Annotated in this window: 51 protein-coding genes and 1 pseudogene (1 of these 52 running past the window's edge); 12 read left to right on the plus strand and 40 right to left on the minus strand. The window is 58.3% G+C overall.

Annotation, left to right across the window (positions count from 1 at the left end; genetic code table 11):
* Positions 1-11: 11 nt before the first annotated feature.
* From ACODTZ_RS32585 to ACODTZ_RS32595, 3 genes are all read right to left on the minus strand, one after another.
* On the minus strand, positions 12-431 hold the full coding sequence (locus ACODTZ_RS32585; RefSeq protein ID WP_489031002.1) for an SOS response-associated peptidase family protein: 420 nt from the start codon (positions 429-431) through the stop codon (positions 12-14).
* Positions 432-438: 7 nt separating this feature from the next.
* The gene (locus ACODTZ_RS32590) at positions 439-606 is read right to left on the minus strand and encodes a hypothetical protein (protein WP_489031004.1); all 168 of its coding nucleotides are present in this window, start codon (positions 604-606) and stop codon (positions 439-441) included.
* Positions 607-836: 230 nt separating this feature from the next.
* The gene (locus tag ACODTZ_RS32595) at positions 837-1,040 is read right to left on the minus strand and encodes a hypothetical protein (protein ID WP_489031006.1); all 204 of its coding nucleotides are present in this window, start codon (positions 1,038-1,040) and stop codon (positions 837-839) included.
* A 151-nt stretch (positions 1,041-1,191) separates the two neighbouring features.
* Between ACODTZ_RS32595 and ligD the strand changes: the two genes are divergently transcribed.
* A complete protein-coding gene (ligD, locus tag ACODTZ_RS32600) occupies positions 1,192-2,256 on the plus strand; it encodes a non-homologous end-joining DNA ligase (RefSeq protein ID WP_489031008.1) in 1,065 nt (354 codons plus the stop codon).
* 37 nt (positions 2,257-2,293) lie between these two features.
* Here ligD and ACODTZ_RS32605 read toward each other — a convergent pair whose 3' ends face one another.
* The 7 genes from ACODTZ_RS32605 to ACODTZ_RS32635 all read right to left on the minus strand — a co-directional run bounded on the left by ACODTZ_RS32605 (position 2,294) and on the right by ACODTZ_RS32635 (position 10,979).
* Positions 2,294-2,491 carry a hypothetical protein gene (locus tag ACODTZ_RS32605; protein WP_489031009.1) on the minus strand — a complete coding sequence of 66 codons (198 nt, stop codon included), beginning with the start codon at positions 2,489-2,491 and terminating at the stop codon, positions 2,294-2,296.
* 1,127 nt (positions 2,492-3,618) lie between these two features.
* A complete protein-coding gene (locus ACODTZ_RS32610) occupies positions 3,619-4,620 on the minus strand; it encodes an IS30 family transposase (protein ID WP_489031011.1) in 1,002 nt (333 codons plus the stop codon).
* A gap of 242 nt (positions 4,621-4,862) precedes the next feature.
* Positions 4,863-6,236 carry an ISNCY family transposase gene (locus tag ACODTZ_RS32615; protein WP_489031013.1) on the minus strand — a complete coding sequence of 458 codons (1,374 nt, stop codon included), beginning with the start codon at positions 6,234-6,236 and terminating at the stop codon, positions 4,863-4,865.
* Positions 6,237-6,501: 265 nt separating this feature from the next.
* Positions 6,502-8,007, minus strand: a complete 1,506-nt coding sequence (locus ACODTZ_RS32620) for a tripartite tricarboxylate transporter permease (protein ID WP_489031015.1) — start codon at positions 8,005-8,007, stop codon at positions 6,502-6,504.
* A 1-nt stretch (position 8,008) separates the two neighbouring features.
* Positions 8,009-8,449 carry a tripartite tricarboxylate transporter TctB family protein gene (locus ACODTZ_RS32625; protein WP_489031017.1) on the minus strand — a complete coding sequence of 147 codons (441 nt, stop codon included), beginning with the start codon at positions 8,447-8,449 and terminating at the stop codon, positions 8,009-8,011.
* Positions 8,450-8,488: 39 nt separating this feature from the next.
* Positions 8,489-9,961 (minus strand): sulfatase-like hydrolase/transferase, encoded by a 1,473-nt coding sequence (locus ACODTZ_RS32630; protein WP_489031019.1) that lies wholly within the window; start codon positions 9,959-9,961, stop codon positions 8,489-8,491.
* A gap of 46 nt (positions 9,962-10,007) precedes the next feature.
* The gene (locus ACODTZ_RS32635; protein ID WP_489031021.1) at positions 10,008-10,979 is read right to left on the minus strand and encodes a Bug family tripartite tricarboxylate transporter substrate binding protein; all 972 of its coding nucleotides are present in this window, start codon (positions 10,977-10,979) and stop codon (positions 10,008-10,010) included.
* Between the two features lie 116 nt (positions 10,980-11,095).
* Between ACODTZ_RS32635 and ACODTZ_RS32640 the strand changes: the two genes are divergently transcribed.
* On the plus strand, positions 11,096-11,989 hold the full coding sequence (locus ACODTZ_RS32640; RefSeq protein WP_489031023.1) for a LysR family transcriptional regulator: 894 nt from the start codon (positions 11,096-11,098) through the stop codon (positions 11,987-11,989).
* 196 nt (positions 11,990-12,185) lie between these two features.
* On the opposite strand, the gene ACODTZ_RS32645 is transcribed toward ACODTZ_RS32640, so the two are convergent.
* The 4 genes from ACODTZ_RS32645 to ACODTZ_RS32660 all read right to left on the minus strand — a co-directional run bounded on the left by ACODTZ_RS32645 (position 12,186) and on the right by ACODTZ_RS32660 (position 16,264).
* Positions 12,186-13,142 carry an aliphatic sulfonate ABC transporter substrate-binding protein gene (locus ACODTZ_RS32645; RefSeq protein ID WP_489031093.1) on the minus strand — a complete coding sequence of 319 codons (957 nt, stop codon included), beginning with the start codon at positions 13,140-13,142 and terminating at the stop codon, positions 12,186-12,188.
* Between the two features lie 62 nt (positions 13,143-13,204).
* Positions 13,205-13,975: an ABC transporter ATP-binding protein gene (locus ACODTZ_RS32650; RefSeq protein ID WP_489031025.1), complete on the minus strand. Its 771-nt coding sequence runs from the start codon at positions 13,973-13,975 to the stop codon at positions 13,205-13,207.
* On the minus strand, positions 13,972-14,706 hold the full coding sequence (locus ACODTZ_RS32655; protein ID WP_489031095.1) for an ABC transporter permease: 735 nt from the start codon (positions 14,704-14,706) through the stop codon (positions 13,972-13,974). The genes ACODTZ_RS32650 and ACODTZ_RS32655 overlap by 4 nt, the downstream gene beginning before the upstream one ends.
* Before the next feature lie 121 nt (positions 14,707-14,827).
* Positions 14,828-16,264, minus strand: a complete 1,437-nt coding sequence (locus tag ACODTZ_RS32660) for a sulfatase family protein (protein WP_489031026.1) — start codon at positions 16,262-16,264, stop codon at positions 14,828-14,830.
* A gap of 147 nt (positions 16,265-16,411) precedes the next feature.
* Here ACODTZ_RS32660 and ACODTZ_RS32665 point away from each other — a divergent pair, with 147 nt between their 5' ends.
* Together ACODTZ_RS32665 and ACODTZ_RS32670 are read left to right on the plus strand one after the other, a co-directional pair.
* A complete protein-coding gene (locus ACODTZ_RS32665; protein ID WP_489031028.1) occupies positions 16,412-17,449 on the plus strand; it encodes a LacI family DNA-binding transcriptional regulator in 1,038 nt (345 codons plus the stop codon).
* A gap of 476 nt (positions 17,450-17,925) precedes the next feature.
* Positions 17,926-19,710 (plus strand): chloride channel protein, encoded by a 1,785-nt coding sequence (locus ACODTZ_RS32670; protein WP_489031097.1) that lies wholly within the window; start codon positions 17,926-17,928, stop codon positions 19,708-19,710.
* A gap of 57 nt (positions 19,711-19,767) precedes the next feature.
* Here the strand turns inward: ACODTZ_RS32670 and ACODTZ_RS32675 are convergent, their stop codons facing one another.
* From ACODTZ_RS32675 to ACODTZ_RS32710, 8 genes are read right to left on the minus strand one after another with little or no spacing between them, the layout of a single operon-like run.
* Positions 19,768-21,264: a sulfatase family protein gene (locus ACODTZ_RS32675; protein ID WP_489031030.1), complete on the minus strand. Its 1,497-nt coding sequence runs from the start codon at positions 21,262-21,264 to the stop codon at positions 19,768-19,770.
* Between the two features lie 54 nt (positions 21,265-21,318).
* Complete coding sequence (locus ACODTZ_RS32680) at positions 21,319-22,272, minus strand: formylglycine-generating enzyme family protein (protein WP_489031032.1); 954 nt, start codon at positions 22,270-22,272, stop codon at positions 21,319-21,321.
* 45 nt (positions 22,273-22,317) lie between these two features.
* Complete coding sequence (locus tag ACODTZ_RS32685) at positions 22,318-23,268, minus strand: DUF4432 family protein (protein WP_489031034.1); 951 nt, start codon at positions 23,266-23,268, stop codon at positions 22,318-22,320.
* A gap of 27 nt (positions 23,269-23,295) precedes the next feature.
* Complete coding sequence (locus ACODTZ_RS32690) at positions 23,296-24,408, minus strand: ABC transporter ATP-binding protein (protein WP_489031036.1); 1,113 nt, start codon at positions 24,406-24,408, stop codon at positions 23,296-23,298.
* Positions 24,409-24,416: 8 nt separating this feature from the next.
* The gene (locus ACODTZ_RS32695; protein ID WP_489031037.1) at positions 24,417-25,250 is read right to left on the minus strand and encodes a carbohydrate ABC transporter permease; all 834 of its coding nucleotides are present in this window, start codon (positions 25,248-25,250) and stop codon (positions 24,417-24,419) included.
* Positions 25,247-26,170 (minus strand): carbohydrate ABC transporter permease, encoded by a 924-nt coding sequence (locus ACODTZ_RS32700; RefSeq protein ID WP_489031039.1) that lies wholly within the window; start codon positions 26,168-26,170, stop codon positions 25,247-25,249. Before ACODTZ_RS32700 ends, ACODTZ_RS32695 begins: the two co-directional genes overlap by 4 nt.
* 56 nt (positions 26,171-26,226) lie before the next feature.
* Positions 26,227-27,570, minus strand: coding sequence for an ABC transporter substrate-binding protein (locus ACODTZ_RS32705; RefSeq protein WP_489031041.1), 1,344 nt, complete (start codon positions 27,568-27,570; stop codon positions 26,227-26,229).
* Positions 27,571-27,605: 35 nt separating this feature from the next.
* Positions 27,606-29,120, minus strand: a complete 1,515-nt coding sequence (locus ACODTZ_RS32710) for a sulfatase (protein WP_489031043.1) — start codon at positions 29,118-29,120, stop codon at positions 27,606-27,608.
* A gap of 90 nt (positions 29,121-29,210) precedes the next feature.
* Between ACODTZ_RS32710 and ACODTZ_RS32715 the strand changes: the two genes are divergently transcribed.
* A complete protein-coding gene (locus ACODTZ_RS32715) occupies positions 29,211-30,140 on the plus strand; it encodes a LysR family transcriptional regulator (RefSeq protein ID WP_489031045.1) in 930 nt (309 codons plus the stop codon).
* 42 nt (positions 30,141-30,182) lie between these two features.
* Here ACODTZ_RS32715 and ACODTZ_RS32720 read toward each other — a convergent pair whose 3' ends face one another.
* From ACODTZ_RS32720 to ACODTZ_RS32745, 6 genes are all read right to left on the minus strand, one after another.
* Complete coding sequence (locus tag ACODTZ_RS32720) at positions 30,183-31,697, minus strand: sulfatase (protein WP_489031047.1); 1,515 nt, start codon at positions 31,695-31,697, stop codon at positions 30,183-30,185.
* 541 nt (positions 31,698-32,238) lie between these two features.
* Positions 32,239-33,237 (minus strand): ABC transporter ATP-binding protein, encoded by a 999-nt coding sequence (locus tag ACODTZ_RS32725; RefSeq protein ID WP_489031048.1) that lies wholly within the window; start codon positions 33,235-33,237, stop codon positions 32,239-32,241.
* A 48-nt stretch (positions 33,238-33,285) separates the two neighbouring features.
* A complete protein-coding gene (locus ACODTZ_RS32730) occupies positions 33,286-34,857 on the minus strand; it encodes a sulfatase (RefSeq protein WP_489031050.1) in 1,572 nt (523 codons plus the stop codon).
* Between the two features lie 90 nt (positions 34,858-34,947).
* Positions 34,948-35,847 carry a carbohydrate ABC transporter permease gene (locus ACODTZ_RS32735; RefSeq protein ID WP_489031052.1) on the minus strand — a complete coding sequence of 300 codons (900 nt, stop codon included), beginning with the start codon at positions 35,845-35,847 and terminating at the stop codon, positions 34,948-34,950.
* Positions 35,847-36,770, minus strand: coding sequence for a carbohydrate ABC transporter permease (locus ACODTZ_RS32740; protein ID WP_489031054.1), 924 nt, complete (start codon positions 36,768-36,770; stop codon positions 35,847-35,849). Before ACODTZ_RS32740 ends, ACODTZ_RS32735 begins: the two co-directional genes overlap by 1 nt.
* A 7-nt stretch (positions 36,771-36,777) precedes the next feature.
* Positions 36,778-37,785: an extracellular solute-binding protein gene (locus ACODTZ_RS32745; RefSeq protein WP_489031056.1), complete on the minus strand. Its 1,008-nt coding sequence runs from the start codon at positions 37,783-37,785 to the stop codon at positions 36,778-36,780.
* A 463-nt stretch (positions 37,786-38,248) separates the two neighbouring features.
* Between ACODTZ_RS32745 and ACODTZ_RS32750 the strand changes: the two genes are divergently transcribed.
* Positions 38,249-39,190, plus strand: a complete 942-nt coding sequence (locus ACODTZ_RS32750) for a LysR family transcriptional regulator (RefSeq protein ID WP_489031058.1) — start codon at positions 38,249-38,251, stop codon at positions 39,188-39,190.
* Here the strand turns inward: ACODTZ_RS32750 and ACODTZ_RS32755 are convergent.
* The 7 genes and pseudogenes from ACODTZ_RS32755 to ACODTZ_RS32785 all read right to left on the minus strand — a co-directional run.
* A pseudogene (locus ACODTZ_RS32755) lies at positions 39,187-39,381 on the minus strand (hypothetical protein); the annotation flags it as partial. The gene ACODTZ_RS32750 and the pseudogene ACODTZ_RS32755 overlap by 4 nt on opposite strands.
* Before the next feature lie 117 nt (positions 39,382-39,498).
* Complete coding sequence (locus tag ACODTZ_RS32760; RefSeq protein WP_489031060.1) at positions 39,499-41,055, minus strand: sulfatase family protein; 1,557 nt, start codon at positions 41,053-41,055, stop codon at positions 39,499-39,501.
* A gap of 52 nt (positions 41,056-41,107) precedes the next feature.
* Complete coding sequence (locus ACODTZ_RS32765) at positions 41,108-42,091, minus strand: aliphatic sulfonate ABC transporter substrate-binding protein (protein WP_489031099.1); 984 nt, start codon at positions 42,089-42,091, stop codon at positions 41,108-41,110.
* Positions 42,092-42,108: 17 nt separating this feature from the next.
* Positions 42,109-42,909: an ABC transporter ATP-binding protein gene (locus tag ACODTZ_RS32770; protein ID WP_489031062.1), complete on the minus strand. Its 801-nt coding sequence runs from the start codon at positions 42,907-42,909 to the stop codon at positions 42,109-42,111.
* Positions 42,906-43,607, minus strand: a complete 702-nt coding sequence (locus ACODTZ_RS32775; RefSeq protein WP_489031101.1) for an ABC transporter permease — start codon at positions 43,605-43,607, stop codon at positions 42,906-42,908. Before ACODTZ_RS32775 ends, ACODTZ_RS32770 begins: the two co-directional genes overlap by 4 nt.
* A 98-nt stretch (positions 43,608-43,705) precedes the next feature.
* Positions 43,706-44,821 carry an ROK family transcriptional regulator gene (locus ACODTZ_RS32780; RefSeq protein WP_489031064.1) on the minus strand — a complete coding sequence of 372 codons (1,116 nt, stop codon included), beginning with the start codon at positions 44,819-44,821 and terminating at the stop codon, positions 43,706-43,708.
* 411 nt (positions 44,822-45,232) lie between these two features.
* Entirely contained in the window at positions 45,233-45,526 is a 294-nt protein-coding gene (locus tag ACODTZ_RS32785; RefSeq protein ID WP_489031066.1) for a hypothetical protein, read from the minus strand.
* A 131-nt stretch (positions 45,527-45,657) separates the two neighbouring features.
* Between ACODTZ_RS32785 and ACODTZ_RS32790 the strand changes: the two genes are divergently transcribed.
* A protein-coding gene (locus ACODTZ_RS32790) for an IS3 family transposase (RefSeq protein ID WP_489031068.1) occupies positions 45,658-46,793 on the plus strand; the annotation gives its coding sequence in 2 pieces (ribosomal slippage) (positions 45,658-45,910 and positions 45,910-46,793; 1,137 coding nt in all).
* A 276-nt stretch (positions 46,794-47,069) separates the two neighbouring features.
* Here the strand turns inward: ACODTZ_RS32790 and ACODTZ_RS32795 are convergent.
* Genes ACODTZ_RS32795 through ACODTZ_RS32810 form a run of 4 tightly spaced genes read right to left on the minus strand, consistent with a single transcriptional unit; the run spans position 47,070 to position 50,675 of the window.
* On the minus strand, positions 47,070-47,522 hold the full coding sequence (locus ACODTZ_RS32795; protein ID WP_489031070.1) for a hypothetical protein: 453 nt from the start codon (positions 47,520-47,522) through the stop codon (positions 47,070-47,072).
* Positions 47,523-47,546: 24 nt separating this feature from the next.
* Entirely contained in the window at positions 47,547-48,539 is a 993-nt protein-coding gene (locus ACODTZ_RS32800) for an ABC transporter substrate-binding protein (protein WP_489031072.1), read from the minus strand.
* Positions 48,540-48,544: 5 nt separating this feature from the next.
* The gene (locus tag ACODTZ_RS32805; protein WP_489031074.1) at positions 48,545-49,735 is read right to left on the minus strand and encodes a Gfo/Idh/MocA family oxidoreductase; all 1,191 of its coding nucleotides are present in this window, start codon (positions 49,733-49,735) and stop codon (positions 48,545-48,547) included.
* Positions 49,725-50,675, minus strand: coding sequence for a PDR/VanB family oxidoreductase (locus ACODTZ_RS32810; protein WP_489031076.1), 951 nt, complete (start codon positions 50,673-50,675; stop codon positions 49,725-49,727). The genes ACODTZ_RS32805 and ACODTZ_RS32810 overlap by 11 nt, the downstream gene beginning before the upstream one ends.
* A 142-nt stretch (positions 50,676-50,817) precedes the next feature.
* Here ACODTZ_RS32810 and ACODTZ_RS32815 point away from each other — a divergent pair, with 142 nt between their 5' ends.
* Positions 50,818-52,098, plus strand: a complete 1,281-nt coding sequence (locus ACODTZ_RS32815) for a Rieske 2Fe-2S domain-containing protein (RefSeq protein ID WP_489031078.1) — start codon at positions 50,818-50,820, stop codon at positions 52,096-52,098.
* Positions 52,099-52,147: 49 nt separating this feature from the next.
* Here the strand turns inward: ACODTZ_RS32815 and ACODTZ_RS32820 are convergent, their stop codons facing one another.
* On the minus strand, positions 52,148-52,666 hold the full coding sequence (locus ACODTZ_RS32820; protein ID WP_489031080.1) for a MarR family winged helix-turn-helix transcriptional regulator: 519 nt from the start codon (positions 52,664-52,666) through the stop codon (positions 52,148-52,150).
* 522 nt (positions 52,667-53,188) lie between these two features.
* Here ACODTZ_RS32820 and ACODTZ_RS32825 point away from each other — a divergent pair.
* The 4 genes in view from ACODTZ_RS32825 to ACODTZ_RS32840 are tightly spaced (at most 26 nt apart) and all read left to right on the plus strand, a layout consistent with a single transcriptional unit that may run on beyond the window.
* Positions 53,189-54,373 (plus strand): ABC transporter substrate-binding protein, encoded by a 1,185-nt coding sequence (locus ACODTZ_RS32825; protein WP_489031082.1) that lies wholly within the window; start codon positions 53,189-53,191, stop codon positions 54,371-54,373.
* A 26-nt stretch (positions 54,374-54,399) separates the two neighbouring features.
* Positions 54,400-56,307, plus strand: a complete 1,908-nt coding sequence (locus ACODTZ_RS32830; RefSeq protein ID WP_489031084.1) for an ABC transporter permease — start codon at positions 54,400-54,402, stop codon at positions 56,305-56,307.
* A complete protein-coding gene (locus tag ACODTZ_RS32835; RefSeq protein ID WP_489031085.1) occupies positions 56,307-57,110 on the plus strand; it encodes an ABC transporter ATP-binding protein in 804 nt (267 codons plus the stop codon). Before ACODTZ_RS32830 ends, ACODTZ_RS32835 begins: the two co-directional genes overlap by 1 nt.
* On the plus strand, positions 57,097-57,671 hold the 5' portion of the coding sequence (locus ACODTZ_RS32840) for an ABC transporter ATP-binding protein (RefSeq protein ID WP_489031087.1). Its footprint extends 208 nt past the window's final position; the window shows 575 of its 783 coding nt (coding positions 1-575); its start codon is at positions 57,097-57,099; its stop codon lies off the right edge, out of view. The genes ACODTZ_RS32835 and ACODTZ_RS32840 overlap by 14 nt, the downstream gene beginning before the upstream one ends.

Below are 57,671 nucleotides of genomic sequence, written 5' to 3' on the forward strand. Positions count from 1 at the left end.
CCGCGGCAGCATTATGCCGCCGCTACCGTGGCCGACTTTTGCACCGCCGCTCTCAAGGCGAGGGGGTGATCTTCGTCCAGTGCAAACCAGCGCTTGGTCTTCTTCGGCCTGGTGTCTTCGTATTCGCAGAAGGTCGTCCAGGGGACGATGCAGCGGTTGGTGGGGCCCAGCCAGCGTCGCCAGTGCGAGGAGCTGATGTTGCGGATATTGGTGACGCCGCAGTCCGGCTTGCCCTGCAGGATCGTCGGTGGTGATGGCATGCCCCAGGTCAGCATCGCCATCTCACGCCCCTCCGGCGTATTGCGCACCACCGGCCCGTACCGGTCCGGATAGACGTCGAGCGATGGCTGCAGATTGCCTAGCCGGTCCATCGCTTGTGTCAGCGCTCGTATCGCCTCCTGATTGGTGGAGACGTTATAGAGATTGCACATCTTCCCCTCACAGCTTTCTGTCGCGCCACACCGGGCGGCGCACGGTTTTCACCTCGACCAGCTCACGGACAACAAGCCCGACCACTTCGCTGGCCAGCAGCATCTTGAACTGCACGATCATGTGGGTCTTGCTTCCGCATCCGTCGCAGCGGAAGCGATGCTGCAGTTTCAGCACATGCAGGTCCTGCTGCAAGAGCTTTTGGATGTCGTTCGGCCGATAGTATCTGGTAATCTTTCAGTCGGTGCATCTGACCCTGACGAACATGCCCTGTCGATCCGCGTCCGAGAGTTTCGGAATCTGGTTCTCCCGGTAGGGGTGGGCACGCCCTTTGTAGATAACCGAGGGCGTGCATCAGGCTCTGCGGGATGCACTACGAATGTCGACATACGGAGTGGGCATCGGGATCATCGGTCGTAGCTCGGTTTCCAGCCGCGCGTCATGCCATGGCTCATGGCCCCTTCCGTCAGCACCAGCTCGCGACGCAGGTGTCGGCAGTCGTCGAGCAGCGTCTGGACGGCCGCCAGGGCATCTCCGCCGTGATAGGCAAGCAGTTCCTCAAGTTCGTTCCGCGCCTGTTCGTGTGCGGCATCTTTGGGCTTTGCAGACACGGCTTCTCCTTCACGCGCGAGCATGTTCTCAACCTGTGGACAATCTGTGGATAGCCACTCCAGCGCGGCTGCCGATGTTCTTATTATGTTCTTCTATGACTGCCAGAGTCAATGAGGATTCTTTTTAAGCTTTGTCTGCTGCAATCGCTGCATGACCAAGCCGCCGCGCAAGCCGACGACAAAGCCGCTGCTGAAGGACGACAAGCCCCCGCTCAAGAGCAGGCCGATCAGGAAGCGCGACCCGAAGCAGCCGCGGCTGCCGTTTGATCCGATGCCGGAGCGGGTGGAGCCATGCCTGGCGCTGCTTAAACCCAAGCCCCCGCATGGCAGCGAGTGGTCCTACGAGATCAAGTGGGACGGGTACCGGATTTCCCTCCACATTGAGCCGGGGAGGGTGCGGATCATCACCCGCGGCGGCCATGACTGGACGCATCGCTTCCCAGCCATCGCTGAAGCGGCCAGGCCCCTCTCGACGCACACAATGATCCTTGATGGCGAGGCGGTGGTTCTCGACGACGAAGGACGATCTGACTTCGGACTGCTGCAGCGGTCATTGGGAGCAACCGGCAAGCAAGGCGGCAAGCTGCCGTCGCAGAATTCCATCCTCTATGCCTTCGACCTTCTCTACTTCGACGGCCACGACCTGCGAGGTGTAGAGTATCGCGCCCGCCGGCATCTGTTGGAGGATGCACTGGCAGGGCAGCAGGGAGCGATCCGCCTGTCGGAAGAGGTGAATGAGGACCCGGATGTTCTGCTGGAACATGCGTGCCGCCTGGGACTCGAAGGCATTATCGCCAAGCACCGCGACCGTCCCTACCGATCCGGCCGCACCGGCGACTGGATCAAGGTCAAGTGCGTCCAGAGCGACAGCTTCGTGATCGTCGGCTATGAGCCATCCACCGCCGTGCCCGGTGCCATAGCCAGCCTGCTGCTCGCTGCCCGTTACCGAGACGGGTTCGTCTATGTCGGCAGTGTCGGGACCGGCTTCAAACATGACGAGGCGAGGGCGCTGAAGAAGACCCTCGACAAACTGAAGACACGCCTTCCTCCGGTCCAGGTGCCGGGCAAGAACCTGGTGCTATGCAGCCCGACGCTGATTGCGGAAATCGAGTATCGCGCCTGGACGGACGACGGCAAGCTTCGGCATCCAAGCTATAAGGGGCTGCGAGAGCGGCAGGACAATGCGGATATTTTCAAGATGAGTGAACAGGGCTGAGGCCGCGTGAAGCTCGCGACAGTTGACGCTACACCATTCAAGAGGTGATGCCGCGATCGAAGCGTATCGGCTCGTTGTTGAACGCTGCCGGCTCCAGCGGCTGATTATTCAGATCCACGACTTGGTCCGCTAGCCCGCGAAGCTCGCCTGCAATGACCATGAGAGAAGCAACCGCCTGAGACAAGGCAACGTCGTCTCGATCTGCAACTGCCTCAAGTTCCTCGCCTTCTGACATCGCTCATCCTCCGCCATTGATCGGGCGGAAAAAGCTAAGGCAGCGACAGGCGCAGGCAAACACCACCAGCTTCATCAAAAAGAGGTATAGGCCTACACCCTCTTCAACGATAGCGGGCACCCATAGCTCCTAAGGGCGGTCACGAGAGCAAGGAGTTCGAGGGTGGGAACTCGTTCGGGGGACGGCCGCATTGCTCTCGCGACACAGCAAGAACGGCACCATATGACCTCGGTTGCTGCTCCAATAAAGCAGGCCGACCTTTAGTTCCTCAGCCTAGAAAGCTCCAGCCTTCATTGCCAAGCAGAGTGGAACTGCCGAGAGACCGATGGCGACCAGCCAGCTGACGCCAAACTTTATCAGATACGTCCGCTTCGCCTTGGCCGCGTCCCACTCATACTTCATGCGCCACTCCACCCACTGCTGCGGCAGAGAACCATCGAAGTGAGACTGAGTCGAGTGCAAGCCTGCAACAGAAGCCGCTAATAGAAGAGAAGCATAGCTGTAGATGCCACGGCAACCAGCGTCACCGACGCCCGGATCTTCCTGATTCTCATCTTGGCAAACCGTTCAGCATTCCATTCGTAGATCATGAACATCTCCATATATGTTCACACCCTAATATGCGTAGCTTGCTGTTGCCTGCCCGGGCTCAAGAAAAACCCCGCCTGGTGACGCGCTGAGGTAGCCGCCTGCCATTGGGGGAGTAGCGGCAGCACTTCAATCGCACGGTCGGCGCCACAACGGTAGCCCGATTGGGCTCTGGTGGTACGGTAAAATAGAAGAGTCCGCTTACTGATGCCGTGGCCCAAGGCGGCACATCAACCGCGGGACCAAGGGGCTTTGGAGTGTACGTGGCTGCTTCTATCATGCGAGCAGTGTGGCGATGTCGGCATGAGCCCAAGATGAACCGGCCAAGTAGCCCCCCTGCAGAAGGCAAGCCTTGGCTGAAAGTCTAGCTTCGAGCGCTTGCACGATGCATGGCAGAAATAGAAACAAAGGAGGGCCAAGACCGCTGGTCCAATTTCTTCACCTAGGCGACAGATCCTTAGGGGGCATGTCCTGCCAGCGCGTAACAACATAGTGGAGAAGCTAACCCAAGTGCATCAGGCCGCTTGCAGGGTAGGTCATCACGCCTCATCCTGCAAATGCGCCATGAACACCTCGGCTGGCGTCTTGTAGCCAAGGCACTTCCGCGGCTGGTCGTTGAGGTGGCGGGCAAGGTGGATCAGGTCGTGCTGCGAGACGGCTGCCAGATCTGTTTTGCTTGGCATGAAGCGGCGAATGCGTTTGTTGGTGTTTTCTATGGCTCCCTTTTGCCACGGCGCACTTGGGTCGCAAAACCAGCTCCTCGCACCAATGCCATCTTCCAAAGCCCTGAACCCGGCAAACTCGGTACCGCGATCAAACGTGAAGCTCTGACGCGCGAATGCCGGCAAAGGAGAAAAAGCTCTGATGATCTTGTCCATGATCGGGCGAGAATGTCGGCTCGGATTCTTGATCAGAACGGTGTAGCGGCTCTTACGCTCCACGAGAGTGGTGACATTGGCATGGCCAAGTGGACGTTCGAAGATGAGGAGGTCTCCCTCCCAATGCCCAAACCTTGATCTATCTCCAATGAAATCAGGTCTTTGGGATATCCTGTGAGTGGCAGGAAACACACCGTCGCGCGGCTTCCTGGAGCGCAGTGGACGGCGTTTGCGACGCGCCTCCGGCAGATACTGATAAAGGCCCAGCTCATCAGCCTCCTTGCTGTAGATGAAGCGATAGATTGTCTCTTTACAGACGCGGACGAGGCTAGGTCCGGCCAACAACAGGCGTCCGGCGATCTGCTCAGGCGACCAGCGTGCCTCCAATTGGTTGATGATCTCCGTGCGCAAGTCCGTGTGCCGCCGCAGCTTTCTCAGCCGGCGTCGCCGTTCTTTGGAGATATCGTGCGCTACCGTACTGTAGTAGCCGTCGTAGCCAGGCAGTTCGCGATCCTCAAATCTATTGCGCTTGATCTCGCGGTAGATGGTCGAGCGATGGCGGCCAAGCTGACGGGCCATTTCGTTGACGGGAGCTCTTGCCGCCACCAACTGATGTAGGCGTCGTCGGTCGGCTAGGGTCAACTGCGTGTAGCATCGGGACATGCCAAAATCTCCAAAGTGAAGCCATTGAAATTACTGGCATGTCGCACTTGGAAATAGAATGTATCTTTTCGTTCGATTTGTGGCGGGAGAGTTGGAATGTCCGGCGGTTTGCAAGGTAGAAATGTCCGCGTGGTCATCACACGGCACAACGGTCAGCCCCGATCTGAGCGGCTGATCCCGGTTGCAAGATCAGATCGGGGCGGGTGGTAAATACACCTCTTCGGCTTTAGCTTTGACACGCCTCACTCCGCAGCCTGCTGTCGCGACATTGCTTTCTGGCGCCGTGCGATCACTGCCGGATCGATCATGAAATCCTTCCGCCGGCCAGGTCCGCGAGCCCGTTTGACGTAGCCATTCTTGTCACTGCTGCTCTTCACCTTCGGCTTGTCCTGCTGCTCCTGGCGCTCCTTGATATAGGCCAGAACATCACCCAACCGCTTGTTCTCGGTGATCGCGGCATGCGTCACCCGCTGGTCCTTGTCGAACACCGTGTAGGGCAGGGAGTAGCCTTTCCACCGCACATCCAGACGACCGTCGGCATAGGCATAGGTCTCGACATAGCGCCCCACCAGCCCACGCGTCACATCGGTCTCCTCCAGCATGATCCGCTGGCGCTCGAACGAAAACGTCAGCTGCGATCCAACATAGCGCTGCTCGCGTTTGCACAGGATCTCCGTCAACCGATCTGGCGCCAGATTCAGCGGCCGATGCAGATCATCAGACCGGGCAGGGGTAACCGCAAAACGCGCATTGTAGTCCTCCATGAAGTCCGGCAAAAACGCGTTGCCGGCCTCCATGCTGTCGATGCCGCAAAGCCTGAGCTCCTTGACCAGGCGGTCCTGCAGCGTCCGGTTCATGCGTTCGACACGACCCTTGGCCTGGCTCGAATTTGCGCATAGAATCTCGATGTTTAACTCGCAAAGTGCACGCCCGAACTGGGTCATGCCCTGGCCACCTTTGGCATCCTTCTTCGCCACCCGGAACACCGAATGCTTGTCCGAATAAAAGGCAATCGGCGCGCCGTGACGGTGGAGATAGAGTTCCAGCGCCTCGAAGTAGGTGAAGGCACTTTCCGAGCGCACGAAACGCAGCTGCATCAGCCTGCCGGTCGCATCGTCGACAAACACCAGCAGCGAGCAAGGCGGCCCGCGATCCTCGAACCAGCGATGCTCCGATCCGTCGATCTGCACCAACTCGCCATAAGCCTCGCGTCGAAGCCGCGGCTGGTGAAACGTCCGGCGCTGCTTGCGCGACAGCCACAGTCCGGCCTCGGACATCCAACCGCGCACCGTCTCGCGTGACACCCGCAAGCCATCGCGCTCAGCCAACTTCTCCGCCGCCAACGTCGGGCCGAAATCCGCATAACGTTCGCGAATCAGCGTCACCGCATAATCGCGAACCCCGTCGCTGATCCGATTGTTCGATGGTCGGCCGATCGCCTTGTGTCGGATCGACGCCGCGCCGCCAGTTCGCATCCGCTCCAAAAGCCGACGCACCTGGCGCTCACTCACGGCAAGAACGTGTGCCGCTGACACCGTAGTCATCCGGCCAGCGGCCACCTTCGATAAAATCTCAATCCGCTGCAGATCGCGCTCGCTCATCGCTATCAATCCCATCTGCAATCTCCCAGGTGCCGTTCAGACCCGGGGAGTGTGACATTCCAACTTTGCAGAAACAGGACATTCTAACTTTGCGGCTACACGATTTTATCGCATAACATGTATTATGGAACCAATGGGTTTGGCAATGGCATCGTCGTAGCTCAGATGCCGGATGTTCCAGCTCCTAACCCCACCGTTTTCGGAAGGTACAGCCATACAAGCCCATCTCGATAACGCTACGGCACGACATTCGGCCTAAGTGGCCCCAAAATGTGAAGTCTCAGTCAGCCTCAGCGAATATTTCCTCGCGTCGCTTTCTAACGATCGACAGAGCCGGAGCGACGATCAGCAAAACTGCGATCGCAAGCATCGTGGCGCTGATCGGACGTTCGACGAAGACGATGGGATTTCCGCGTGACAGAAGCAGAGCGCGGCGGAGATGCTCTTCCATCATGGGGCCGAGAATGAACCCGAGCAGCATCGGCGCCGGTTCGCACCGCAACTTCATAAGGACGTATCCAATCACGCTGAAAAGCACCAGCATCCATGCATCGAACATCGAATTGTTGAAGCTGAAGACGCCGATGCACGTGATGACCAGGATCGTCGGAAACAGGAGGTGATAGGGAAATGTCAGAAGCTTGACCCACAGCCCGACCAGAGGAAGGTTGAGCACCACAAGCATCGCATTGCCGATCCACATGGAGGCGATCAATCCCCAGAACAGCGCCGGTTGCTCCGAGATGACGTTCGGACCCGGCTGGATCCCGTGGATCATCAGCGCGCCAATCATCAGAGCCATGACAGGATTGGATGGAAGGCCGAGCGTCAGCATCGGGATGAATGAGGTTTGCGCCCCGGCATTATTTGCCGATTCCGGACCGGCCAGTCCCTGCAGAACGCCCGTCCCGAACTTCTCGGGCTCTCGGGAGATTTTCTTCTCGATCGCGTAGGACGCGAATGAGGAAAGCGTGGCTCCGCCACCAGGCAGAATTCCAAGAACCGATCCGATCGCTGTTCCTCGAAGGATGGAACCGAGCGCGCTGCGAAAGCGGGAAAGACCTGCCGCAAGCCCGGTGATCTGCACCACTGTCGCCTGTTCCTTTGAAGGGTCCTCGAGGTTTCGCAGGACTTCAGCGATTGAAAATAACCCCATTGCGACGGCAACGATCGACACGCCGTCGGAGAGCTGCAGGGCACCGAACGTGTAGCGCTGAACGCCAGATGTGACGTCCGTGCCCACCAGACCGAGAAGCAGTCCGAGAACCGCCATAGCGATCGCCTTCAAAACCGAGCCGTTGGCAAGGGCAATCGCCGCGATCAGGCCAAGCACCATCAGCGAAAAATACTCTGCCGGCCCAAACAGAAGGGCACCTCGTGCCAGTGGCGGCGCAAGTAGGGCGATGATCACGGTGGAAATCGTACCGGCTATGAACGAACCGATCGCGGCCATCGCGAGCGCCTCCCCGGCCCTGCCCTTGCGGGCCAACTGATAGCCATCGAGCGCCGTGACCACGGAGGATGACTCCCCGGGTGTATTGATGAGGATCGCCGTTGTCGATCCGCCATACTGGGCACCATAGAAGATGCCGGAAAGCATGATGAAACCGGAAACCGGCGGAAGTCCGAATGTCAGCGGCAGCAACATCGCGACAGTCGGAGCCGGTCCAAGCCCAGGCAGAACGCCGATCAGCGTCCCAATCAGCACACCGGCGAAACAATAGAAGAGATTAAGCGGCGAGAGGGCGGTTTCGAAACCGAGCGCAAGGTGTGACAACAGTTCCATATCAGCCTCCGAACCAGGAGCCGATGGCGTAGAGCGGCAGGCCGAGGGCCATACGGAAAATGAGATCGGAACAGATCGTGATGCCCGCGGCCAGAACGAGGGCAGATTTCCAGCGAAAATGCACGCTCGCGGAAGCGGCAAGCACAACCACGATCGGAAGGATCACATAGGTGCCGACGGGCTGTGTCAGGCCAGCGAAGATCGCAATAGCCGCTATTACCCGAACAAAGGGACCAAGCCTCGGCATGACGAAGGTTTCATCGGATATCAGGCTCTTTGCCAAGATCGCACCGCCCAACAGGATGAGCAAACACGACAGAATAATCGGAAAGAAGCCTGGTCCGATCCTGTGCATCGATCCGAAGCCGAAGTCCCGGCCGAGCAGCAGGAAGATCAATCCTGCCGCGATGAAAAACGCTCCCGCCAAGCGGTCTGTACCCATCGACCTATTCACATTGATACCCACTTCGCTTTTGCCTGCTTAAACACCACCGACGATGACGGAGGGATCCTGGAGTGGAGGGGCAGGGAAATGGAGGCCCCGCTGACCCGACAGTCCGCGGTTCGGCGCGACTGCTGCGACCGGCACGGAAACGCCGACGAACTCATTGCCTGCTACCGCCTGCAGATCCTCGCCGTAAAGCTCGCCGCGCAAGCGCTGTTTCAAAGCGGAGAGCACGTCGGCATAGGCGGCATTATCGCTCTGATCGGTCATTTCGTATGGATCCGTTTGCAGGTCGAAGAGCTGGAAACGGGAGCCGGCCGGGTACCAGATGAGCTTGTGACGCCCGTCATGCACCATTCGCATCGCCTTCGGCCCGGCGAGGGCCTCGGCATAGAGGAAAGCGCGGCGCTCGTCAGACACCATCGACAGGCCTTCGCATGTTTCCGGAACCGGCAACCCGGCGAGCGCCAGCAGGGTCGGCATGATATCCTGCAAACCAACGAGACGATCGTCCACGGCTCCCGCCCGCACGCGCCTGTCTGACGCGGCGCCGACAAGGATCATAGGAACGTTTGCGGATCCCTCGTGCATCAGCCGTTTCGCGTAGAGACCATGATTGCCGAGCATGTCGCCATGATCACTCGTGATCAGGATGATTGTGTTGTCGAGAATATGCTCCTCGCGCAACGTGCCGATCAGAATACGAATCTGATGATCGATATGCGTACAGAGGGCATAAAACGCTCGCCGCATGTCGGCGAGCTGTTCGGCCGGCAACTTTGCCCAATAATCACGGGTCAATTGCAGAGGATGGGGAAGTTCCTCATCGACGGCCCATGATCCGACATAGGGCTCGTCGATCGTTCTTGCCCGGTAGCGCTCCAGATAACTTGCCAGCGGAATGAGCGGCGGATGTGGGGGCGTGTAAGAGACATGCCAAAGTCCAGGACGGTTCGGATCGCGGCGCTTGATGCTGCGCGCCGCCGCCCAGGTCGTCCAATTGGTGACATGTAATTCCTCTGCCAGGTGCCAAGTACGCCAGCTGTACTCGTTATTGCTCATCCCATGCATGAACTGCTGGCCGGCATATCCCTTGTCGGCGAGGAACATCTCGTAGTCGTCCGTGCCACCGAGCGCACCGCGCCCCTCCTCGGCCAGGAGCGCGTCGTCGAACCCGATGCGGTCGCGCTGCGGGTAAACATGCAGCTTACCGATCGCCTGGGTCTGATAGCCATGCCGCCCGAAGGTCTGCGCGAGCGTCGGAAGGTCGGACGGCATCCGAAGTGACGGCTGGAACGTGCGGTCACCGTGGCGACGCGGACTGGTGCCCGTCATGATGGTCCGGCGTGCCGGAATGCATATTGGACATTCGGAATAGGCGCGCGAAAACCTCGTTCCGACCGACGCCAGATGATCCAGCGTCGGGGTTTCAATCACCGGATGCCCCGCGCATCCCAGCAGACTGCCCGGCCATTGATCCACGGTTATGAAAATGACATTGGGGCGCACGGCTTCGCCGCTTAGCGGTGAATGCTTCATGAGGATAAGAGACCTGTTATTCCTGGGTGGCACCGGACGAAGCGACGAGAGCTTTCATCTTCTCGTTTTCGGCTGCGATGAAGGTGGCGAATTTCTCCGGCGAGCCGCCGGCAATCCCGATGTTGAGGTCGGCAAATTTGCTCTTGATGTCGTCCTGATGAATGATTTCGTCGATCGCGGCATTGACCTTGCCGACGACCTCGTCGGGGACGCCGGCCGGGAAAAACACACCGTGCCATGAACTGAAGGCGTAGTCCTTGACGCCGGCTTCCGCCATCGTCGGAACATCCGGCAGCGCCTTGGAGCGTTCGGTCCCGGTCACAGCAAGGGCGCGCAAGTTGCCGCTTTTGACCTGCGGTATGGCGGTACCATCAATCATCATTTGCACGTGACCGGCAACCACATCGGTCAAGGCCGGCGCCGAGCCATTGTAGGGAATGTGGACCGGGGCGATATCGGCGAGCGTCTTGAAATACTCGAATGCGAGATGCTGCGGAGAGCCGATCCCGGACGAAGCGTAGGAAAAATCATCCGGCTTTTCCTTCACGAGAGCGATCAGCTCGGCAACCGAATTTGCTTTCAGCTGGGGATTGACGACCAGCAGCAGCGAAACAGAGGTAATCTGTATGACCGGTTTGAAATCCTTGATCGGGTCATAAGTGAGGTTCTTGTAAACATAAGGGCTGATCGCATGCGTGCTGATATCGCCGATCTGCATCGTGTAGCCATCGGGGGCGGCGGCGGCGAGCTGCGTCGTCGCAAGCGTACCGCCCGCGCCGGGACGATTTTCGACGATAACCGTCTGCCCCAATTTTTCGCTGAGCTTTGGCGCGATCGAGCGTGCAAGAAGGTCGGTATTACCGCCTGGAGCGAATGGCACGATCCAGGTAATCGGCTTTGTCGGCCAGGCATCCTGGGCGATAGCGACTACCCCTTGCATGCCCAAAACGATAGCGGCCGCGACTGCGGTTGAAAATAGTCTCTTCATGATCCCTCCCTAAGCCCCACGGCGCTCCCACGCCGCGACAATAGCTGTACCAAAGATAAAATATTAGGTATCTCATCGTTTCCTGATTTAGAAATTAGAGATTCTAATAAGTAACCATGGACCAGAGGCTTCTTTCGTCCTTCGTCGTGCTTGCCGAAGAGCTGCATTTTGTCAGGGCGGCTGCACGGCTACGCGTAACCCAATCCGCCCTTAGCCAGCAAATTGCCAAACTGGAGCAAGAGCTTGACGTCCAGCTCTTCGACAGAACCCGGCGACGCGTCGCGCTGACGGATGCCGGCCGAAGTCTGCTTGAAGAAGGCAGCATTGCGCTCAAGCAGCTGGCGCTGGCAGTCGATATGGCGAAACGGGCAGCACGCGGACATATTGGACGGCTCACGATCGGGTTTGCCGATGCCGCTGCGCTGAATGTGCTGCCGACTTTGACTTCGGAATTTTCACGCCTGTTTCCGGGCGTCAACATCATCCTTCACGAGATGATCTCCGCCGACCAGGTCGAGGCCCTTCGCGCCGGCCGCATCCAGATCGCGTTTCTCCGTCCGGTTTTTGACGACGAGGATTTCGAGACTGCGCTCGTGCTGCGCGAACCTTACGTTGTTGCGGTTTCCGCCACGCACCGGCTCGCATCCGCCAGTGTGGTCCGCCTTGCCGAACTCGGTGATGAGGGTCTGATCACCACGCAGGGAATCAAGGCCCGATACGTCCAAGGCAATTTTCGACCCTATCTCAAGAAGGCTGGGATCCAGTTGAAGACCGTGCAGGAGGTCAACGAACTCCATGCCATGCTCGGGCTCGTTGCCGGTGGGCTCGGGATAGCGCTATTTCCTCAATCGATCATCAAACTGCAGCTCGAAGGCGTCGTCTACAAAGCACTTCATTCCGGTGACACACCGATGGCGGAGATGCTCATCGCCAAACGATTGGATGACCGATCTGCAACGGCGATGCGCTTCATGGAGATGGCAAAAGCCTTCTACAAGCCGGGACGATAGCGCCCACGCCAACCAACCCAAGAAAACTGCTTGGGCGGAGAAAATCACCGGCGCTTGCCAGGCAGAGCAAGACACCGAGCGCAGCCTTACCTTACCGCCAGCCCCACCTATCGCCAGTGCTAGAATTGTCCGGTGTTCACCGCGGCCCTCGCCTTCCGAGTAAAAAGACCGGCCGGATTGCGCCGGCCGGCCGCTATCAGGCATTCACAAAAAGATCGCTGGTGAAAAACTGCTCGGGCGGGAGCGGATCCTTTACCGTGCCGAACTCTGCAAACATCTTGTTGAAGTCCAGCAACCACTTGTTGACTGTGCCATCCTTGGTGAAATCGTCCAGTTCCTTGCTGGTCAGGATCTTGCGGCTGCGGGCGACCTTCTCGGTCGTGTCTGCCGGCGCATTGATGAACGCTGTCGTGATCTCGATGGAGCGGTCGAGATTGGCCGCACGGTAGTCCATCGCCTTTTTCATCACGCGCAGGAATTTCTTCACCAGATCGGGATTCTGTTCGACGACTTCGTTGCGGGCGACGAAGGTGTTGATGAACGAGGTCTGCGGATAGAAATCCTGGTTGGATGCCAGCTCCTTCATGTCGGGAACGCGGGGCTTGATCGTGTCGATCAGGGGGTACCAGATGCCGGCGCCATCAATCTGCTTGGAGGTGAAGGCAGCCACCACGGTCGACGGATCCATCGGCACGACCTGAATGTCGCCGATCGTCATGCCAGCTTTGGTCAGCGCCATGCGCAGGATCATGTCGCCGGATGTCCCCTGCGGAACACCGACTTTCCTGCCCTTCAGATCCTGAATGGATCCGATGCCGGCCTGAGCGATGACGCGATCGGAGAAACCGATATCGTTGACACCGAGTACCTTTGCCTTGCCGCTGGCCGGAAGCCAGAGGGCGCCAGGGCCGATCGTGCCGAAATTCAGGCTGCCGGCACCCATGGCCTGGATCTGGATCGGACCATTGGTGAAGACCTTGATCGACGGCGTTACGCCTTCGGCTTCCCAGAGCTTCTGATCCTCGGCAATTGCCAGCACGCTTGCATTCGGAAAATCGGGGATATAGCCGATCGTCATGTCGGCCGACTGTGCGTTTGCCCTTCCGCCGATGGAAAATGCACTCACCGCAGCCACCGCGGCCGTGGTTTTCATCAGGTTACGTCTCGTCAGCATGTTCATTTCCTCCTTGTGACAGCCGATGATGAACGCAAGGTTCAGGCGGCGGCCGGATGGTAGACCGACCGCCAGACCTCGTTGCGCAATGTCGAAAATTCCGTTGAAAGGCGCATTTCCTCGGTGCGCGGATAGGGCAGATCGACCGGTATGATCCGGTGAAGCCGGCCGGGACGAGCAGCCATGACGACGACGCGGCTCGCCAGATACACCGCCTCGTCGACATCATGGGTGATGAACATGACGGTGCGACGCTCCTTGCTCCAGGTGGCAAGCAACTGGTCCTGAAGCTGTACGCGGGTCAGAGCGTCGAGAGCACCGAAAGGTTCGTCCATCAAAAGGATCTTGGGGTTCACCGCATAGGCTCGTGCAATGGCGCAGCGCTGCTTCATGCCGCCGGAAAGCGTCTTCGGCAGGGAATCGGCAAAATCACTGAGGCCGACGAGACCGATGAAGTGATCGGCAATCCTGCGCCGCTCCGCCTTGGCGTGGCCCGCAACCTTCAAACCAAATTCCACGTTCTGGCGAACCGTCAGCCAGGGAAAGAGGGCATATTGCTGGAAGATCACGCCGCGTTCGGGCCCAGGGCCTTTCACCGGCACACTGTCGACCAGCACCTGCCCTGACGAGGGAGCAATCAGGCCGGCGGCGATGTTCATCGCAGTCGACTTGCCGCAGCCGGACGGACCGACAACAGTGATGAATTCGCCATCCTCGATGTCGAGGTTGAGACTCTGGAGTGCAGCGAAGGAGGTCTGGCCGGCAATATTGAAGGTCTTGTTGACGTTCTGGAACGAGATCTTGGTGCTCATAGCTTTTCCTGCCAGGCTGTCAGCACGCCATCGATCGCGATGACGATCCGGTCCATGATGAGACCGAGCACACCGATGGCGATGAGGCTGACGAAAATCGTTGGAAGATCGTAGTAGAGTTGCGCCTGCTGCATGCGGAAACCGAGACCCGACTGTGCGGCAATCAGCTCTGCGGCCACCACCGTCGCCCAGGATGAACCGAGACCGATACGGATGCCGACCATGATATAGGGCAGCGAGGCCGGCACGATCACGCGGCGGAAGATCGTGAAGTCGTCGGCGCCAAGCACACGGGCGGCGTTGATCAGCGTCTTGTCCACATTGACCACGCCCTGGTTGGTCGCAACGACGCTGGTCAGGAACGAGGCCAGGAAGATGACGAAGATTTTCGGCGCTTCGTCGATGCCCATCGTAACGATCGCCAGCGGAATGATGGCGAGCGGCGGGATCGTGCGAAAGAACTGGACATAGGGTTCGACGATGCCGCGCGCAATGCGATACCAGCCCATCATGAAGCCGACGGGGATGGCGACAATGATGCCAAGGGCGAAACCGGTAAAGACGCGGCCGAGGCTGGCCAGCGCATCCGACCAGAGAAGACCGTTTTCAGCCTGGATCACGGCCTGTTTGGCGACCGCGATCGGTGTCGGCAGACCGACAATGCCCTGGCTCGTCACCAGCGCCCAAATCGCAATACCAACGACGACCGCAATAATGTTGATGGCCAGCATGCCTGCCGAACCGGATAGAAGAGATGGCCGTACCACTGGCTCCGGCTTTTCCTCAGATACTGCAACGGACAATGTCATGCCTCCCTCGCGAAAGCCTGTCTGAATTGCTGAAGGCGACCGGTCATCGGGCACCTGCCATCACGTCGCGCGTCTTGAAGTTCGAACTGATCAGCCAGTCGCGCATGACGTCGAGAAGCTCTTGCTTCTGCCCAGCGTAAACGGGATCGCTCCAGAGGTTGTTCACCTCCTTCGGATCGGTTTCGAGGTCGAACAGCTGACCGTCAGTCGATCCCTTGAAGTGGACGAGCTTCCATCTCTCACTCCTGACCCCCGTCATGAATTCCACGCCGCCTGCCATGGCAACGTCCCCGATCTGCTCGCAGAACACATGGCTGCGCGGGGTCCAGTTACGGCCTTCGAGCGCCGGCTTGAGGCTCTGAGCCTCGAAGCTTTCCGTCGGCGCGATACCGGCATATTCGAGGATTGTCGGGCCGAGGTCGAAGAGCTGGCAGAGCCCATCGATCGACCGGCCGCCTTCGAAGCGATTGGCGGTCGACCAGATGACTGTCGGTACGCGGGTAACGATGTCGTACATCGACCACTTCTGGATCAGCCCGTGCTCGCCAAGGCACTCGCCGTGGTCGGAGGTGAAAATGACGATCGCGTCGTCCAGATAGCCACGTTCCTTGAGCACGGCGAGAAGCTCGCCGACTTTCTCGTCGATCAAGGTGACGTTGCCGAGATAGTGCGCCCAGAGCTTGTGCATCTGGTCCGGCGTCGGATCGAGGCTCCAGACGACGGAGTCGTGATCGACCTCGACATCATGTTGCCGCTTGTCCTTCAACTCCTGGTGAAGCGACTGCAATTCTTCCGGCGTAGGCTTGGGCAATGGCAGGTCGTTGCGCTTAAGATAGGCTTCCGAGTAACGCGCCGGCGGATCGAAGGGCGGATGCGGCCCTGGGAAGCCAACCTGCAGGAATAGCGGCTCGGTCGGCGGATAGGTGTTGACCCACCACTTGGCCATGTTGCCGACAAAGGCGTCGGCGTGCAGTTCGTCGGGCAGTTCCCAGTTGAAGCAGCCAAGTCGCTCTCGGTAGTCGTCGAGCGTACGGTAGGATTCGCGCTGCTGTTTGACGAGGCCATTGGCGGCAAGCGCCTTGTCCCATTCGTCAAAGTACCAGCGACCCTCCATGTAGCGGTCCTTGTTTTCCACGACGTAACGCTCATGGAAACCCGAATCCGAATTGTAGGGTATCGTGTGCATCTTGCCGACGTTGACGCAACGATAGCCGGCATCGCGCAATTGCTCGACCCACGTTCGCTGCCATTTCTGGCCATTTGCCAACACGCCGGTCGTATGCGGGTAGTAGCCGGTGAAAAGGCTTGCACGCGAGGGAACGCAACTCGGCGCCGTAATGTGACAGTTGGTCAGCGTCACGCCCTTTTCGACGAGCGCGTCGATATTCGGGGTCACGGCATAGGGAAAACCGAGCGCCGCAATCGAATCGTAGCGCTGCTGGTCCGTCATGATCAGAATGATGTTCGGCCTTTCAGCCATGCTTTCTCCTCCAGCCCGCCGATCCCGGCAATGGGCCTCCGTCCTGTTGAAATAGGCAGACGCCGTCCCTCTCCGCTTGCCTCTCGATCAAAAAAATTGCATAAAGTTATCGATAACGCAACGATCACTTTCACGGATTTTTTGGAAATGGAATTCGAGACTGTCGAAAAGGAAGCGCGCACTACGCCAACACTTGCCTCGATCGCGGAGAAAGTGGGCGTTTCCGTCAACACCGTTTCACGCGCATTGCGCGCGCCCAATACAGTGAGGCCGGAACTTCGCCGCCGCATCAATGCGGCGATGGAAGAGTTGAACTACGTACCGAACCGGCTTGCCGGCGGCCTGTCGAGCACGCGCTCCGATATTGTCGGCGTCGTCGTGACGTCGCTTTATTATTCGGAATTCGCGAGCATCATCGATTCCCTGCAATCGGCACTTTTGGAGCGGGACATGCAGGTCATGCTCGCCAATACAAGATATGATGCCGACCAGGAGCTGCGGCTCGTTCGCTCGCTGCTCAGCTGGCGCCCGGCCGCGGTCGCCATCATCGGCGTCGATCACGCGCCGAAAGTGGTCGAACTCCTCAACGCATCCGGCATTCCGATCATCGAAATGTGGGATACGGGCGGCGAGGTGATCGATACGGCCGTGGGCTTCGACCACACCGCAGTCGGCGCGGCGCAGGCCAATCAGCTGATTGCCGGCGGCTATCGGCGGCTTGCTTTCCTCGGCAGCGTCCGAGAGAATGACAGGCGTGCGCAGAAGCGCCTGAAGGGACTGCAATCCGCCGCCGCCATGGCCGGCCTGCCCGAGATCGTCACGCACACGGATCAGCAGGGCGGCAGTTCCGAACTCGGAGAGCGCCTTGCCCATGAGCTTCTCGAACGTCACCCGGATATCGATGCGATTGCCTGTAACAGTGATGTGGTCGCTTTCGGCGTACTCCGCGCGCTCAAGAAGCGCGGCAAGCGCATACCCGAAGAGATCGGCGTCATCGGCTTCGGTGATAACGAGGCGGCCGGTTGCGTGAGCCCGGCGCTCACGACGATCCGCCCGGACCGCGAGACGATCGGCAGACTGACGGCCGAAGCCATCTTCGCACGCATCAATGGAGCCCAGTCCAGCACGACACTGGTCGAGTGGAAGATGATGGTGCGCGAAAGTGCCATTCGCAAGGAGACATGATGACAGGCTGAACGCCGCAGGCGATGGGTGGCCCGGCGCGCTTTGCCCACCTTTTATGGCCGCGTACGAAGCAAGCGATAACTTCCGGCGATCGCAAGTAGATCAGAAGATATTATCGGCACCACCCCAGATTTCGCTAGTATGATGCAGTCGCCAATCTGACACGTCTCCAACATTACTTCACGGCCACCGAGATTTTCTCCCCTCATCACTTGCCGTGACGTCCTTGAGACCCTCGAAAGCTATGTATGCAACCGACCAATCTGCCGACCGATCCGTATCGACGACGACGCGAGGCAAACACGATGCACCCCTTGCAATGCACCTGACCATCTCATCCGCTGTTCCTGCCGATAGAAATTGGCTTGTCCCGAAGCAATAAACACATGAACACCTTAGCCCCGCTTGACGCCAATGACAGAGCACCGATCGACAACAAAGTGTCGGGCGACACTGTTTCCAGGGAAGAGCCCGACATGCCGGGCGCACTCATAAGCAGACGGTTCGCGGGCCTCAAAGCACGCCTGCGGCTGATCCGCCGCAAGTCCCTTGATCGCAGCAGTGAAGTCATTCTCATCGTCTGCGGCTGTCTGGTGGGCATTGCTGCCGGCTGCGCGGTCAGTGCCATGAGCTGGGTGTCGAAAACACTCCATAGCCTGATTTTCCAGATTCCGTTCGATGCCTGGCTGAGTTCATCGCAGATCGAAAACAAGCTGCTGCTTTTGATCGCGCCGATCGCGGGCGGTATCGTCCTTGGCCTTTTGCTACTCCTGTTGCGGCGCCGGCGTGCCATCGTGGATCCGATCGAAGCCAATGCGCTCTATGGCGGGCATCTGTCCTTGACCGACAGCATCATCGTCGCCGTTCAGAATTTGATCTCCAATGGCTTTGGCGCCTCGGTCGGTCTGGAGGCCGGATATACCCAGTTATCCTCGGGCATGGCCTCCAAGTTTGGATCAAAGCTTCATCTTCGGCGCGAGGATTTGCGCATCCTCGTCGGCTGTGGGGCCGCCGGTGCCATTGCGGCAGCATTCAACGCGCCCCTGACCGGCTCATTTTATGCGTTTGAACTCATCCTCGGGTCGTATACGGCAGTTGCGCTGGCGCCTGTCGTCATCGCCGCGATCACGGCGACTCTTGTTGCCCGCAGCCTTTCCGGGAACAGCTTCCTGATCGAGGTCGGCGACATCGGCACAATCGTTCCGAGCGATTTTTTGCCTGCAATCCTGCTTGGCGCTGTCTGCGCCGTCATCGGTATCGTCATCATGAGAGGCGTGGCGTTCACCGAACAACTGGCCCGTCGTGCTTCAATTCCAAGTTATCTCAAGCCGGCACTCGGCGGTATCGTTGTAGGCCTTCTGGCACTTGTTTCGCCTCAGGTTCTGGCAGCCGGACATGGCGCTCTTCATCTCAATCTTGCCACGGATCAGACATTTCAGGTGTTGACCATGCTCTTCCTGCTGAAAGCCGTCGCTTCGGCGGTGTCGATCGGATCCGGCTTCCGCGGCGGGCTGTTTTTCGCATCACTCTTTATGGGAGCGGTGCTTGGAAAAGCGTTTTTCTTCCCTGCAGAACTATTCGCGAGCGCTACGCTTACTCCAACCGTTTTTGCGATCGTTGGGATGAGTTCGCTTGCGGTCGCCCTCATTGGCGGCCCATTGACCATGGCATTCTTGGCGCTCGAGATCACCGGCGACTTTCCGATCACGGCACTTGTCCTTTCCGCAGTCATCGCTTCCTCGGTCGTTGTCCGCGTAACCTTTGGTTACTCGTTCGCGACCTGGCGTTTTCACCTGCGCGGTGAAAGCATTCGAAGCGCTCATGATGTCGGCTGGATCAGAAATCTCACGGTCGACAAGCTTATGCGATCCGACGTCAAGAAAGCAAAGGTCTCCACGTCGCTTGAAGACTTTCGCAAGGCCTTTCCCTTGGGGTCGGCACAAAGAGCCTTCCTGGTCGACGACAATGACAAATATGTCGGCCTGGTTCTGATTTCGGACGTGTTTGCCAATCCCTCCGACACCGAAGGGCCGCAGACGGTCGAGAAATTCCTTCGCCATCGCAATGATTTCCTGCAGCCGCAAATGAATGCGAAACAGGCCGCCGCCCTCTTCGACAAGAGCCGCAGCGAAGCTTTGGCCGTGGTCAACAATCTGATCGAGCGAAAGGTGATCGGGCAGCTGAGCGAAGCGCATACATTGCGCCGCTACAGCGAGGAACTCGACCGGAGGCGCCGGGAGGCAGTTGGCGAGACCTTCTAACCATCGATGGGTAGGGCCGCGCCTGAAAGGTGCGCGAACGCCGCTATGGCGTCCCCTTCATTCTCCGCCCTGTCGTGCGTTGCTGGTTGGCGTGCGGCCGGAATGTGCTCCGAACTTGACGCTCGCCAGCGTCCAGCCTTGCGTCTTCAGCGCACTTCGGATCCGCCATTTCAGGATTTCCGCGATCAGTTCCTGCTTGGTGCCGTGATGAGCCGGATCGTCCCAAAGGTTGCGGACTTCCTGCGGATCGCTTTCCATGTCAAATAGCTGGCCTTCGTCGCTATCGACGAAATGCACGAGCTTATAGCGCTGGCTGCGGATCATCGTCATGAATTCGCTGCCGTTGAAAATGCGATCACCGGCATGTTCGGAAAACACAAACTGGCGCGGCTCGCAGACCTTGCCCTCGAGGTAGGGCATCAGCGATAGCGCCTCCATCCAGTCGGGAACGGGCAGGCCAGCCATTTCGAGAATGGTGGGCGCAAAATCGAAGAGCGAGACGAGGTCGTCCACGACCCTGCCCTGCGCGACGCGCCCCGGCGACCAGACGATGGCAGGAACACGCACGCTCTGATCGTACATCGACCATTTCTGGCTGTGACCGTGATCGTTCAGGCTGTCACCGTGATCGGAGGTGAAGATGATGATCGTATCGTCCAGAACACCGCGCCGCTCGACAGCCTCGATCAGCTTGGCCATCTGCGCGTCGATCATCGAGACATTGGCGAAATAATGCTGCCGCTGGCGGCGCAACTGCTCCCTGGTCGGCTCGGCCAGATGCACGACGGCATCATGATCGACGGCGAGATGCTGCTCGCGCAGCTTCTTCAAGGCCATCGGCTGTGCGGCAAGATCATCGTCGCTGAGGATCGGCTCGGGCAGATCGACGCCGTCATAGAGGTCGAGATAATCCTGCGTCGGATCATAGGGCGGATGTGGGCCGGGGATGCCGATCTGCAGGAAGAACGGCTCGTAACCTGTATAGGAATCGAGCCACATCTGTGCGAATTCAGGGACGAAATTGTCCGCATGGAGTTCGTCCGGAAGTTCCCACACGAAGGCGCCGAGCGACGAGCGGTAGTCCTCCCGTCGGCGATAGGTGACCCGGCTCGGTTTTTCAAAGCCACGGGCCCAGATCGCCTTGTCCCAATGATCCAGGAAAAACGGCAGTCTTGCCGTTGCCCGGTCCTTGTTTTCCACCACATGGCGTTCGTGGAAGCCGAAGGAATCCTCGAATGGAGAGGTGTGCATCTTGCCGACGTTGACGCATCGATAGCCGGATTCGGCCAGTTGCTGTACCCAGCTGAAAGCCCATTGCTCGTCATTGCGGAAGACGCCATTGGTGTGCGGGTAGACGCCGGTAAACAGGCTGGCGCGCGATGGCGCGCAGGAGGGTGACGTTACATAGGTCTGACGGAAATAGGTCCCTTCGCTTACCATCCGGTCGAGAGTAGGCGTCTTCATGTGGGGAAAGCCACCGGCGGCAATCGTATCGAACCGCTGCTGATCTGTTATGACAAAGATGATGTTCGGACGCTTTACGGACGTTCCCACCTATTCCCTCCAAAGCTTGTGCCTTCGTGCGCCGCGCCTGCCTCGGGAAATGCGCTATAGAGCTCCAACGTCGCCCGGCAGGACATCGTAGGCGATGCGAAAGCCGGTATTGCTGGATGCGCTGTCAGGAGACAGGCCCATTCTGGCTGCGATGCGGTAGCGGAAGCAGTAGCTCTTGTGGCAGAGAAAAGAACCGCCCTTCAGGACCTTGTCGGCGCTCTGCTTTGCGTGCTCATTGCGTATCTTTGCCTGGCGCGACAAAGAGCGCACGCGAAACGGATCGCTCGTCCATTCCCAGACATTGCCGGAGAGATTGTAGAAACCGTCCTCGGTCGGTGCAAAGCTGCGTGCCGGTGCCGTGCCGTAGAACCCATCCGCCCGCGTATTGTCATGCGGGAAGCGCCCCTGCCAGATATTGCAGAAGATCGTCTCATCGGTAGGCTCGTCGTCACCCCAGGGATAACGCCGCCTTCTGTTGCCGCCGCGTGCAGCATGCTCCCACTCTGCCTCGCTCGGCAGACGACCACCGACCCAGCTCGCAAAGGCGATGGCGTCGTTCCAGGAAACCTGCGTGACCGGATGGTCGAGACGCTCCTCGATCGAACTACCAGGGCCTTCCGGCATGCGCCATATGGCGCCATCCACCCTCCCCCACCACGGGGTCTGCGAGACGCTTTGCGCAAGCAACGCCTTGTCCTGCAGCAGACCGGAAAAGACCGCAGCGCAGCCCAAGGTTTCGGCTTCCGTCACATAGCCGGTCGCCTCGACGAACGCGGCAAAGCGCGCAACAGTGACTGTCTCGGCCTCGAGGAAAAAGTCGTTGATAGTGACTTTGCGTTCCGGCCCCTCGCCGTCGACCGCAATCACGGCGTCATTGGTTCCAACGAAACTGTCACCACCCTTGACCGCAATGACGGTGCCGGTCCTCCCACGGGAGACGATTTTGGTGACGTTTTGCGCCCCTTTGGCCTGATTGTTGCGGCTGACCGCCGAACAGCATTCACTCATGACTTGCGTCCAATATGATCGACCAGTGTCACGCGTTTTCCCGAGCTACCTGCCACTGTCGAATTGCATTTCGAGGTGGAAGAGATGAGAGCCTCCGCGCGGCGTCGGTACCAGCGCCCCACTCTCCCGCAACTGATGTCGCGGCAATCGATCGTGAGTCGCAGGCTCGATGCAGAATAGATTTATTCCTTCGTCCGCGTTGCGCAAGGTCTGCAGGAAGGGTAGTTCGTCGCCATCATATTTCAGTCGGAAAGCCGGGCCTCCGGATTTGGTCGCCGATAGCTCGACCTCGCATCGGGTCGCACCGGACGGTCGCACCTCGATTCCATTCTGCGACAGGCAATCACGCGATATGTCCTCCCCGTTGAAGAGCAGGGTACTATCGTGCGTTACGGCGGGGAATCCGAGATTGATGTGATACATCGCCATGAGAGGCAGGTCGCCGGCCAGGACAGTCGCGCGGTCCGATATCGTAAGCGAGCGGCCGCCGAGCGGCACATCGATCTGCCGTTGCAGACGGATGGCCCCCTGGTTCAATTGGAACTGCGTGACCTGCGCCTTCACGCGAAACAGGCACTCGTCCCCGTCCCAGACGACATCCGTAGCCGTGACTTCCGAGCGCATATGCATCATGTTGCCATGCAGCGGATAGCTGCGTCCCTCATCGGATTCCGGCTGGCGGATATGATCGAGGCCGCAGGTCGCCATCAGACCCGAAAGAGCAGTATTGGCCCGGACCGCGTAGGGTGCCGCTGTTCCCATGGGGCCAATCCAGCCGAACGGGATATTGTCGCACCAGACCTGGCCGATATCGCATGAGCGGTCCGGCAGCAGGTCGATGCGCAATCCGCCCCCGCTGTCGATCTGCAACAGCCGCATGCCGCGACCCGATCCATCCTCGACCGCCAACTTCCTGAAACCGGCGACCTGTGACAGGTCGGGAAAGACGCGATCGAGTTCCTGCTTCGTGAAGCTCTGCCCGAATAACATCACCATTTCGCTACCTCGACCTGTTCTCGCGGATTATTGGGCCACGATGAGATTGTCGCCGCTCGCCGCGTCGAAGACATGCCAGCGATCCGAAATTGGCCGGAAACTCAGGACGTCGCCTGCAGCAGGAGATGCCGTCATGCCTTCGGGGAGACGCACGCTGATCGGGCCAAATGATGACTGACCGAAAATGAAGATCTCGTGCCCCAGCCATTCCACGACCGTGACCTTGACGTCGATCGCTCCTGTCGTTCCTGCCGGTGCGACCTCGAAATGTTCGGGCCGGACCCCGACCTTCGCCTGTCGGCCGGGTTTAGTTGCCGCGGCAATGACCGCCTGCTGTTGTTGCGAGGCCGGCAAAAGCATGCCCGATGAGCCTCCGAGCCAGAATGCCCCGTCTGCAACGTCAAGTGTCCCTGAGAGAAGGTTCATTTCCGGCGTGCCGATGAAGGTGGCGACGAAGGTGTTTCTCGGCCGCAGGTAAAGATCCTGCGGGGAACCGATCTGCTGCAGCTTTCCGTCCTTCAGGAGCGCGATGCGGTCGGCCATCGTCATTGCCTCCACCTGATCGTGGGTCACGAAGACCGATGTCGCATTCAGTCTTTCATGCAGCTTGCGGATCTCGATGCGTGTCTGTGCACGCAATTTCGCATCGAGATTGGAGAGCGGTTCGTCGAAGAGAAAAACCTTGGGATTGCGCACCACGCAGCGCCCCATCGCGACACGCTGGCGCTGGCCGCCGGACAATTGGCCAGGCTTCCTGTTTTCCAGCCCGGAAAGATCGAGCATCGCCACCGCCTCTTTGACGCGCTTGTCGATTTCGGCCGGGTTTTCGCCGCGCATGCGCAAGGCGAAGGACATGTTGTCCCTGACGCTCATGTGCGGATAAAGCGCGTAGGTCTGGAACACCATGGCGAGGTCGCGGGCGGAGGGATCGAGATGGGTAATGTCCTCGCCATCGACGAGGATTTTGCCGCTCGTGGTCTCCTCGAGCCCGGCGATCATCTTGAGAAGCGTCGACTTGCCACTTCCCGACGGGCCAACGAGGACGAGGAATTCGCCGGACCTGATTTCGAAATCGACGCCGGGAATGACCTCGACCGATCCATAGGACTTACCGACATTTTGAAGCTGCAGATGTGCCATGATTGTTCCTACTTGACGGCGCCGGCCAGAAGGCCGCGCACGACGAAACGCTGCCCGAACATGATGAAGGCAAGCGCGGGGATCATCGAAAGGATGGAGGCCGCAGCCATCTGGCCGTACAGGATCTGATGCTCCTGCGCGAAGTTTGCGATGGCGACCGGCGCGGTCATCGTGTCCTTGTTGGAGAGGTTGAGCGCGACCGCAAAGTCACTCCATGCGGAGATGAAGGCGAGTGCGCCGGCAGCCGCCATGCCGCCGAAGGACAACGGCAGGATCAGATGGCGAAAAACCTGGGCATAGGTACAACCGTCAAGCCGGGCGGCCTGAACGAGTTCCTTCGGAATATTGCTGACAAAGCCGATCATCAGGAACAATGCCATGGGCAGCCCCTGGACGACCTGCGTCAGGATAAGGGCGGTATAAGTCCCATGCAGGCCGATTTGCGTGAACATCACGTACCATGAGCCGATGAATGTGAGCGTCGGAAGCATATGAAAGACGACCGCCCAGCCGAGAAGGATGAACGTGACCCAGCGCGGCGGCTGAAGCCTTGCGACGGTAAAGGCCGCAAGCGTCGCGATGATCAGCACCAGAGCCGTCGAGACGACGGAAACGACGGCGCTGTTCCAGAGATTCCAGAGAAAATGCGACTGTCGCGAATTGATGATCGACTGATAGTTCAGGAGCGTGACGGGTGCGATCGTCGTTCCCATCAGGATGTCGATCTGCCGCTTGAAGGAGTTCGACAGGATCCAGACCATCGGTCCAAGGATCAGGAAGGCATAGCCCCATGCAACAAGATTGCCGGCCATGCCGCCCGCGGATGTTGGCTTGCCAATCATGTCAGGGTCCTCGATTTGCGGCGGCGGCGTGCCACCAGATTTGCCAGAACGATCAGCGCTGCGACGCCGATAATGGTGATCAGCGACATGGCCGATCCCATGCCGACCCGGTCCTGAGCGAAGAAGACGCGGTTGATGGAAAAATTGATCACCTCGGTCGACGTGCCGGGACCACCGCCGGTCAAAAGGAAGATTTCGTCGAACACCTTGAAGGACAGGATCATGCGGAACGCCAGCGTGATGAGAAGGGTCGGCATCATCAGCGGTATGGTGACGTAGCGCAGTTCCTGCCAGCGATTGACCACGTCAAGTTTTGCAGCGTCGAACACTTCCTGATCGAGGGATTCCAGACCGGCAAGCGTCAGCAGAAAAACGAAAGGCGTCCAGTGCCAGACATCGACAATGATGACCGACATCAGCGCAAAGCGGGCATCACCCAGCCAGTCGACCAGGGGCAGGCCCAAAAAGGCGAGCAAGGAGTTGACGATCCCGAAATCGCGGCCAAGCAGGAGACGCCACATGGCGCCGATGACGATCGGCGGGATGATGATCGGCAGCAGAAAGATCGCGGTGAGAATGCTGCGATTGAGCTTGGAAGCGCGCCGGACGAGCAGGGCCATCGAGAAGCCGAAGACCATCTGGGCCGTGACGGCACAGACCGCAAAGACGATGGTGTTCCTGACGCCCGCCCAGTAGACCGGCTCGTTGGCGAAAAGCTCCTGGAAATTGCGCAGGCCGACGAAGTCGACGACCGCCGAGCCGGAGGTCCATTTGACGTCGGCAAGGCTGAGATAGACAAGGTTGAAGACGGGCCAGATAGACAGCGCGGCCAGGACCAGGACCGCCGGCGCGAGGGACCCGACCCGCCACCAGAAATTTGCGCGGTCGACTTTCGCCGCAATGATGGGACGTGTCGCCATCGAAAAGATACTCCGTTGAAGGGGTGTCCGGGCTCTTAGCCCGGACACCGGGCGGCTCACAGCATTTTGGGAGGAGTGAGCTTATAACCCGCTTCAGTGAGAACCTGATTGACGTCCTTGGCAGCGCCGTTCAACGCATCCTTCGGGGAAATCTCGCCGATCAGGGCGCGGTTCAGATAGAGCGAGATGACTTCCTTGAGCCGCACGCCCTCTTTGAGCGGCGTGTTCATCTTGGCGACATCGGCGTTTTCCGAAAAGGCCTTGATGAAGCGGTATTGCGGATCGTCGGCAAGCTTCGTGTCGGCAAGATCCTTACGGATCGGGATGCCGCCGGCCTCCGTATAGACGACCTGGGTATCCTTTTCGAGGAACCATTTGAGGAAGCTCAACGCAGCCTTCTGGTTTTCCTCCGGCACGTTCTTCGGGATACCGGCGATCCAATGGCCGGCGACCGAGGCATGCTTGCCGCCCGGCCCGGCCGGCAGCAATGCGGTTTCGATCGTGTCCGAGACGATCGATTTGTTGGGATCCTGAAGGTCGGCGACGGCGGCGACCACGGCTGATCCTTGCGCGGCCTTGCCGGTCGACAGAAGCTGGATCAGTTCTGCCTGTTCCATGGCGCCGGTATTGCCGGGCCCGGCCTCATTGGCAAGCTTGATGAACATTTCCAGAGCCTGCAGTCCCTGAGGACTGTTGAGCGTCACCGAATAGTCGCCGTTTTCCGGATTGGCAAAGAAGCTGCCGCCATAGCTGAAGAGAAAGGGCGAGAAATCGAAGAGGATGGATTCGCGCGTGCCGCGCGTCACGAAGCCATATTGCTGGGGCGGGTTTTGTAAGGCTTTGGCATTGGCGAGAAGTTCATCCCAGGTCTCCGGTACCTTGAGGCCCGCCTTATCGTAGAGATCCTTTCGGTAATAGAGGACCTCTACATTGCCGTTGGTCGGCACGCCGAGCAATTCCGCCTTCGCATCAAAGCTGCTCGTTTTGGCATTCCAATAGGAGGAACCGCCGAAGTCGAGGACGCCGTCGGGCAGCGAGAAGCTGGAATCGATATCCTTCAGCGGCTTGAGAAAACCGCCCGCATACATTTCCGCCAGGCTCTGGGCGTTGATATTGACGATATCGTAGCTGCCCTGCTGACCACGCACGGAATTGCGCATCTTGTCGACCATGCCGTTGAACGGCGTCACGTCGAGCTGGATCGTCGTTCCGGTGTCTTTCTGATATTCGTCGACCAGCGACACGAAGGCGTTCAGCCACGGTGACTGGCTGATCAGAATGCGGATCGGTGGTGAGTCCTGAGCGCTGGCCGATGTCGCAAGCATAGTCGCGGCCACAAGCCCGGCCGCCGCCAGCCGCAATCCAGTTCTTTTCGTTCTACCATTCAGTCTGTCTGACATGACTAATTTCCTCCCTGGTCAAGTCTTTCAAATCTCTATGCGGTCTCGAGGCCCATCCAATCGCGGTAGGTGGGTGTTGCGCCATGCTGGTCAAGAATCGTCGCGACAGCTGCCTTCAGGCGCGCCTCGACGTCAGGCAGATCAAGCGGATTGAGCTGACGCGGATCCTCGACATTGTCATAGAGCGCTGTACTGAAACTCTTGAAATGGGTCCGGTCGCCGCCCGGCGGGCGACGGGCATCGTTCAGCGCTCTGATGCTGAGAAGCGGCAATCCCTTGGTGAAATCGAGCGGCGCATGAAGTTCGGCCGTCTTCAATTCGCCATGGGCGAAGAAACTGTGCAGATGGGTCGGCATCAGCGTATATTCCCGCAGCGTTTCGTCATCGAGATCAGGTGGATAGACGAAGCAGGAATATCTGCCGTCGGTCACTCCGATCGCGCCGCCGAACATGCCGAAAATCACGGACCGGTCCCGACGCTCGGCCTCCGCAAGGTCCAGAACCGATTGACCCTGAACTTCCGGCGGCGGTTCCTGTCCGAACAGCTTGAGGATCGTCGGCATCAGGTCGGGTGTCTGCGTCACGACATTGGTACGCGTCCCCTTACGGACGCCAAGATCCGGATGATGGATGATCAGCGGGATATGCGAGATTTCCTCGTAATAGGGCATGACATTCTTGGCCCACCAATCATGCTCGGACAGCAGGTAGCCATGATCGGTCGTCAGGATGAGGCAGGTATCCTTCCAAAGATCGTGCGTGTCGAAATAATCCAGCAGCTTGCCGAAATACTCATCGCACATCGCGACCAGTGCTGCATAATTGGCACGGATTTCGGCCACTTCGGTCTCGTTCTCGCTGACGGGCGCATATTTCGGCCAGTCGAGGATCGGACCGTCATAACCGGTCTTCAGTGATTGACGGAAGCGTTCCGGCGCATAGAAGGGCTCATGCGGATCGAAGCATTCCAGATGCAGCATCCAGTTGTCGGCAGCGCGGTTGTTATCGAGAAATTCAAAGGTCTTTTCGAAGCACTGAACGGCAGGAAAATCCTTCTCCTCCTTGATGAACTCGCGATTGATCTGGTGCTGGAGCCGATTGGCCTGATTGGGACCATTATAGTGATGGTTGGAATATTGGGTGCGGAACCGATCGATCGGCGGCTTCACCAGCGCCTTCCATGTGTCGTATTCCTGGCCACGCACGAAATCCCAGGTCGAGTAGCGGGAGTGGTAGGTGGCACCCCCGTCCTCGAAATAGTGGAAGTGGTCCGTCAGGAGATGGGTATAGACACCCGACGTCTTTAAAAGCTCCGGCATCGAATTGTCGAAAGGCTCCAGAGGGCCCCACGACCGATGCATGAAATTGAGCCGGCCGGTATGAAGGTCGCGGCGCGCCGGCATGCAAGGAAGGCTGCCGACATAGTGATTGTCGAATGTCAGCGCACGGGCGGAAAATCGATCGAAATTCGGTGTGGGCACGGCCGTCCCGCCGTAGCAACCCAAAGCAAGTCTGTTCAAAGAATCAAACAGCACGAAAACAGCACGCATGAAATATCCTCCATGCCCGGAACCTAGCGGTCGTTCACCGTGTGCGCTAATACATCTGGCACTAAGGCCGATAACCTGGGGAAATCGCTCATGGCCATGCACCACATTTGGCGCCTGCAACATTTTCTCGGTGTTGCCGAGCACGGGAGCTTCCATGCGGCAGCGCGGGCAATCAATGTCAGCCAGCCGGCATTGACGAAATCGATGCGGCTGCTCGAACAGGATCTCGGTTGCGCGCTGTTCGTCCGTCTGCCGGGTGGCGTACGCCTGACCGAGGCCGGTGAGCTTTTCCATCACCGCGCAAGGGAGATCGAAGCTGCGTGGAATGCCTCGCTCGTTGAATTGAAAGTTCAGACCAAGGGGCTCGGCGGGCGGATGCGCATCGGCGGCGGCCCGGTTTATTCCGCCGTATACTTTCCCGGCATGCTGGCGGAACTTCGAACCAACTTTCCGAACCTGCAGGTTGCCGTCTCCACCGGCGTCGGCGCCGATCTCTTGCCCTATCTGGAGCGTGGTGATCTGCGCGCCTATGCCGGGGGGATCCCAACAGAAATCGATGGCCTCGGGCGCGACTTCATTACCGACATCCTCTACCATCAGGAGAATTCGCTCTTTGCATCGAGCCAGCATCCGGTCTTTTCCGAGCAGGATATTACGCCGCAGAGACTTCTGGATTTCCCATGGCTTAGCCTCTTCAGCGGTCAGATGGCCAATGGCAGGATCGATCGCTATTTCGACTCGCAGGAGCTGCCGGCACCACAGTTGGCGCTTGAATCGCATTCACTGCAAATTGCGCTGAAGATGCTTGTCGAACACAATTTCATCGCCTGTATGCCCGTGCCGCTTGCGCAGAATTATGCAGGGCTGCAGTTGCGGGAAATCGACCTTCCGGATTTCCGCTGGAGCATTCCGACGGGGATAACCTATCACCAGTCTTCCAAGGATTTTGCGCCCATCAAAGTGATGCGGAATTTCCTTCGAAAGGCCACGCCGCTCGCCGGTGCGCCAGAACGGCGCTAGCGACAGGAGGCGCCGCGCAGAACCCGGCGCCCCTTCTTCAGGTCAGGCGACGAGCCCGTACCATTGGTAAACTTCAGCCGGCGTGTCGTGAGCCTTTAGTTCGCCCACCAGCAGCTCTGTCAGCCGTGCACGCTGAGCTTCGTCTTCAATGGGGTCTTGCTGTCGGGGATCGCGCGCAAGATCATAGAGGCGCGTGCCGAGATCCTCGAAACCCTTCCCGTCATTGCCGGGCGGTCGCGCCATGCCTCTCAAGGCATCGATGGCGAGAAGCGGAATGCCCTTGGTGAAATCGAAGGGCGGGGTAAGGCGCGCGGTCCTGAGTTCGCTCACCTCGAAAGGAACCGTCATGTGATTGGGTGCCAGCGTATATTCCACCAATCCCTCCGCCAGGATATCGGGTGGATAATGATACAGCACCCACCGACCATCGGTCACGCCGATCGGGCCTGAAAACACGCCGAACGCAGCCACGTCTCGCTGCCCGCGATCCTCGTCGAGAACCGGAAGCAGACTGCGGGCCTGGACCTCTTGCGGGATTGGAAGCTCGTAGAGTTCCATGAATGTCGGCATCAGATCACCGGCCTGCGTCAGCGCATTGCGGCGCTCGCCCGCCCTGTCCTTGAAACCCGGGTGATAGACCATCAGCGGAATGTGGGAGATTTCCTCGTAGTAGGGCATGCGGATCTTGCCCCACCAGCCATGTTCGGACAGGAGGAAGCCGTGGTCGGTACTGACGATCAGGCATGTGTCCTCCCACATGCCGTTGGAATCCATGTAATCGAGAAGCTGACCGAAATAGTCATCGCACATCGCGACCAGGGCCGCGTAATTGGCTCGGATCTCGGCCATTTCCTCCGGCGATTCCGCGACCTTGTCATAGTGGGGCCAATCGAGAATGCCGCCGCTATATGTGGTCTTGTACATCTCCTTGAAACGCTCTGGCGCGTGGAAAGGCTCGTGCGGATCGAAACATTCGAGCATCAGGAACCAGTTGTCGGCATCCCGGTTCTTGTCGAGGAAATCGAAGGCGGAGGCAAAGCAGCGCGGACCCGGCATATCCTTTTCGTCGGTCATCTGCGTGCGATTGATGGCATGCTGCAGGCGTTTGGTCGGCCTCTCGACATTATAGTGTCGCTGATCGAACCGTTCCGCAATCTCGTCCAGAGGCGGCTGGACCAGTGCAACCCAGGGATCGTATTCCTGGCCGCGGATATAATCATAGCTCGAGAATTTGGTATGAAATCCGTGTCCCCCATCCTCGAAATAGTGCAGATGATCGGTGATCAGGTGGGTATAAACGCCGCTTTTCTTCATCAGCTGCGCAAAGGAATTGTCGTAGGGTTCGAGCGGTCCCCAGGAGCGATGCATGAAGTTCAGCCGTCCCGAATGCAGATCACGTCGCGCCGGCATGCAGGGCAATGATCCCGCGTAGTGCCGATCGAAGGTGACACAACGCTTCGAAAAGCGATCGAAATTCGGGGTCTTGATGCCGGTGCCATCGTAGCAGCCGAGCGCGTCGCGGTTGAGTGAATCAAACAGGACAAAGATTGTTTTCACGGCAAGTCTCCCTTTTCAATCCCTTCTAGAGACTTGCATTGCACGCGCATAATCGATCCGGGTTCGACAGAGATAACCGTCGGTGATCGGTCGAAAAACCATCGGAAGCTCCCTGCGGATTCGCTGGGCCGCCGAGGAGCGGACAGGAATAAAGCTGCCTGGGCTACTCGCGGCCTCGCAAATCAATAATGCGGGTTGATTGGTGTTCGCGACTGACGGAGAGATCGCTGTCCTGTCCAGCTGCAACAGATCGTTGAGCGCCGATGGCCGGTCAGACAACCGTGGGGTTCGCGGGCCACAATTGATGCGTGCGCCATGGGCCGCATCTGCTCGCTGCATTCATCAGTCAAGAAAGCGCATCCGCGCGCCTGACCTCCTTGCGCGCGGATGCGTCACGAGCGAGCGATTGCATCCTCAGCGCTTTGCGCAACAGAAGCCCCGCCACCCATTCCCCGTCCCGGCGCATCATCGTCATCATCCAGTCGCGCACCATGAAGACGCGGACGAGACCAATTCACGACGCGCAAGGCATTCTGCCTTCTCATGCAAGCGCGTGACCATCGGCCCCAAACCGGTGCACGGGGCCTTTCGGACCGATCGCGACGACATTGCCGGGGCCGATCGGTGTCTTGCCCTCAAGACGCACCGTCATCGGCTCTCCCCCTTCCAGCCGGAGGTAAGCGAATGTGTCCGATCCCAGTCGCTCCACGTGGGTCGTCGTGCCGGTCCACGGTCCGTCCGAAACAATCTCTAGATGTTCGGGACGCACACCAATACGCGATGCATCGAAGGTCTGGGCGCGCTCACCGCCAAGAAAATTCATCTTCGGCGAGCCGATGAAACCGGCAACGAATTCCGAGCGCGGCGTATCGTAGAGTTCGAGTGGTGAGCCGACCTGCTCGATCACACCATCCTTCAGAACGACGATCTTGTCGGCCATGGTCATGGCTTCGACCTGGTCATGCGTGACATAGATCATCGTCGTCTGGGGCAGTTGATCCTTTAACGCCATCAGTTCGAGCCGCATCTGGACGCGCAGGGCCGCATCGAGATTGGAGAGCGGCTCATCAAAAAGGAACACCTTCGGATCGCGCACGATCGCCCGCCCGATGGCCACACGCTGCCGCTGACCGCCGGAAAGCGCCTTCGGCAGGCGGTCGAGATAGGGGGTCAGCTGCAGCTTGTCGGCGACCGCCTCGACACGCCGTTTCTGCTCGTCCTTCGACAGTCCCGCAATCCGCATCGAATAGGCGATATTCTTGAACACCGTCATATGCGGATAAAGCGCATAGCTCTGGAAGACCATTGCAATGCCGCGATTGGCCGGCGGCACGTCGTTGATCACCTTCCCATCGAGCAGGATATTGCCGTGCGAGACCGATTCAAGCCCGGAAATGCAGCGCAGAAGGGTCGACTTGCCACAACCCGATGGCCCGACAAAGACGACGAATTCGCCCGAATCGATCTCAAGATTGATGTCCTTGAGCACGGGAAAGGCGCCGTACTCCTTATGGAGATTTTCAATGCGAATGGCGGACATGCTGACAATTCCTCCCAATCAGCGCCGACGATTGTTTAGCGAGCGAAGCTATTTGCCGGACGGTTCTTTCCTGCGTTCGACCGGTGCGGAGCCGTCGTCACTCTCCGCCGCCTCGCCCCGGCCAAGGCGCGTATGTTCGATGCCTGCAGGTCCATGTCTCGGCAGGCCCATGCGTTCAAACTGACTGAGCGGGGCATCGTTGCGGCGCATCAGGTCCAGCATCAGGTCGATCATCCGCAGCTCGAGCGCTGGATCGTGCAGTGGACGGTCCTGCGCCGGATCCGTTTCAAGGTCGAACAACAGGGTTCCAAGCTCGAAGGCATCGCCGCCACCGAAAGGCAGACCGTCCATGCGAAGCAAGGGCACGCCCTGTGTAAAGGAAAAACCCTCCATCAGTTCCGCGCGCTTCAACTCTTCGGGGGTGAACTGCCAGCGCATATGCGTCGGCATCAGCGTATGCTCCAGAAGCGGACGATTGGAGGCGTTCTCTGGTGCTCTCATATAGACGTAGCGTCCGTCGGTGACGTTGATATGCATGCCGAAGGCTCCGAACAGGCCTGCCGCGCGCACCGGAGCGTCACGCGCAATCGTCTCGGCGAGCGGACGACCTTCCATGCGTTCGGTTGGCAAGAGCCCGAAATAATCGAGGAGCGTCGGGCCGAAATCGATGGTCTGGACGAGTGACTGGCGACGCTCATCCTTGGCGCCCGAGCGCGGGTCCCAGATGAAGAGCGGCGTATGGATGACTTCGTCGTACCAGGGCTGGACCATCTTCGCCCACCAGCCGTGTTCTCCGAGCAGAAAACCGTGATCGGTGCAGACGATCAGCATCGTGTCCTCCCAGAGGCCGAGCTCGTCCATCGTGTCGAGCACGCGGCCGAGCGAGGCATCGCACATCGACAGAAGTGCCGAATATTCGTCTCGCACATGCTGGACCGTCTCGACAGATTCCGTCACGCGCCCATAGGTCGGCCAGTCGAGCTTCGGCCCATCATAGGGCCTGGCATAGTGGCTCTTGTGCCGCTCATAGCTGAAGAAAGGTTCGTGGGGATCGAAGGTTTCGATCTGGACGAACCAGCGGTCGCGGTCGCTATTGGTGCGGATGAAATCGAGGCCGGCGTCGAAGACCTTCGTCTGCGGGTGATCCGCTTCCTGCCGGAGATATTGCCGGTTGATCTGGTCCTGGCGCCTGAGCGCGACATTGTGGTTCGTGCTCAGCGTCTCGCCTGCGGCCGGCACCCTGCCCTTCCACCGGTCGCCTTCCTGGCCGCGGAAAAATTCGTAGGAATCGAAGCGGTTATGGTAGGTGGATCCACCATCCTCCCAATAGTGCTGGTGATCGGTGATCATGTGCGTATAGACGCCGTCCTTGCGCAGGATTTCGGGCACGGAATCGTCGAAAGGCTCGATCGGGCCCCAGGACCGGTGCAGGAAATTGTAGCGACCCGTCTGCAATTCACGGCGCGCCGGCATGCACGGCATGCTGCCGGCATAACAGTTGTCGAATGTGACAGTCCTCTGCGCAAGGCGCTTGAAGTTCGGCGCATGGATCCAATCGCAACCATAGGGCGGCAGATGCCGCCGGTTGAGACTGTCAAACATTACCATGATGGCTTTCATGATCTCTCCTGGAGACGTGTGCATCCGCGGTGCGAACCGCTCGGGATGGCTGATTTCCGGGATCGGCTATCTGATTGCTGCCGACCTTCGTTATTTCAAGGCGCCCGCAAGCGCTCCTTCCTGGAAATATTTCTGGATCATCAGGAACAGGATGACGATCGGCAGGCTGATGGTCAGCACGGCCGCCATGAGCAGGTTCCATTGCGTCGAATTTTCCTGAAAGAAGACCGTCAGTCCGAGCTGCAGGGTCCGCATGTCGTTGGAATAGGTAACGACCAATGGCCAGACGAAATCGTTCCAGGCCGACTGGAAGGCAAAGACCGCCACGACCGCAACGGCCGGTTTGACGAGCGGCGTATAGACTTCAAAGAAGATCCTGAACTCGCTGGCTCCATCCATGCGGGCGGCATCGCCGAGTTCGGCGGGGAGTGTGGCGTAGAATTGCCGCATCAGGAAGATCGCGAGCGCACTGACGATATGGGGCACCATCAGCCCCGGCAGCGTATTGAGCAGCCCTTGACCGCCAAAGCCGAAAATGTCGTTCCCACCCGCGAGCGGAACATGGGAGACCATGACGAAAAGCGGCACGAGAGACACTTCCGGCGGAACGACGAGGAGGGCGACAAGCAGCATGAGGACGAGATTGCGGCCGCGCACCGGCAGCATGGCGAGCGCATAACCGGCCGCGCAGGATAACAGGACCTGCAGCAGCGTGCAGGTGATGGCGACGACAGCGCTATTGACGAAGAAACGCAGGAAGTCGGCACTCAGGAAGGCATTGACGAAATTGGAAAATTCCAGCCGAGAGGGCCAGGCGCCGACCCATTCTCCATCTGGCGTCAGCGCCACCATGACCGTGTAGGCCATGGGCACGGCGTAAAGTGCCGTCACCAGCAGGGCGATTGCGTGAAACGTCGCCGAGGCATTGGCTCTTGTCGTGACGTGGCGCGAAGGCCGCTTGGGTGCTGCGGAGGCTGCTTGCTGCTGCATCAGATTGCCCTCTTCGGCCGAAAGACGAAGCGCAACACCATCGAAAGCACGACGACGAGCAGGAAAAGCATGATTGCCATCGCGCATGCCTTGCCGATATCAAGATTGGTGAAGGCCTCGTCATACATCAGGTAGACGATGGTGCGGGTGGCATTGACGGGCCCGCCCCGTGTCATGACGTAGGATTGTGTAAACATCTGCAGCGCGCCCAAAAACCAGGTGATCGCCACGAAAGCCACAACGCCTCGAATGGTCGGCAGGCTGATCGTCCAGAACCGTTGAATGGCGTTGGCGCCATCCATCTTTGCCGCTTCGAGGAGATCGGACGGGACCGACTTCAGAGCGGCCAGGACGATGATCATGAAGTAACCGAGATTGCGCCACATGCTCATGACGACGATCGACGGCAGCGCCCAGACCGGGTCGGACAGGAAGTAGACGGGGTCCCAGCCGATCCGGGTCAGCATGGCGTTGATCGGTCCGACCGCCGGATCGAGAAGCAGGTTCCATACAAGCGCCACGACGACATAGGAGGCGGCCTGCGGCAGATAGATGACGGTGCGCATCAGCGGTCCGCCGGTCAGATAACCATTGAAGAGCGCTGCGACCAGCACCACGACGACGATGCCGATCCCGACCTGACTGAGGGCAAATGTCAGCGTGTTGCCCAATGCCTCCCAGAATACCGGATCCTGAAGGATCGAAGCGTAGTTCTTCAGCCCGACCCATTGCGGTGCCGTCAGCAGCGAGAACTGGGTGAAGGAGAAGAAAAACGCCAGAAGCAGCGGCACGACCGAGGTGGCGATGATCGCCACCGCCGCCGGGCTGAGAAGGATCTCGCCTGCGATGCGCTGGCGCCGAAGGAGACTGTCATGGAGGGGCAACGATCGTCGGCGGTTGCCCATCCCGGTTTCAACGGCCATCGCCGCGTCACTTCGCATTGATCTCATCGATCTTCTTGTCGAGGCCGGCGAGAATGTCTGCGGGCTTGCCGCTCTGACGCACCGCTGCCTGCATGGCGATGTTGACCTGTTGCTGGATCTGCAGGAGGTTCGGCGCTGTCGGCAGGGCACCGGCATATTGTGTTGCCTGAAGGAAGCCGGGGCTGACATTTGCAAGGAACGGGGCATCGTTCTGGTCGGTGCGGGCCGGCAGGCCGCCCCACATTTCCGCGACTTTCTGCGACTGCTCCTTCGACGCGATGAAGGATAGAAGCGTCCACGCCCCATCCGGATCTTTCGTGTTGGCGCCGATGCCGAACTTGTTGATCCAGGCGATCGTCTTCGGCGCGCCGTTTGGATCGGCCGACAGTGGTTTCCCCGCCAGGACGAACTTCTGCGTGTCGGGCGCGTTGAGCGCGGCATTCTGCGATTCCGTGACGCTGTTATACGTCATGGCGGCGCGGCCCTGGACCAGCGGACGCGGCCCCGTGCCCTGATAAACGATATTGGGATTGGCAACTCCTTCGACAAAGAAGGACACCAGATATTCAAGCGCGCGCTGACCGGCCTGGCTCGACAGGATCGACTTGCCGGCCTCGTCGAAGAAGCTGCCGCCGGCCTGATAGAGCATCTGCGCATAGGTCTGCATGAGACCGACCGACGTATCGGCATTGGCGAAGAACGGCGCATCGAGCGGCCCGCCCTGTTTCTTGGAGAGCTTGGTCGCCAGAGCCTTGAAATCATCCCAGTTGGACGGAAGCGCATCGGCGCCGACGCCGACCTTTTCGAGAAGGTCCGACCGATAGACTGCCGTGCGCACATCGGCATAGACGGGCAGCGCGTAGGATTTGCCGCCGTAGGTGCCATCGGCCAGCATTGCCGGATAGAACTTGTCCTTGTCAGCCCATCCGGAGAGACGGTCGTCGATCGCAAGAAACGCACCGCGCGAGGCGAGCGCCGGCGTCATCACCTGGCCCATCATACTGACATCGGCCATGGTGCCGCTTGCGGCCGCCGTCAGCAGTCGCTGGAAACCCGAACCCCCAGTCGGACTGGCGAAGCTCGACCTCGTAGCCGGTCTGAGACTTGAACTCAGCAAGTGCGCCTTTGAGCCAGGCCGTCGCCTTCTGGTCAGGTCCGAGGACCATCAATGACAGGGATTTGCTCTGTGCGTGAATGTTTGGCGCATAGAGACCAGCGGCAAGTCCTCCTGCGAGGCCTTTCAACACGGTGCGGCGCTTCAAATGAATCGATGCGATGGGCATGGTTCTCCTCCTCCCAAATTCCTCGCACTCGGCCTGATCGATATCCCCTCGCGCAGATGCTCCCACAGCGCACGAACGGGCTGGATAGACTGAGTTTCGGCAATTTCCTCCCATTGCCGTTCGCGCAGTGTAGCGAGGCGCGGCGATAAGTGATAATAGATGTTATTACATTCACGATATCCATCAGTTATCGGCATGCGTCTCCTCGTTTCCCGGCATCTTGAAAATTTCCTGGCCCTCTATGAGACCCGCAACATGCACACGGCGGCTCTGCGCAAGGGCATTACCCAGCCTGCTCTCACCAAAAGCCTCAAGATGCTGGAGGACGAGGTCGGCGGCGATCTCTTCAAGCGGACGTCGAGGGGGCTGGAACCGACAGAGGCGGGCGATGCGCTGCATCGCTACGCTCACGCCATCGATCAGGAAGCGCGTTTCGCGACGCTGGACATCAAGCGCTCCGCGATCGAGGCGAAGGGCCTGTTGCGATTGGGGGTCGGTCCTGCCCTTGCGGTCAGCAGCCTGCCATCGGTTCTTGTGTCGTTCGGTGAACGGTTCCCAGACGTCCAGATCAGTGTCGAAACGGGCATCACCACGCGGTTGATCGAACAGGTGATCAGCGGCGACATCGACGTCATGGTCAGCGCCCGTCCCGAACGCGAACTACCCGATCGCTTTGCCGCCGTTCATCTCTTCACCAACCGCATGGTTGCGATCTGCCGCCACGACCATCCATTGCGCAGAAAGGAGCGGGTCAGCATCGAAGATCTTCTGCAGTTCCGGCGCATCGGTTTTCTCGACGATCATGATTTCGACTCGCATGCGCGCAAAGCCTATGGCGAGCGCGTCGATAATCTGCGCGCCGCGGTGCGCACGAGTGACGTCTCGGTCATGCTGGACGTCCTCGCATCGACGGATCATTTTGCAATCGTCAACGAAATCATGCTGCCGAGAGCAAAGACACTGGGTCTGTTGCCTCTTGTGCTCGACGATCTGCTGTGGGTCATCCACATCGAACTGATCTGCAAGCTCGCATTCGTCGATTCCAGACCGATCCGGCAATTGCTCGCGTCCTGGAAGCAACCGGACGCTCCTGCGCTCCTGTCCAACCTGAGAGAACGCCCTGGTCGAGGAAATTAGGAAGCTTCGCCAACGGCATCCCGCCGCCGGCGACCCAGGTCTTCTCTGTCCAGGTCTTCTCTGTATCGTCTCAACGTGTTTGCTTCTCTCAACTGGCCGGTCACCGGCCGTCCGGTACGATTGTCGACCACGGCCAGGGCTTCGCTCTTGGTCTTGTCGACGATCGTCGCTGCCCGTTCGCCGTTCCTTTGCTTCTACTCGTCTTGTGGCGAAGGAGGCTATCGACCGACGGCCTCGCACCATTTAAGGGAAGAGACGGAAATCAATCCGCCTCTTGTCGTCCCGATGGTCGAGCGGCAACCCAGGCGTCAGGCCGCCTTGGCCCGCAGGGTGGCCAGCACCTCACCACTGACATGCTCGGGGATGTCGCCAATCTCTGCCATCCGTGCATCCAGCTTGGCCAGCATCTCTTCGAAAATCCGAAAATAGGCCGGGTCGTTGGCACGATTGTGGAGCTCGAACGGATCCTCCTTGCAATCGAACAGCTCCCATTCCGGCGGCTCGTCACCGGCAAAGGCGCCGAGCTGTCCGAGCGGATCATTGTACCAGTAGATCAGCTTGTAGCGGGTGTCGCGCACGCCGTAATGGGCAAAGGCATTGTGGAACTCGTCCTTGTGCATCCAGTAGCGATGGTAGGCGAAACCCTCCTCGCCTTCGACCGCCGTCTGCTCGAGGATGGGCCGCATGCTGGCACCCTGCATGTAGCTTGGAATAGGCAGGCCGGCATAATCGAGAAAAGTCGGCGCAAAATCGACATTGGTGGCGATGTGGCTTGCCTGCGCGCCGGCCTCGATGCCCTCCGGATAGCGGATCAGGAAAGGCATCTGCAGCGATTCCTCATACATGAAGCGCTTGTCGAACCAGCCGTGCTCGCCGAGGAAAAAGCCCTGGTCAGACGTGTAGATGACGATGGTATTGTCGCGCAGTCCTTCCGCATCGAGATAGTCGAGCAGCCGCCCGACATTGTCGTCCACCGCCGCGATGGTCTGCAGGTAACGCATCATGTAGCGCTGATACTTGAACAACGCCAGTTCCTGCGGATCGGTGAAAACGAAATTCTCGCCGGTCGCGCCGTCGATCAGGCGCAGGCTTTCTCCCGGCGCAATCTCGGGCACCTTGCGCTGGCTCCATCCAGGCAGCAGCAATTCGCCGACCTCATCGCCGCCTTCAGGCTGCACAAGACCGAGATCCTTGTAAGTCATGTCGGAGCGGATGCGCATCTTCGCGGCCGCCGCTGCGGCGGCGCGGTTTGAATAATCGTCGGAAAAAGTCTCCGGAACCGGCAGAGTGCCATCTGCATAGAGATGCCGGTCGCGAGGATGCGGCTCGAAGCTGCGATGCGGCGCCTTGTGGTGGCACATCAGGAAAAACGGCCTGTCCGGATCGCGCCTGCCGAGGAAATCGAGGCATTTGTCGGTGATGATATCGGTGGCGTAGCCCTTGACCGTGCGCGGACCGTCGCGGCCAATCATGACGGGATCGAAATACTCGCCTTGTCCAGGCACCACGGACCATTCGTCAAAGCCCGTCGGTTCGTGCGCCCTGCCCTCGCCCAGATGCCATTTGCCGAAGATCGCCGTCTGATAGCCGCCGGCGCGCAGGTGCTTGGCGACATTGGGTAGGCGATTGTCGATATGGGTATCGAGCGTGGTGACCATGTTCACATGGTTATAAGTGCCGGTCAAAATAGCAGCGCGGCTCGGTGTGCAGATCGAATTGGTGACGTAACACCGGTCGAGGCGCATACCCTCATTGGCGAGGCGGTCGAGATTGGGCGTGCTGTTGAGGCCCGCGCCGTAGGCGGAGATCGCTCGCGCCGCGTGGTCGTCCGACATGATAAACAGTATATTAGGCTTCTTGGTCATTTGCATCCCGATGGCAAAATGCCGGCGCGACGGTTACGCGCCGGCTGATTGGCTACTCGTTGCCGGCGTAGAAGTCGGCGAGATAATAATCCTTCGGATCAAGCGGGTTCTGCAGCTTGCCGAAAGAGACGAACTGATCATTCAGACCCTTCAGCCAGCCGGCCACAGTGCCGTCTTTGCTGGCGGCAACCAGTTCCTTCGAGGTGAGGAACTGGCCGTTCTGGCTTTCGACGCTCAGCGGCTCGGCCGGCACGCCGAGAAATTTGGCGGTGATCTGGACCGAGCGCGGCACGTCGGCAGCACGATAGTCGTTGGCATCCTTCAGCACGGCGATGAACTTCTTCACCATGTCGGGATTGTCGGCAACCACCTCGTTGCGGGCGACGAAAGCCGACGGGAAGGAATTGGCCGGATAGAAGTCGGCGCTCTTGGCGACTTCCACCATGTCGGGCACGTTCTTCTTGATCGTTCCGACCAGCGGATACCAGATGCCGGCGCCGTCGATTTGCTTGGAGGCAAAGGCAGAGACCACGGTCGGCGGGTCCATTCTGATGACCTGGACGTCGGAAATCGTCATGCCGGCCTTGGCGAGCGCAAGACGCAGAAGCATGTCCCCGGACGTGCCTTCAGGCACGCCGACCTTCTTGCCCTTGAGATCGGCCATGGAATTGATGCCATTCTGGGCGATGACACGATCGGACAGGCCGAGCGCGTTCATGGCGACGAGCTTGGCCTTGCCGCTTGCCGGAAGCCAGAGCGCCCCCGGGCCCACATAGCCGAAATCGAGACTGCCGGCGCCGAGCGCCTGGATCTGGATCGGCCCATTGGTGAACGCCTTCACATCGGCCTTCAGGCCGTGCTTGGACCATAGATCCTGATCATTTGCGATCGCCGTGAGGCTGGTGCCGAAATAGTCGGCTGTATAGCCGACGCGCACAGGCACGGCCTGCGCATAGGCGCCTCGCGCGGCGATGCCCAGCATCGGGCTTGCAAGCGCGCCGGCAGCGGCAACGGTTAGAAAATTGCGGCGGGTCAGGGTCACGATATTCCTCCTCATCGTGCGTTTGAACTGATCTGTGGGTTCTGGTGATAGACGGCATGCCAGACCTGATTGCGGATTTCGGCAAATTCGGGCGAAAGCCGGATTTCTTCCGTTCTCGGATAGGGCAGGTCGACGGGGATGATCTTGTGCAGGCGGCCGGGCCGCGCCGCCATGACGATAACGCGGTTGGCGAGATAGACCGCCTCGTCGACATCATGGGTGATGAAGACGACCGTCCGCCGTTCGCGGCTCCATGTGTCGAGCAGCTGGTCCTGCATGGTGACGCGGGTCAAGGCATCGAGTGCGCCGAACGGCTCGTCCATCAGAAGGACTGAGGGGTTGACGGCATAGGCGCGCGCGATGGCGCAGCGCTGCTTCATGCCGCCCGACAGGGTCTTGGGCAGGGCGTCGGCAAAGTCCTTCAAGCCGACGAGATCGATAAAATGGTCGGCGATGCGCCTGCGCTCGGCTGCCGGCATGCCTTTGATGCGCAGGCCGAATTCGACATTCTGGCGAACGCTCAGCCAGGGAAAGAGCGCATATTGCTGGAAGATCACGCCACGTTCCGGACCGGGTCCGCGGACCGGCTTGCCATCGACCATCACCCGCCCGTCCGACACATCGGTCAAACCGGCCGCAATGTTCATGGCCGTCGACTTGCCGCAACCGGAGGGACCGACCACGGTAACAAATTCGCCGTCGCCGATATCGAGGCTCAATCTGTCAAGCGCGAGGAAGGACGTGTCATCCGATCCAAAGCGGCGGGTGACGTTCTGAAACGAGATCTTTGGTTCGGAATTTGCCTGGTTCATGATACGCGCTCCTGCCAGCGGGTAAGGCGTTTTTCCGCCGCCTGGACGAGGCGATCCATGACGAGGCCGAGAATGCCGATGGTGATCAGGCTGACGAAGATGGTCGCCAGATCGTAATAAAGCTGCGCCTGCTGCATGCGAAAGCCGAGCCCGGATTGGGCAGCGATCAGTTCGGCAGCGACAACCGTTGCCCAGGATGAGCCGAGGCCGATCCTGACGCCGACCATGATGAACGGGATTGACGCCGGGATGATCACGCGCAGGAAGATAACGCCATCCTTCGCGCCGAGCACGCGGGCCGCATTGACCAATGTGCGATCGACGCTGATCACGCCCTGATAAGTGGCAACGACACACGATAGGAACGAGGCGAGAAAGATCACGAAGATCTTCGGCGCTTCATCAATGCCCATGGTGACGATGGCAAGCGGAATGATGGCGAGCGGCGGGATCATCCGGAAGAACTGGATATAGGGCTCGATCAAGGCGCGGGCGACGCGGTACCAGCCCATCAGGAAACCGACGGGTATGGCCAGCGCCACGCCCAGCAGGAAGCCGCTGAGCACGCGGGTGATGCTGGAGAGAATGTCGAGCGGCAACTGGCCGTTTTCAGCCAGCTCGACTGCGCGCTGGGCGACCTCGCCCGGTCCCGGCAGCACCACCAGCTTCGCTGACGTGATCGCCCACCAGACCGCCATGCCGAATGCGAAGGCGATGAAGTTGATAGCGATCGGCGGCAGGTCCGCCGGCGAACGCCTCTTTTCGCTGAAGTCGTCGCTTTTGGTCGACACGGTGCTCAATGGCGATCTCCCGAATAAAAAAAGTGGTCCAAGGCGACGGTCGCGCCGCCGATGGCGCCGGACTGCATGCCGAAACTCGTGCGTTCGAGCCGCAGGATATCGCGCATGTGCGGCATGACCCGCGGTGGCAGATGGTGCCTTAGATGCGAGAACAGGCTTTCCGGCGCTTCACCGAAATGACCGCCGAAAATGATGAGATCCGGGGTGAGGAGATTGATCGCGATCGCCAGTGAATCCGTCAAGCACGCAAGCGTCGGCGCCCATGTTTCGGTTTTCTCCAACCGTGCCAGAAGATCGGACGGCACGGGTCCTTCAAGCCCCAAGGCGTGCGTCAGGACGCGCTCGTTCACATAGCTTTCGAGGCAGCCATGATTGCCACAGCTACAGAGCGGACCGCCCTGCGAGATCTGGATGTGGCCAAGTTCGACTGCCCCATGGCCGCCGGGCCGGAACGGCACATCATCGACGACCAGACCGGCGCCTAGGCCGGAGCGAAGATAGATGAACAGGACGGCCGGAACATCCTGCCCGAGGCCAAAACGCGCCTCCGCTACGGCCATCGCAGTCACGTTGTGCTCTAGGATCACGGGTATGCTCGCTCGCCGTTCCAACATTTCGGCGACAGGGAGGTTGCGCCAGCCGGTATTGATCGACGCCAGGAGCCCCCGCCGGTCGCTGCTGACCGGACCAGGTACCCCGACCCCTATACCAAGCAATTGCTCAATGCTGCTTTCGGCTTTCAGCCTTTCGATCTCATCGGCGACACGGGCTATAACAGCTTCCGGCGACGTTTCGTTCAGCGTGAATTCGAAGAAAGCGGATGCCTTGGGCGTGCCCGCAAGGTTTGCAAGGGTAAGCTGCACGAGCCCGGCGCCGATATGCACGCCGGCGGCATGATGAGCATCAGGGAAAAGCTTGATCGCCATACCCGGTCGACCAACTCCACTCGTTTCCGCCGGCTCCGCTTCGACAACGCAACCATCAGCAAGAAGCTGCGCCGTTACATGCGTTAGCGTGGTTGCGGACAACTTGCTTCGACGCGCGAGAATGGCTCTCGATAACGGCCCTTCGTCGCGCAAAATGCGTAAGATGTGGCCATGATGGAGACCCACTCATCCCTCCTTTATTTTCTAAAGTTTAGAAATTAAAGGAGGGATGAGTCAATAGAAAGATTTCTCTATGGAAGAAACGCGGAAATCTTTCGTTCTCCGTGGAGGACAAAACTGGCGAAATGGGTCGGTCCGTTGTGCGTCCGAGGTTGATCTGATGGAAAGTTCTTTCTCGAGCGCCTACTGCTTTCCTGCGTCGACGTAGTTATCCGTTTCGGCGAACTTTCCGACAGTAGCGCGCTTGCTCGATTGGTCGGTCGTTGGCCACTCTTTGTCACTGCCGCGCCGTCTTATCGCGACCGCAAGGGTTTGCGGAAATCGCCTTCCGATCTGGCTATGCATGAGTTTGTGGTCCGGGGCACCGCCGGGAAGAATATGACATTTCGTAAGGACGGCAAGAAGTTGTGGTGCTCGTCAGCTGAAAATCGCGATCATCGGTGCAGAGGTTGGCGTCAATGCAGCGATTGTCGGCTTGGAATTGCCGTCAGCACTCTGTCGAGCGTCCATCGCGAGTTCAGCAAACGCGAATTGATATGTTTTGCTATCGGACCGGGAGATCGGTCGCGCTGCTGGCTCTCCGATTGCCTCACACCCAAAATCAAAATCGTATTCGGGGGGGCCCGGGCAGCAGAAAATCGAGACACCGGCCGAATTGGGAGGTCGTTGGTAACCAACGAAGGCTACTTGTCGGCGGCGGGTGTCGGTCATGGCAACCTCGTCGGTGACGGGGCGGGACTTGATCCGGTGGACGTGACGATCCTATTGGGGCAGATAGAGGTGGTGCCGGTTTCTGAGACAGGGGCATAAGGTGGATTTTCCGATGAGAAGGACAGTCCAGCATGAAGACACGCAGACGGTTTACGGCCGACTTCAAGGCCAAGGTCGCGCTTGAGGCGATCCGCGGCGAGCGGACGATTTCGGAACTGGCGACGAAGCACCAGCTTCACCCCAACCAGATCACGCAGTGGAAACGGCAAGCAATCGAAAACCTGGCCAAGGCGTTCGACGACAAGGCAGCGGGTGCGCAGGTCGGCCGGGAAGCCGAGGTGACGAAGCTTCACGCCAAGATCGGCCAACTCGTCGTTGAGCGGGATTTTTTGGCCAAAGCCTTCGATCGCTGAGCCTGGATCGGAGGAGAATGATGATTGATCCCGATCACAACCGGCTCTCGATCCGCCGCCAATGCGAACTGGTCTCGATTTCGCGGGCCTCGTTCTATCGCCAGCCCCTCGGTGAGAGCCCTGAGAACCTCGAACTGATGCGCATCATCGATGAGGCTTTTATGGAAATGCCCTGGTATGGCTCGCGCCAGATGGCGCGGCATCTGCGCCGCCAAGGCTGGTGCGTCGGCCGCAAGCGGGTCCGGCGGCTGATGCGCAAGATCGGTCTGTCGCCGATCTATCAGGCACCCAAGACCAGTGAGCCGCATCCGCAGCATCGCATCTATCCTTACCTGCTGCGTCACATGGCGGTCGAGCGGCCGGATCAGGTCTGGTGTGCGGATGTGACCTATATCCCGATGCGGCGCGGCTTCCTCTACCTGGTCGCCATCATGGACTGGTTCAGCCGCAAGGTGCTGGCTTGGCGGCTATCGAACACGATGGATGCCGACTTCTGCGTCGCCGCTCTTGAAGAGGCGATCGCCTGCCACGGCAAGCCCGACATCTTCAATACCGATCAGGGAAGCCAGTTCACCAGCTTCGCCTTCACGACGACGCTGAAGGACGCCGGCATTCGCATCTCCATGGATGGACGCGGGCGCTGGATGGACAACGTCTTCATCGAGCGGCTGTGGCGCAGCCTCAAATACGAGTGCGTCTTCCTCAACGCATTCGAGACGGGAAGCGAAGCCCGCAGCGGCATCGGTTCCTGGATCGACTATTACAACCGGCGACGCCCGCACTCGACCTTCGGCGGCAAGACGCCCGACGAGGTCTATGCTATGGCGGAAATGACGGAGAAACTGGCGGCGTAAAAACGAAACCCGATCCACCTTAGCCAAGCCGCCAAGCTGTCTCACCAAGCGGGACCACCTCTGATTGCCCCAAACTGCTCCTGCCGCTCATGATCGTCGGAGACTATGAAGGCGGAAAGGGAATCGAGTAACGAAAGCTTCATCCGGTCCTTCACGTCGCGCACCGTTGATATGTTATGTTAGTATGTCAGTACATATCGGATCCGTTATTATGGAACTGGCGCTCCCAGCTGGCGACGAACAGGCGACAACGCGGGAGTGCCAAGGCTCGGCTTGTCAGGCGGCAGGATTAGGCGTGCGCCGCAAGCGGTCGACGAGATCCGAAACCGTCATCACCTCTCGCATTGGCAAAGCATCATATGACCCGTCTTGAGGAACGGTATAAGACAGGCCATCGCCCTCCCACAGCCACCAATACACAACCTCGCCCTGCTTATCCCGTATTGGCATTTTGAATGTCGGGAAGGACCTGAGATCATTTGGGATTGGCAGCGCGCCACGATTTCGTCCGACGAGCGTGCCCGTGTCCAGCGCACCGCCCAAAGGAAACATGGCGACGAACGCTGTGGGCGCAGCCGACAGTCGAGCTAGATCGTCTAGAGGCGCCGTGTGCACGCCGCTAAAGAAACGCACGACTTCCGGATAGGCCGAGTGGCTATGTGTCATTTGAGCGTAAAAAAATCCTTCGGGAGTTTCGATTTCGACAATATCGCCAGGTTGCAATCGCATTGTTTAATGTCCTGATTCGGCCCGTTACAGGCTGTAAGCTTCGATTGTTGCCGGATGGAACAACTCTTCAGGCTTTACTCGACGAGGAGAGAGCCCCTGCTCGAAATGGTAACGTAAGAACGTGTCCAGCGTCGTGAGGTTAGGCTGCAGGCCATACGGCCACAGATCCGGCCCCATGATCGACCGGGCTCTACTAAGGTTGTCCTCGACAAATGGCATCGTGACTTTAGTTGCCGATGTGTCAGCCAAGGCCTCCTCGGCAAGTCGCTTGGACTTCGTGAATGCCTTCAGCAACGCGCCTGGAAGCCAGGGATTTGCATCCGCCAACGAGCGTCGCAATCCGAGAACGTGCATGATAGGGAAAATCTTAGTCCGATTAAAATAGGCTTCGGCCTCTCCGACCGTATCTGCGAACAGCCGTCGGATCGCGGGATCGCCTTCATCAAAACACCGCGGCGCGCGTGGCCCTACAAATCCGTCAATCTCACCCCGTTGCAACATGTTGTTAAGTGTCTCGCCTTCGGGGGCGTCAATGAGCGTAATTTCAGGCGGTAGCGTAACCTTGATTTTTTCGGGCCTGCCGGGCGTGTCCATGCCACCCCGCACCCAGGTTATCTCGGAGGGCTTGACGCCATATTCGTCACCCAGGATCCCACGAAACCAAACGTTGGCCGAAAGCTGGTATTCCGCGATCCCTATCCGCCGTCCGCGGAGATCAGATGGGGTATCTATCCCACGATCCTTGCGGACATATATAGACGTGTGACGGAAGGCGCGCGAAAGAAAGACAGGTACAGCAACATAATGAGGTTCGCCGCGCGCGACCGATATTGAATACGAAGATAATGACAATTCACTGATGTCGAAAGCGGCGTGGCGGAAAGCTCTGAAGAACATCTCCTCAGGCGACAGCAGCATGCAAGTTGGATCTACTCCATCGATTTGCACGCGACCATCAACGATCGGACGAGTACGATCATAGTCCCCCATTGCGAGTGACAGCGAAAGGTTGCTCATGGAGTTTACCTCAATCCAATTTGATGTTTCAGATGAACGGGTGTTTTAGTCGCGGCTGCCTGCAAAATCGCGTGGCAGACTTCAAGGCTGGCAAGCCCCCAGGCCCCTGTTTGAGCCGGCTGAATGTTATTCCGTACGGCAGCAACGATCGCTTCTATGATTTCTGATCTTGGATACCTGAAACGAGGGGTTGGGCGGAAAAAGCGGACTGCGTCATTGTAAAGATGGATGCCGTAAGGGGTGATCCGCATGTCCGCTCGATCACAGGATACGAGTAGCGGACCGAAGTGTTCATAGGTTTCAGGATCGGCGCCTTTTTGTTCGCTCACACCGTAGGTTCTAGCTGTTTTCAGCCGCGCCTCTTCTTCAGCATCAGCGATTTGCTCCAATGCTTTGCGTGCGTTTCCGTAGTTTGTCGGATCTTTGCGCGTACCGAGTTCACTGATGTTGTCCATCCACTCGTCGCTATCAAAATGGGCGTAGCCGGAATATGTGATACACGCCATCGATTCAGGAAATGAGAGCAGTGCGCTGTAGGCTCCCTCGGTTGATCGCTTAGGATCCCAATTGCCAGTCAAGGCGACCACTTCTCGGGTTAGACCACCGGCCAACAATCGAACTATGTCGATCTGATGTATCCCTTGGGAGAAGACGACACCGCCGCCCCGCTCAGTCTGCAGTTCTTCCGGTCGGCGTGGCCGGTACAAAAAGTCGGTATAGTTGAAGGCATGAACGAGCCGCACCTCTCCTACCTCGCCGCTGTCGATAATTGACCTTGCGAGTTGGATTTGTTGGTCATAGCTGTGGCTTGGGCCAACAAGGAGCAGAACGCCTGCAGCGGCGCACGCCTCAACCATGACTTTCGCATCGTCCATTGAAATCGCCAGTGGCTTTTCGACGAGAACGTGTTTTCCGGCAGCAGCAGCAGCCAAAACGTGCTTAACGTGCAATTCATGAGGACTGGCGATATAGAGAATCTCGACATTGCGGTCGCGGCATAGATCCTCGACATTGTCGTATGCGCGACCACCGAATTCACGCTCGAACGCCAATCTTGATTGCTCACGAGGTTCGCTAGCGGCCACAAGCTGGACGCGGTTGTCGGACCGAAATGCGGGCAACGTAAGCATGAAAGCCCGCCCAAGTCCGACCACACCTATTTTGACAGGGTCTCCCGGAGGGATGTCAGAGGTCAAGGACAAGCCCTCCGCTCTTGGCTCGCGATACGCAAATCATGATGAAGTCGTCTTTTTCATCGTCCGTCAGGACCATGTCCCGGTGATCCGGCGCTCCAGAGATCAACCGACACTTGCATGAACCGCAGGTTCCGCTTTCACACGAGCTCGTGGTCTTGACACCGCTTTCCCGCACAGCTTCGAGAATAGATTTATCAGCAGGCACGACTATCGTTTTTGCCGACCTGGCCAACTCGACTTCAAAGGCCGTGTCGTCGACGCGAACGACCTCGACAGGTTTGAAGTCTTCGAAGTTTACTCGACCCTCGGGCCAGTGACCCGATATCGATTGTATTGCGTCCATGAGAGGTTTTGGCCCACAGCAATAGACATGCATATTCTTGATTTCGACGAAGTGATCCCAAAAGTCGTAAGCTTTGCTTGGATCGCCCTCGTCGTGATGGATATGTACCCGTCTCCCGAATACTTGGCGCAGCTCTTCCAAGTATGCCGTTTCGGAGGCGCTGCGGGTGCAGTAGATGATCTGAAAATCTTTCTCTTCAGCTGCCAAAGAGGCCGCCATCGCGTAAATCGGCGTTACGCCGATCCCGCCAGCGATCAGGAGATATTTACTGGCCTTCTTCAAGGCAAAGCTATTTTCAGGCGGCTCGATCGACAGCGTCGAACCAACGACCGCTTGCTCGTGCATGGAAGACGATCCGCCGCGCGATTGCTGCTCCTTCTTCACCGCGATCACATACTGTGGCGGCTCATGTCCATCCCGAACGAGCGAGTATCGCCTCATCGCTCCTGATGGAGTTTTAACGGTGATGTGGGCCCCTGCTTCGTACGAGGGCAGGCTACGGCCGTCGGTCGGTTCAAGCGTGAATTCAGTAATGAATGGCGTCAGCTCGCGGCGCTGAACGACCTTCATTTCCAAGGGCGCGGTGTCATCGGTCATATCGTCATCTTCTCAAAGGGTATTGGCCAATCCTCCATGGCCGGTGAAATTTACTTAGGTCTCTAAATAATTTTTGTCAACGGCTGGACGGATGGCTGCGCGCTATGTAAATTTAGTTAGAGACCTAACTTAGGAGGATCCAATGCTCACGCACGAGGAAAATGAAGTTTTGACGCGCGTCTCACGTGACGCACCCATGGGAAAGCTGATGCGCCAGCATTGGACCCCGGTATGTCTGATTGAAGAAGTAGCTGAACGCGACGGTACTCCTCTTCTCGTCGAGGTTCTGGGAGAGCGCTATGTCGCCTTCCGCGACAGCGACGGCCGACTTGGGTTGTTGGACGAACTATGTCCACACCGTAGAGCATCGCTCGTGTACGGTCGGAACGAGGAGTGCGGGCTGCGCTGCCTCTATCATGGATGGAAGATGGACGTAGAGGGCAATATTGTCGCTATGTCATCTGAGCCAGATGGCAGCCCGCTGATGAACAAGGTCAAGCATAGATCATACGCTACCAAGGAATGGGGCGGCTTTGTTTGGGCATGGCTAGGCGACCAGGCTAATATACCCGCATTTGATCCTCCGGCTTTCGCACCGACGGAAAGCACCCAGGTCTCGATCCTCAAGATCCGTATTCCCTGTAACTGGGCGCAAATCCATGAGGGACAGATCGACAGCGCCCATTCTTCGAGCCTTCACTCCTCGGATATGGTGCCGGCGCGCGTGGAAGGGGCCGCCGCGGATGAAAAGTCTTGGTATCGGCCATCGACAGATAAGTCGCCCCGGATGCAGACGCAAACAACGAGCTACGGCTTCCACTATGCGGCCATTCGCAAGCCGATCAAAAACGCGGACACTCACCAGTATCTTCGTATTACCGAGTTTGTTGCGCCGTATTACTCGTTGATCCCACCCAACAGCTCCTACAACGTCGCGAGCGTGATTGTCCCTATAGATGACGTCACGACGGCGTTCCATTTCATTGCTTGGGGCGGGAGCGACTGCCCCAGCACGGAAGATTGGCGCAAGTTCAACCATGCTCAAAAAGGCATTCACCTGAATGAGCGCTGGGAATCCCTCCGAACAAAGGAGAACAATTTCCTTCAGGATCGCCAAGCGATGAAGTTGGGCAATTTTACCGGTATCAAGGGTATTCCGAACCAGGATATCGCAATGTGGGTAGGAATGGGGCCGATCGTCAACCGATCTGATGACGTCCTGGGCGCCTCCGATCTTGCGATTGTAGAATTCCGTCGCCTCATGGTCGATGCGGCGCGTAAGGTCGCAGCAGGAGGAACCGCGCTCGGCACAGAGGAGCCCCGCCTACCTCAAGCAAGAATCGCTTCGCATGAAGGCGTTTACGCGAAGACGGTCGACTGGCGCACGCTCGTCGACGCCGAAAAGCAGATCGCAGCCGAATGAGAATTAGGAGACGGACCGTCTTGCCGGGCGGTCCGTCTCCTTGCCCTCATCAAAGTATATCGAGCTTATCGTTTTCTAAAACTGGTCGGATATTGGCTTGGATGGCATTCAGGAGCTGCAGAAATGTGCGGAATTCTCTGTCGGAGAAACCCTTCACTGAAGTTTGGACGACCTGCTTGGCCATTGGAAGGAGTTCATCCTTCAAAGCAAGTCCCTTTGCCGTAAGGTGAATGTTAATTTTGCGCCGATCTTCCGCGTTTCGCGTTCGCTCGACCAAGCCGCTTTGTTCCATGGACTTTATGGCAGATAGCGTGGTTGGTTCCATCGTGCCGACAATGTGCGACAGCTCGCGCTGCGTTAAACCGTCCTCATGCCAAAGAGCGCGCAGAAAATACCACATCCCAAGCGTTACGCCGTACGGCTCGATTGTCTGCTGGAGCAGTTTTTGAATCAGGCGGTTTGTTAATCGGACTTGATAGCCAACGCTTTCAGCGAACGGGAGAGCGATGTCTTCGAACGCCTCATCGAAGGCTGTGGATAGGTTAGGCGAGCTCGTTCCACTTTTCATTCATCCATCACTTTCGGGTACTCATCAACTTTACTCAATGTGCAGGCTTTGAACAACCTTCGGGCAAAGCGAACCAAACCCTTCAAAATTTCCGTCGTAACTTGGCGCTTTGCTTCCCTACCGACAAACAATTTAGAAGCCTAATTATTAGATGCAAAACCTACAGAGGAAATGCGTTTGATACAAGGCATAGACACGTTGGCAGGCGATGCAATTTTACCAGTAGCTGCTTCGCCACATATCCCGATCTACTAAAATCCGTGAAAGCTATTTTACGCAACAACAATTTTTCGCTTTAAAAACAACCCAATTTGACAATTTATAGGAGTATCTCATTTCAAATACATCCTATGTCGATTCACTCTCGACAGCGAAAAAAGCGACGTCTATGTTAATTGATAAGAGACCTAAGTAATTTCCATTCTTAGGCTCAGGAGGAATTCACCGAGAGAGACCCGCTGTCGCCGCGACACCAGCGCGATCGGTGATGACATCGCAGTATCCACTAAGGGAGGAAATAGAGTGACATCAGCGAAAGCACGCTTGGCTGCCATAGCAGTAACCGCATTGACAGGGTTCCTAGCCCATCAGGCCGCGGCGGCCGACACGTTCGAAATCGACGTCGTCCTGCCGCTGACCGGCGGCGCGGCGTTCCTTGGCAAAGCCGAACAACAAGCGCTCAACCTTTACGAGCAGGTCGTGAAAGAAGCCGGTGGGATCCATGGCAAAGAACTGAAATTTGTCTTCCACGACGACCAGTCCAATCCGCAGACCGCTGTGCAAATCGTCAACCAGATCAAGACGAAATCACCACAGGTCATCATCGGCTCGGCGGTTGCCGGGCTCTGCAACGCGATGTCGCCGCTCATGAAAAACGGGCCAGTCATGTACTGTCTGTCGCCCTCTCTTTATGCAAAGCCCGGCGACTATGCTTTCAGTTCAAGCGTATCGACGAAAGGCCTCGCTGAAGGTCTTCTTCGTTATTTCAAGGACCGTGGTTGGAACAAGATCGGCCTCATCACTTCAACGGATGCATCTGGCCAGGATGCTTACAAGCAGATCAAACCGCTTGTCGGTTCAGACGAATTCGCTGGCCTGCAGCTTGTAGCAGAAGCACAGTTCAATCCCACGGACGTAAGCGCATCTGCACAGGTGCAACGCTTGAAAGGTGCCCAGCCGGACGCGGTTATCGTCTGGTCAACTGGAGCTCCGGTAGGGACCGTATTCAAGGCCATTCGGGATGCCGCCTTGGAGGTCCCGGTAGGCACGACGGATGGCAACATGACCTACGCTCAGATGGAGCAATATGCGAGTTTCCTGCCGAAGGAGCTTTACATCCCGGCACCGCAATGGCTGAAGACCGAGAACGGCAAGGAGCTTCCAGAGGCCAAGGCTGCAAAGGATGCTTTCTACAAGGCTTTCGACGCTGCGAAGGTGAAGCCCGATGGACCGTCGACGTTCGCCTGGGATCCGGGCCTGCTTGTAGTCAGTGCACTCCAAAAACTTCCAGAAGGTGCGACGGCAGAACAGTTGAAAGAGTATCTGGCGAACCTGCAGGGGTTCGGCGGGATAAATGGGATTTACGATTTCAAGAAAGATCCGCAACGCGGTCTCGACAAATCAAGCGTCGTGGTCACGCGGTGGGATAGCGGCGTGGGCACCTGGAAGGTTGTCAGCGACGTCGGCGGCGCACTGCTGAAGCAGTAATTGCCGACTGGGTGGAGGAAATTGTTATGGCAGAATTTATACAGATCAGCATCGGCGGCCTACTGGTAGGCACGATCTATGCGCTTATCGCTCTTGGGTTTTCGTTGATTTATCGCGTAACCGCGATTGTCAATCTAGCCCAAGGCGGTTTCGCGATCGTGGCTGCACTTGTCGGTTACACCTTCAGCCAAAGCCTTGGCCTCCCTCTTCCGATCGCACTCGTCGCTGCCGTGCTTGTCACGACAGCGGCGGGTACATTGTTAGGCGCTGTGACATTCGTCCCGGCATTGAAAAAACTATCCAACGCCAACGTACTGATGTTGACCGTCGGCATCCTTACCCTCGTCGAGGGATTGGCGCTCGTGATTTGGGGAAGCCAACCATACTCCGTCCCGCCATTCTCCGGCGAGCAGCCGCTCAATATCGGTGGAATTCTCGTTCCTACGCAGACCTTCTGGATCATCGGCACGGCTGTCGTGATCATTGTCGCGATTTGGTACCTCATCGCCAGGACCACACTTGGCAAGGCTCTGCGCGCGTGCGCTGAAAATCCGGGAGCGGCCACGCTGATGGGCATCAACGTGACGCGCATGACAATTTTCAGTTTCGGTCTTGCAACAACGATCGCTGCCATCGCAGGTATTGTTGTTGCACCAACGACCACGCTGCAATTCAATACCGGACAGCTCTTCACGATCTCGGGCTTTATTGCGGTCGTAATTGGGGGGATCTCTTCCTTTCCAGGCGCGATCGTAGGTGGTTTGCTGCTCGGCGTCGCGACACAGCTCGCAACTGCATACGTGTCCTCTTTGTTTAGCAGCGCCATCGCGTTGGTGATTCTGTTGCTTGTGCTCGTATTTGCGCCGACGGGCTTGATGCCATCTCGCGTGACTCGCCGTCAGGATGTTAGAGAGGAACCTCGCTCTTGGGGCCACATCACGAGACTCTGTCCAACTGTCGCTTGGGGCGCAGCCGCAGTAGCGCTGACAATCGTGGTAATGCTCCCGTTCCTCGTTGATGGCACGATCATATCGAGCCTCACTATTGCAGCAATCATTTTCATCGCTTTGCTCGGGCTCGATATTTTCATGGGCTATACCGGACAAGTTAGTCTTGGCCAGGCCGGCTTTATGGCGATAGGCGGCTATACGGCTGGCTATTTGGCGATCAATTACGATGTCGAGCCACTGCTCGGTATCTTAGCCGGCGTGCTTCTGTCGGTGATCTGCGCCCTGATCTTGTCGCTCGTAACGCTGCGATTACGCGGCCTCTACCTTGCCCTAGCGACACTCGCGTTTGGATTGCTAATCGATTCCTGCGCGATCGGTTTCATCGACATTACCGGTGGGCCGTCCGGAATGGTTGGTATTCCATCATTTTCCGTAGGATCGATCTACTTCGATACTCCGCTTTCGATGTACTACTTGGTCATTGCGATCAACGTTGCTTTGCTGTTGCTGTTTTTCGGTGCGATGAAGTCGAGCTTTGGACGGGCACTTCAAGCGATCCGAACGGACCAGATGGCGGCGACCGCCCTCGGGGTGAACATCGTTCGCTATAAACTCGTCGCATTTTTAATTAGCGCCGTCCTTGCCTCGCTTTCAGGAAGCCTGCTTGCTTTTTCGTTCAACTTCCTCTCACCCGATATGGTTGGAACGAACAGATCGCTAGAGCTTGTTTCGATGCTAGTAATCGGCGGCGAAGGAACGCTGGTCGGTCCAGCGTTTGGGAGCATTCTGATCACACTGTTGCCCACGATTTTCCAGCCGCTGGCGATGTACAAGACGTTTTTCAGCGGCGCTCTCCTGATACTTTGCTTCCTATATTTGCCTCGCGGCATTTATGGCGTGATTGCCGATGGTCTTAGCCGACTTTCACCTGGAGTTCGCAGTAACGAAAGCGCAAGCAAGCTCGTACAGAGGAATGCTCAGTGATGGTCAATAATCTCGCTCGCGACAACTCGCCGGTAATCCTCGAAGTATCCGGCCTGTCGAAAACATTCGGCGGCGTTAAGGCGACTGATAACGTCTCCTTCTCCGTCGGGAACGGCACTATTACAGCGCTAATCGGACCAAACGGAGCCGGCAAGACGACGTTGTTCAACTTGATAACCAATATCTTTCCCGCGGACGGTGGCAGCGTCTCCTTTCTGGGCAAGAGCATCAGCGGGACATCCCCCATGGATGTCGCGGGTTTGGGACTTATAAGGACGTTCCAATCAGCTCGGGTTTTTCCAGGATTGACCGTGCTTGAGAACGTACTTGCCGGCCGTCATCGATTGTTCAAATGCTCTGGCTTGAGTCAGATGTTTTGGACACCCAAGAGCAGGACCGAAGAACGGGAATTGCGTGAAAGGGCGGTAGCAATGCTGGAACTGGTCGGGCTGTCCAAGTTTCGAGATGCACACGCGGTCGATTTGCCGATGGGAGCCCAGAAGCTGCTTGAAGTCGTGCGCGCACTTATGAGCCAGCCAAAACTGCTGTGTCTGGACGAACCCGCTGCAGGTCTCAACGATACAGAAACGGAAGAACTAGCAATTCTCCTGCGTGCAATTCGCACGGCCGGAATATCCGTTCTGGTCGTCGAGCATAACATGTCGCTCGTCATGAACGTCGCGGATCATGTCGTGGTCGTTGACGCGGGTGCGGTCATCGCGGCTGGTACACCAGCCCAAGTCCAATCAGACCCAAGGGTCATCGAAGCTTATTTGGGACGTGAAGAAAATGCCGCTGCTTGAACTTCGCCAAGTCTCCGCCGGATACTCCAACACGACGGTGTTGAAAAATATCGACATCACCTTGGAGGCAGGCGAAATCGTCACGCTGGTCGGCTCCAACGGTGCAGGGAAGAGCACCACCGCCAAGCTGATATCGGGCATCCTGCGGCCGTCGAAAGGCGAAATTCTTCTCGACGGGAAGCCGATTAGCTCCTTAACAGCTTCAGATCGCTTGAGGCTTGGCATCGCGCACGTTCCTGAAGGCCGCCAGATTTTCGGTGGCATGACTGTAGCTGACAACCTCGGCTTGGGCGCTTACGCTTCGATGGCCGACAAATCGGCGACAGATCAACAATTAGCTTTCGTATGTCGACTCTTTCCCGTCCTGAAGGAACGACTCGGCGACACTGCTGGAAACTTTTCCGGTGGGCAGCAACAGATGCTGGCAATTGCCCGAGGCCTAATGTCCAAGCCACGCATTCTTGTATTGGACGAGCCTTCACTGGGCGTTGCTCCGCTGCTTGTAGCAGAAATCTTCCGACTTATCCAAAGTCTGAAAGACGAAGGCATTACCATCCTTCT

It is taken from the genome of Rhizobium sp. FG113 (assembly GCF_057809895.1).

Excerpts from the sequence above, each read along its gene's own strand:
- ACODTZ_RS32585 (WP_489031002.1), bottom strand. The coding sequence starts at position 431 with ATGTGCAATCTCTATAACGTCTCCACCAATCAGGAGGCGATACGAGCG.
- ligD (WP_489031008.1), top strand. The coding sequence starts at position 1,192 with ATGACCAAGCCGCCGCGCAAGCCGACGACAAAGCCGCTGCTGAAGGAC.
- ACODTZ_RS32605 (WP_489031009.1), bottom strand. The coding sequence starts at position 2,491 with ATGTCAGAAGGCGAGGAACTTGAGGCAGTTGCAGATCGAGACGACGTT.
- ACODTZ_RS32610 (WP_489031011.1), bottom strand. The coding sequence starts at position 4,620 with ATGTCCCGATGCTACACGCAGTTGACCCTAGCCGACCGACGACGCCTA.
- ACODTZ_RS32615 (WP_489031013.1), bottom strand. The coding sequence starts at position 6,236 with ATGGGATTGATAGCGATGAGCGAGCGCGATCTGCAGCGGATTGAGATT.
- ACODTZ_RS32620 (WP_489031015.1), bottom strand. The coding sequence starts at position 8,007 with ATGGAACTGTTGTCACACCTTGCGCTCGGTTTCGAAACCGCCCTCTCG.
- ACODTZ_RS32625 (WP_489031017.1), bottom strand. The coding sequence starts at position 8,449 with ATGGGTACAGACCGCTTGGCGGGAGCGTTTTTCATCGCGGCAGGATTG.
- ACODTZ_RS32635 (WP_489031021.1), bottom strand. The coding sequence starts at position 10,979 with ATGAAGAGACTATTTTCAACCGCAGTCGCGGCCGCTATCGTTTTGGGC.
- ACODTZ_RS32640 (WP_489031023.1), top strand. The coding sequence starts at position 11,096 with ATGGACCAGAGGCTTCTTTCGTCCTTCGTCGTGCTTGCCGAAGAGCTG.
- ACODTZ_RS32645 (WP_489031093.1), bottom strand. The coding sequence starts at position 13,142 with ATGAAAACCACGGCCGCGGTGGCTGCGGTGAGTGCATTTTCCATCGGC.
- ACODTZ_RS32650 (WP_489031025.1), bottom strand. The coding sequence starts at position 13,975 with ATGAGCACCAAGATCTCGTTCCAGAACGTCAACAAGACCTTCAATATT.
- ACODTZ_RS32655 (WP_489031095.1), bottom strand. The coding sequence starts at position 14,706 with ATGCTGGCCATCAACATTATTGCGGTCGTCGTTGGTATTGCGATTTGG.
- ACODTZ_RS32660 (WP_489031026.1), bottom strand. The coding sequence starts at position 16,264 with ATGGCTGAAAGGCCGAACATCATTCTGATCATGACGGACCAGCAGCGC.
- ACODTZ_RS32665 (WP_489031028.1), top strand. The coding sequence starts at position 16,412 with ATGGAATTCGAGACTGTCGAAAAGGAAGCGCGCACTACGCCAACACTT.
- ACODTZ_RS32670 (WP_489031097.1), top strand. The coding sequence starts at position 17,926 with ATGCCGGGCGCACTCATAAGCAGACGGTTCGCGGGCCTCAAAGCACGC.
- ACODTZ_RS32680 (WP_489031032.1), bottom strand. The coding sequence starts at position 22,272 with ATGAGTGAATGCTGTTCGGCGGTCAGCCGCAACAATCAGGCCAAAGGG.
- ACODTZ_RS32685 (WP_489031034.1), bottom strand. The coding sequence starts at position 23,268 with ATGGTGATGTTATTCGGGCAGAGCTTCACGAAGCAGGAACTCGATCGC.
- ACODTZ_RS32690 (WP_489031036.1), bottom strand. The coding sequence starts at position 24,408 with ATGGCACATCTGCAGCTTCAAAATGTCGGTAAGTCCTATGGATCGGTC.
- ACODTZ_RS32695 (WP_489031037.1), bottom strand. The coding sequence starts at position 25,250 with ATGATTGGCAAGCCAACATCCGCGGGCGGCATGGCCGGCAATCTTGTT.
- ACODTZ_RS32700 (WP_489031039.1), bottom strand. The coding sequence starts at position 26,170 with ATGGCGACACGTCCCATCATTGCGGCGAAAGTCGACCGCGCAAATTTC.
- ACODTZ_RS32705 (WP_489031041.1), bottom strand. The coding sequence starts at position 27,570 with ATGTCAGACAGACTGAATGGTAGAACGAAAAGAACTGGATTGCGGCTG.
- ACODTZ_RS32710 (WP_489031043.1), bottom strand. The coding sequence starts at position 29,120 with ATGCGTGCTGTTTTCGTGCTGTTTGATTCTTTGAACAGACTTGCTTTG.
- ACODTZ_RS32715 (WP_489031045.1), top strand. The coding sequence starts at position 29,211 with ATGGCCATGCACCACATTTGGCGCCTGCAACATTTTCTCGGTGTTGCC.
- ACODTZ_RS32725 (WP_489031048.1), bottom strand. The coding sequence starts at position 33,237 with ATGTCCGCCATTCGCATTGAAAATCTCCATAAGGAGTACGGCGCCTTT.
- ACODTZ_RS32730 (WP_489031050.1), bottom strand. The coding sequence starts at position 34,857 with ATGAAAGCCATCATGGTAATGTTTGACAGTCTCAACCGGCGGCATCTG.
- ACODTZ_RS32735 (WP_489031052.1), bottom strand. The coding sequence starts at position 35,847 with ATGCAGCAGCAAGCAGCCTCCGCAGCACCCAAGCGGCCTTCGCGCCAC.
- ACODTZ_RS32740 (WP_489031054.1), bottom strand. The coding sequence starts at position 36,770 with ATGGCCGTTGAAACCGGGATGGGCAACCGCCGACGATCGTTGCCCCTC.
- ACODTZ_RS32745 (WP_489031056.1), bottom strand. The coding sequence starts at position 37,785 with ATGGCCGATGTCAGTATGATGGGCCAGGTGATGACGCCGGCGCTCGCC.
- ACODTZ_RS32750 (WP_489031058.1), top strand. The coding sequence starts at position 38,249 with ATGCGTCTCCTCGTTTCCCGGCATCTTGAAAATTTCCTGGCCCTCTAT.
- ACODTZ_RS32760 (WP_489031060.1), bottom strand. The coding sequence starts at position 41,055 with ATGACCAAGAAGCCTAATATACTGTTTATCATGTCGGACGACCACGCG.
- ACODTZ_RS32770 (WP_489031062.1), bottom strand. The coding sequence starts at position 42,909 with ATGAACCAGGCAAATTCCGAACCAAAGATCTCGTTTCAGAACGTCACC.
- ACODTZ_RS32775 (WP_489031101.1), bottom strand. The coding sequence starts at position 43,607 with ATGGCGGTCTGGTGGGCGATCACGTCAGCGAAGCTGGTGGTGCTGCCG.
- ACODTZ_RS32785 (WP_489031066.1), bottom strand. The coding sequence starts at position 45,526 with ATGACCGACACCCGCCGCCGACAAGTAGCCTTCGTTGGTTACCAACGA.
- ACODTZ_RS32795 (WP_489031070.1), bottom strand. The coding sequence starts at position 47,522 with ATGCGATTGCAACCTGGCGATATTGTCGAAATCGAAACTCCCGAAGGA.
- ACODTZ_RS32800 (WP_489031072.1), bottom strand. The coding sequence starts at position 48,539 with ATGAGCAACCTTTCGCTGTCACTCGCAATGGGGGACTATGATCGTACT.
- ACODTZ_RS32810 (WP_489031076.1), bottom strand. The coding sequence starts at position 50,675 with ATGACCGATGACACCGCGCCCTTGGAAATGAAGGTCGTTCAGCGCCGC.
- ACODTZ_RS32815 (WP_489031078.1), top strand. The coding sequence starts at position 50,818 with ATGCTCACGCACGAGGAAAATGAAGTTTTGACGCGCGTCTCACGTGAC.
- ACODTZ_RS32820 (WP_489031080.1), bottom strand. The coding sequence starts at position 52,666 with ATGAAAAGTGGAACGAGCTCGCCTAACCTATCCACAGCCTTCGATGAG.
- ACODTZ_RS32830 (WP_489031084.1), top strand. The coding sequence starts at position 54,400 with ATGGCAGAATTTATACAGATCAGCATCGGCGGCCTACTGGTAGGCACG.
- ACODTZ_RS32835 (WP_489031085.1), top strand. The coding sequence starts at position 56,307 with ATGGTCAATAATCTCGCTCGCGACAACTCGCCGGTAATCCTCGAAGTA.